Origin of the sequence: Pseudoalteromonas sp. P1-9, assembly GCF_001399975.1 — a bacterium.
Lineage (GTDB): Bacteria > Pseudomonadota > Gammaproteobacteria > Enterobacterales > Alteromonadaceae > Pseudoalteromonas.
In genome coordinates, this window is the sequence record NZ_LKBD01000019.1 from 1 (window position 1) to 57,671 (window position 57,671).

General features: G+C 41.5%; 40 protein-coding genes and 1 tRNA gene (1 of these 41 running past the window's edge). 31 read left to right on the forward strand and 10 right to left on the reverse strand.

Translation table 11 applies throughout. From position 1 onward, the window contains the following. Window positions 1-272 precede the first annotated feature (272 nt). The 9 genes from AN214_RS12575 (at window position 273) to AN214_RS12610 (ending at window position 10,813) form a co-directional block, all read left to right on the forward strand. Entirely contained in the window at window positions 273-1,088 is an 816-nt protein-coding gene (locus AN214_RS12575; RefSeq protein WP_040641942.1) for a DUF692 domain-containing protein, read from the forward strand. Continuing rightward, window positions 1,088-1,822 carry a DUF2063 domain-containing protein gene (locus tag AN214_RS12580; RefSeq protein WP_054980042.1) on the forward strand — a complete coding sequence of 245 codons (735 nt, stop codon included), beginning with the start codon at window positions 1,088-1,090 and terminating at the stop codon, window positions 1,820-1,822. The genes AN214_RS12575 and AN214_RS12580 overlap by 1 nt, the downstream gene beginning before the upstream one ends. Before the next feature lie 67 nt (window positions 1,823-1,889). Continuing rightward, window positions 1,890-2,018 carry a hypothetical protein gene (locus tag AN214_RS23190; protein ID WP_021033034.1) on the forward strand — a complete coding sequence of 43 codons (129 nt, stop codon included), beginning with the start codon at window positions 1,890-1,892 and terminating at the stop codon, window positions 2,016-2,018. 173 nt (window positions 2,019-2,191) lie between these two features. Then, window positions 2,192-2,743, forward strand: a complete 552-nt coding sequence (gene apt, locus AN214_RS12585; protein ID WP_010559764.1) for an adenine phosphoribosyltransferase — start codon at window positions 2,192-2,194, stop codon at window positions 2,741-2,743. Next, entirely contained in the window at window positions 2,744-5,062 is a 2,319-nt protein-coding gene (dnaX, locus tag AN214_RS12590; protein ID WP_054980043.1) for a DNA polymerase III subunit gamma/tau, read from the forward strand. Window positions 5,063-5,107: 45 nt separating this feature from the next. Continuing rightward, window positions 5,108-5,434, forward strand: coding sequence for a YbaB/EbfC family nucleoid-associated protein (locus AN214_RS12595; protein WP_054980044.1), 327 nt, complete (start codon window positions 5,108-5,110; stop codon window positions 5,432-5,434). 400 nt (window positions 5,435-5,834) lie between these two features. Continuing rightward, window positions 5,835-9,185, forward strand: coding sequence for a hypothetical protein (locus AN214_RS12600; protein WP_054980045.1), 3,351 nt, complete (start codon window positions 5,835-5,837; stop codon window positions 9,183-9,185). After that, window positions 9,166-9,615, forward strand: a complete 450-nt coding sequence (locus tag AN214_RS12605) for a response regulator (RefSeq protein ID WP_054980046.1) — start codon at window positions 9,166-9,168, stop codon at window positions 9,613-9,615. Before AN214_RS12600 ends, AN214_RS12605 begins: the two co-directional genes overlap by 20 nt. Then, window positions 9,608-10,813 carry a response regulator gene (locus AN214_RS12610; protein ID WP_054980047.1) on the forward strand — a complete coding sequence of 402 codons (1,206 nt, stop codon included), beginning with the start codon at window positions 9,608-9,610 and terminating at the stop codon, window positions 10,811-10,813. The genes AN214_RS12605 and AN214_RS12610 overlap by 8 nt, the downstream gene beginning before the upstream one ends. A gap of 215 nt (window positions 10,814-11,028) precedes the next feature. Here AN214_RS12610 and AN214_RS12615 read toward each other — a convergent pair whose 3' ends face one another. Further along, window positions 11,029-12,198: a lipid-transfer protein gene (locus AN214_RS12615; protein WP_054980048.1), complete on the reverse strand. Its 1,170-nt coding sequence runs from the start codon at window positions 12,196-12,198 to the stop codon at window positions 11,029-11,031. Window positions 12,199-12,460: 262 nt separating this feature from the next. Between AN214_RS12615 and AN214_RS12620 the strand changes: the two genes are divergently transcribed. From AN214_RS12620 to AN214_RS12670, 11 genes are all read left to right on the forward strand, one after another. After that, window positions 12,461-14,269, forward strand: coding sequence for an HAD-IIB family hydrolase (locus AN214_RS12620; protein WP_054980049.1), 1,809 nt, complete (start codon window positions 12,461-12,463; stop codon window positions 14,267-14,269). Further along, window positions 14,262-15,506 carry a hypothetical protein gene (locus AN214_RS12625; RefSeq protein WP_054980050.1) on the forward strand — a complete coding sequence of 415 codons (1,245 nt, stop codon included), beginning with the start codon at window positions 14,262-14,264 and terminating at the stop codon, window positions 15,504-15,506. The genes AN214_RS12620 and AN214_RS12625 overlap by 8 nt, the downstream gene beginning before the upstream one ends. Continuing rightward, window positions 15,506-17,254: a sugar phosphorylase gene (locus tag AN214_RS12630; RefSeq protein WP_054980051.1), complete on the forward strand. Its 1,749-nt coding sequence runs from the start codon at window positions 15,506-15,508 to the stop codon at window positions 17,252-17,254. Before AN214_RS12625 ends, AN214_RS12630 begins: the two co-directional genes overlap by 1 nt. A gap of 1 nt (window position 17,255) precedes the next feature. Continuing rightward, entirely contained in the window at window positions 17,256-18,161 is a 906-nt protein-coding gene (galU, locus tag AN214_RS12635) for a UTP--glucose-1-phosphate uridylyltransferase GalU (protein ID WP_054980052.1), read from the forward strand. 333 nt (window positions 18,162-18,494) lie between these two features. Then, window positions 18,495-19,106: a bifunctional 2-polyprenyl-6-hydroxyphenol methylase/3-demethylubiquinol 3-O-methyltransferase UbiG gene (locus AN214_RS12640; RefSeq protein ID WP_054980053.1), complete on the forward strand. Its 612-nt coding sequence runs from the start codon at window positions 18,495-18,497 to the stop codon at window positions 19,104-19,106. Further along, on the forward strand, window positions 19,099-22,002 hold the full coding sequence (locus tag AN214_RS12645) for a DEAD/DEAH box helicase family protein (RefSeq protein WP_054980054.1): 2,904 nt from the start codon (window positions 19,099-19,101) through the stop codon (window positions 22,000-22,002). Before AN214_RS12640 ends, AN214_RS12645 begins: the two co-directional genes overlap by 8 nt. 52 nt (window positions 22,003-22,054) lie before the next feature. Beyond that, window positions 22,055-23,227 carry a nuclease-related domain-containing protein gene (locus AN214_RS12650; RefSeq protein WP_152960764.1) on the forward strand — a complete coding sequence of 391 codons (1,173 nt, stop codon included), beginning with the start codon at window positions 22,055-22,057 and terminating at the stop codon, window positions 23,225-23,227. A 537-nt stretch (window positions 23,228-23,764) separates the two neighbouring features. After that, window positions 23,765-26,917, forward strand: coding sequence for a glycosyl hydrolase family 18 protein (locus AN214_RS12655; protein ID WP_054980056.1), 3,153 nt, complete (start codon window positions 23,765-23,767; stop codon window positions 26,915-26,917). 44 nt (window positions 26,918-26,961) lie between these two features. Beyond that, complete coding sequence (locus AN214_RS12660) at window positions 26,962-28,542, forward strand: lytic polysaccharide monooxygenase (RefSeq protein ID WP_054980057.1); 1,581 nt, start codon at window positions 26,962-26,964, stop codon at window positions 28,540-28,542. A 114-nt stretch (window positions 28,543-28,656) separates the two neighbouring features. After that, on the forward strand, window positions 28,657-31,266 hold the full coding sequence (locus AN214_RS12665; protein WP_054980058.1) for a glycosyl hydrolase family 18 protein: 2,610 nt from the start codon (window positions 28,657-28,659) through the stop codon (window positions 31,264-31,266). 234 nt (window positions 31,267-31,500) lie between these two features. Next, complete coding sequence (locus tag AN214_RS12670; protein WP_082428566.1) at window positions 31,501-35,631, forward strand: hybrid sensor histidine kinase/response regulator; 4,131 nt, start codon at window positions 31,501-31,503, stop codon at window positions 35,629-35,631. A 59-nt stretch (window positions 35,632-35,690) separates the two neighbouring features. Here the strand turns inward: AN214_RS12670 and AN214_RS12675 are convergent, their stop codons facing one another. From AN214_RS12675 to AN214_RS12700, 6 genes are all read right to left on the reverse strand, one after another. Continuing rightward, window positions 35,691-36,950, reverse strand: coding sequence for a HAMP domain-containing sensor histidine kinase (locus tag AN214_RS12675; protein WP_054980059.1), 1,260 nt, complete (start codon window positions 36,948-36,950; stop codon window positions 35,691-35,693). A 12-nt stretch (window positions 36,951-36,962) separates the two neighbouring features. Next, the gene (locus AN214_RS12680) at window positions 36,963-37,664 is read right to left on the reverse strand and encodes a response regulator transcription factor (RefSeq protein ID WP_054980060.1); all 702 of its coding nucleotides are present in this window, start codon (window positions 37,662-37,664) and stop codon (window positions 36,963-36,965) included. After that, window positions 37,661-38,575: a S9 family peptidase gene (locus tag AN214_RS12685; protein ID WP_054980061.1), complete on the reverse strand. Its 915-nt coding sequence runs from the start codon at window positions 38,573-38,575 to the stop codon at window positions 37,661-37,663. The genes AN214_RS12680 and AN214_RS12685 overlap by 4 nt, the downstream gene beginning before the upstream one ends. A 248-nt stretch (window positions 38,576-38,823) precedes the next feature. Beyond that, a complete protein-coding gene (locus AN214_RS12690; protein ID WP_054980062.1) occupies window positions 38,824-40,953 on the reverse strand; it encodes a S8 family peptidase in 2,130 nt (709 codons plus the stop codon). Window positions 40,954-41,284: 331 nt separating this feature from the next. Then, complete coding sequence (locus tag AN214_RS12695) at window positions 41,285-41,770, reverse strand: DUF1543 domain-containing protein (RefSeq protein WP_054980063.1); 486 nt, start codon at window positions 41,768-41,770, stop codon at window positions 41,285-41,287. A gap of 45 nt (window positions 41,771-41,815) precedes the next feature. Beyond that, window positions 41,816-42,187 carry a nuclear transport factor 2 family protein gene (locus tag AN214_RS12700; protein WP_054980064.1) on the reverse strand — a complete coding sequence of 124 codons (372 nt, stop codon included), beginning with the start codon at window positions 42,185-42,187 and terminating at the stop codon, window positions 41,816-41,818. Window positions 42,188-42,304: 117 nt separating this feature from the next. Between AN214_RS12700 and AN214_RS12705 the strand changes: the two genes are divergently transcribed. Further along, window positions 42,305-44,242: an ATP-dependent DNA helicase RecQ gene (locus AN214_RS12705; protein ID WP_054980065.1), complete on the forward strand. Its 1,938-nt coding sequence runs from the start codon at window positions 42,305-42,307 to the stop codon at window positions 44,240-44,242. On the opposite strand, the gene AN214_RS12710 is transcribed toward AN214_RS12705, so the two are convergent. From AN214_RS12710 to AN214_RS12720, 3 genes are all read right to left on the reverse strand, one after another. Next, entirely contained in the window at window positions 44,239-44,961 is a 723-nt protein-coding gene (locus AN214_RS12710) for a Sir2 family NAD-dependent protein deacetylase (protein ID WP_054980066.1), read from the reverse strand. The genes AN214_RS12705 and AN214_RS12710 overlap by 4 nt on opposite strands. Further along, window positions 44,954-45,856, reverse strand: a complete 903-nt coding sequence (locus AN214_RS12715; RefSeq protein WP_054980067.1) for a DMT family transporter — start codon at window positions 45,854-45,856, stop codon at window positions 44,954-44,956. Before AN214_RS12715 ends, AN214_RS12710 begins: the two co-directional genes overlap by 8 nt. Window positions 45,857-46,154: 298 nt before the next feature. Further along, window positions 46,155-46,928, reverse strand: a complete 774-nt coding sequence (locus AN214_RS12720) for a delta-class carbonic anhydrase (protein ID WP_054980068.1) — start codon at window positions 46,926-46,928, stop codon at window positions 46,155-46,157. A gap of 296 nt (window positions 46,929-47,224) precedes the next feature. Between AN214_RS12720 and AN214_RS12725 the strand changes: the two genes are divergently transcribed. The 10 genes from AN214_RS12725 to AN214_RS12770 form a co-directional block, all read left to right on the forward strand. Then, a tRNA-Met gene (locus AN214_RS12725) sits at window positions 47,225-47,301 on the forward strand. Window positions 47,302-47,522: 221 nt separating this feature from the next. Next, window positions 47,523-47,978, forward strand: a complete 456-nt coding sequence (gene rimP, locus AN214_RS12730; RefSeq protein ID WP_010559786.1) for a ribosome maturation factor RimP — start codon at window positions 47,523-47,525, stop codon at window positions 47,976-47,978. Between the two features lie 35 nt (window positions 47,979-48,013). After that, a complete protein-coding gene (gene nusA / locus AN214_RS12735; protein WP_054980069.1) occupies window positions 48,014-49,513 on the forward strand; it encodes a transcription termination factor NusA in 1,500 nt (499 codons plus the stop codon). Between the two features lie 24 nt (window positions 49,514-49,537). After that, entirely contained in the window at window positions 49,538-52,192 is a 2,655-nt protein-coding gene (gene infB / locus AN214_RS12740) for a translation initiation factor IF-2 (RefSeq protein WP_054980070.1), read from the forward strand. Window positions 52,193-52,285: 93 nt separating this feature from the next. Then, window positions 52,286-52,684: a 30S ribosome-binding factor RbfA gene (gene rbfA, locus AN214_RS12745; RefSeq protein WP_010559789.1), complete on the forward strand. Its 399-nt coding sequence runs from the start codon at window positions 52,286-52,288 to the stop codon at window positions 52,682-52,684. Continuing rightward, a complete protein-coding gene (gene truB, locus AN214_RS12750) occupies window positions 52,684-53,622 on the forward strand; it encodes a tRNA pseudouridine(55) synthase TruB (RefSeq protein WP_054980071.1) in 939 nt (312 codons plus the stop codon). The genes rbfA and truB overlap by 1 nt, the downstream gene beginning before the upstream one ends. 129 nt (window positions 53,623-53,751) lie before the next feature. Beyond that, a complete protein-coding gene (rpsO, locus tag AN214_RS12755) occupies window positions 53,752-54,018 on the forward strand; it encodes a 30S ribosomal protein S15 (RefSeq protein ID WP_010559791.1) in 267 nt (88 codons plus the stop codon). Window positions 54,019-54,343: 325 nt separating this feature from the next. Beyond that, on the forward strand, window positions 54,344-56,473 hold the full coding sequence (pnp, locus tag AN214_RS12760; RefSeq protein WP_054980072.1) for a polyribonucleotide nucleotidyltransferase: 2,130 nt from the start codon (window positions 54,344-54,346) through the stop codon (window positions 56,471-56,473). A 95-nt stretch (window positions 56,474-56,568) separates the two neighbouring features. Beyond that, on the forward strand, window positions 56,569-57,471 hold the full coding sequence (nlpI, locus tag AN214_RS12765; protein WP_054980073.1) for a lipoprotein NlpI: 903 nt from the start codon (window positions 56,569-56,571) through the stop codon (window positions 57,469-57,471). Further along, window positions 57,468-57,671, forward strand: partial view of a hypothetical protein gene (locus AN214_RS12770; RefSeq protein ID WP_054980074.1) — the 5' end (the start) only. The gene runs 879 nt beyond the window's last position; 204 of the gene's 1,083 nt are visible here — the first part of the coding sequence; it begins with the start codon at window positions 57,468-57,470; its stop codon lies beyond the right edge, outside the window. The genes nlpI and AN214_RS12770 overlap by 4 nt, the downstream gene beginning before the upstream one ends.

A 57,671-nucleotide genomic window follows, 5' to 3' on the forward strand; every position in this document is an offset into this window, starting at 1 on the left:
GACCACAAAGCTAAAAAAGAAGGCAAGTGTGGCGAAGGTAAATGCGGCGGCGACAAAAAAGCTAAAAAAGAAGGCAAGTGCGGCGAAGGCAAATGTGGCGGCGACAAAAAAGCTAAAAAAGAAGGCAAGTGTGGCGAAGGCAAGTGCGGCGGCCACAAGTAATTAGTTAACCCTATTTCAGGCTAACTAGTCAAAAGGCCAGCTTAGCTGGCCTTTTAGTTAATTAAAGAATAAATATGTTTGGAGGGGCGGTGAATAAACACAATTTTGGAATGGTAGGGCTTGGTCTACGACGTGAAATGCTTGATCCATTAATCGAAGACTACCCAAAACAAATCGATTTTTTAGAAGTCGCGCCTGAAAATTGGTTGATCTTAGGTGGCGCATTAGGCAAAAAGTTTAAGCAATTAACCGAACAACATAATTTTGTGTGCCACGGGTTATCTCTTTCAATCGGTTCACCCGAACCACTTGATATTGATTTTGTTAAAGACCTTAAAGTGTTCTTTAAACAACATAATATTAAAGCCTACAGCGAACACTTAAGTTATTGCTCGGGTACAGGGCATATGTATGACTTAATGCCAATTCCATTTAGTGAAGAAGCAGCTCGTTATGTCGCAGAGCGTATTCGCACAGTGCAAGATATTCTTGAAATGCCTATCGCGATGGAAAACGTATCGTATTACGCAGCGCCTGGGCAGCAAATGTCTGAGTTAGATTTCACTAACTTGGTTTTAGAAGAGGCCAACTGTGAGCTATTACTCGATGTAAACAATATTTATGTTAATGCCGTTAATCATGGTTACAGTGCTAGCGAATTTTTAAAAGGGCTTCCTACCAAACGCATTAGCTACGGTCATATCGCCGGGCATTATAATGAAGCGGATGATTTAATTGTTGATACCCATGGTGCCGATGTAATAGACCCTGTGTGGCAATTGTTACGTGAGGCGTATCAAATTCATGGTGTATTCCCGACCTTGCTCGAACGAGATTTTAATATTCCGGCGATGCCTGAATTATTAGGTGAAGTTGATACCATTGCCGCAATTCAGGCAGAGAACATTAAGCGAGAAACAGCTTAATGAGTTTTCAAGCTACCCAAAATGCTTTTATGCAGCATATTCGCGACCCTGAAAATCACCAGTTTCCTGATATCGAAGATCGCCGCTTAGCAATTTACCGAGAGCTTTTCTTTAATAATGTTGAAGGCTTTGTCAGTTCTGCGTTTCCAGTATTACAGTCGCTTTATAGCGAAGATGATTGGCTTGTTTTAGTGCGTAAATTTTTTAGCCAACATGATTGTAAATCACCTTACTTTTTGCAAATTTCTGAAGAGTTTTTGGCGTTTATATCAAATGAATATACGCGTACAGTGGCCGATCCAGAATATATGCTGGAACTTGCGCACTATGAATGGGTTGAATTGGCACTTTCAATCGCAGATCAAGATCCGAATGAAAGGGCTATTTCCGATATTCAAACGCAGCCACTTTATTTTTCATCGCTTGCGTGGCGCGTCAGTTATGCTTACCCGGTGCAATTCGCATCAAGCGAGAATTCTGAGCTATCAACACTTGAAGAAGGTAACCATTTGGTTATTTATCGCGACGGTGATGATGATATTCAGTTTGTCGCCATTAATGCGATAACTGCGCACTTAGTAAAGTTAATAGAGTCAACGCCAAGCATTAAATTTAGTGCAGTACGCGATACAATGCAGCAAATGTTGCCCCAGTTTGATTCAGCAACATTAGAAACGGGTTTAATTACGACACTTAACGATTTAGCGCAAAAAGCGGTATTGGTCACAAAATAACACTTTTGATCTAGATCAACTTCTACTATTATATGCGGCGATTTTTCGTGCTTAAGATGTAGAGGTAATGATGGCGCACAAAGGTGATTTTAAAGACCCGTTCAATGCAAAATACTTTATTGGTTTCCTAGTTGTATTTGCAGGCATTGGTTGTTTAAATGCAATTCTAGGTTGGGCGACGCTACTAAGCGCCTAATACCATACCTTCCACATAATTTGTGATTTTAGGCCGATTTATCGGCCTTTGTTGTTTCTGCAATACCCTGTTGTGCAATAGATAATCGAAAGGGCTCGATTAATTATGCGAAGCGGAGGTTTTTTGTTTCAAACTTTGTATAATGACCTGTAATTAAAATATTGGGGAAAACCATGACTTTGTCAGTTTCAGACCTAGAACTAGTAAAAAACAGCATTGCGACTGTGCCAGATTATCCAAAACCAGGGATTATGTTCCGCGATATTACTAGCTTATTAGCTGAGCCTAAAGCGTTCCAAACCGTGCAAAAAGCACTGGTAGAAAAATACAAAAACCAAGAATTTGATGTAATTATTGGTACTGAATCTCGCGGCTTTATTTTTGGTGCACCGCTTGCACTAGAATTAGGCATTCCATTTGTCCCAGTGCGTAAGCCAGGCAAACTGCCACGCGAAACGGTATCGCAGTCGTATCAACTTGAATACGGTGAAGATACCCTTGAAATTCATAAAGACGCGATTAAAGCGGGCGATAAAGTATTGCTAGTAGACGACTTATTAGCAACAGGCGGCACTATTGAAGCAACCGTTAAATTGGTTGAAAAACTCGGTGGTAACGCAACCGACGCAGCATTTGTTATTTCATTGCCAGAACTTGGCGGTGAAGCGCGCCTAGACGGCCTAGGTTTAAACATACTTAAATTAGTTGAGTTTGAAGGCGAGTAAATGAGCTATCAAGTTCTGGCAAGAAAGTGGCGTCCACAAAACTTTCATCAGTTAGTTGGGCAGCAACACGTTAAACAAGCATTAGTAAACGCGCTTGATCAAAACCGTTTGCACCATGCTTACTTATTTACCGGTACACGTGGTGTAGGTAAAACCACTATTGCCAGAATTTTTGCAAAAAGCTTAAACTGCGAATCAGGCATTACAAGTCAGCCTTGTGGCAGCTGTAATGCCTGTGTTGATATCGAGCAGGGCCGTTTTATCGACCTAATTGAAATCGATGCAGCTTCACGCACCAAAGTAGAAGATACCCGTGAAATTCTCGATAACGTGCAATACGCGCCCACGCGTGGCCGCTATAAAGTGTACCTTATCGATGAAGTGCACATGCTCTCTAAACACAGCTTTAATGCGCTGTTAAAAACACTAGAAGAGCCACCAGAGCACGTTAAGTTTTTACTAGCTACGACCGATCCGCAAAAATTACCCGTCACTATTTTATCGCGTTGTTTGCAATTTAATTTGGCTGCATTGTCGGAAAATGAAATTGAAACACAACTAACGCATATTTTGCAGCAAGAGCAACTGGGTTTTGAACCAGAAGCGCTTAAGCAATTGGCACAAAGTGCCAAAGGCAGTATGCGCGATGCACTGAGTTTAACTGACCAAGCCATCGCTCAAACTAACGGTAATATTAGCCATCAAGCAACCAAACAAATGCTTGGTTTAATGGATATTACTTGGGCACAAAGTTTATTGATTGCGGCCATGGCCAGCGATGGTGATAGCTTATTAGAGCTAAGCGCAAAATTGGGCTTACAAAATGGCAACTATGGTGCAGTACTCGATGATTTAATTAAGCTATGTCATTTAATACTCGTGTCTAAGTTGGTGCCAAGTGCTGCGCAGCTGAGCGACCAATATGCTGATTTTATTAGTGAACTGGCAAATGAAGCAGATACCCGTGAAATACAGGTGTATTACCAGTTACTGTTAAACGGTAAAAAAGATTTAATGCTTGCGCCAACAGAGCAACTTGGCTTTGAAATGGTGATGTTAAAGTTACTGGCGTTTGAACCTGCACAAATGCAGGCACAAGCACCGGCGCAGCAAAACCAAGCTGCGCAAACACAGCCACAAGCTCAACAAGCAACGCCAAGCGCGCGTGTTTCGCTAAAAGAACAATTAAAAAAACAAAAAGAAGCACTCGATAATAAACAGGTAACGAAGCCACAACTTGAACCTGTACAACCTGTAGTTGAAAAACCAGCACCGCTTGCTCCTGTTACAGAAGCTCCTGCGCCGCAACAGCAAATAGCACCAGCGCAATCTCAGGAACAACATTCGCAAGAGCAACCATCTCAAGAACAACCATCTCAAGAACAGATGGAACAGCAAGTAAATCAGCAAATGGATGACGTACTTGCAGAGGCTGAGCAGTTGACGTCACAATCGCAAGCGCCTGAAATGCTTGAGCAACAGCAACAGCAACAGCAACAGCAACAGCAACAGCAACAGCAACAGCAACAGCAACAGCAACAGTTCGATAGCGCGCTAGAGCCAGAGCAAATGCCGGAGCAAGTGGTAAATGAGCAGCCGCCAGCGGAAGAGTCGCCTCAGCCAAGCTTTGAGCAAAATTTTAATAACGAAGCCGAAGCAATCGCGAAAATTTTAGCGCGCCGAAATGTGTCGGGATCGGGTTCACTTATTCAACCGGATGGTAGCGAAACGTCAATAAAAAAGACTGAGCCCCAGCAAAGGGGCGAAAACTTTGCACAACCAAAGCAAAGCCCACTTGAAAAATACCGCGGAGAAACTCAGCATGTGGCGCCTGAGTTAATTGAACAATTAACGCCAGAGCCAAAGCAAGAGGCAGCATCTGCCCCAGAGCCGCAAGTTATTGAAGGCTTTGAAAGCCCAATTTCACAAGAACGTTTTGCTCATCAGCAAGACGATTGGGCAAATAAAATAGAAACCATGGGCCTAGGTGGTCGCGTGCGTCAATTTGCTCTGCACAGTATTTATCAGCAAAATGGCGCAGAAGTGAGCTTACTGGTTGATAGTGAGCAAAGACACCTCGACTCACCTATGTTGCGTGAACAGTTGCAACAAGCGCTGTCAAATTTACTGAATACGCACGTTGAATTACTTATTAATTTTAACGATGTAGTAGAACAAACACCGTTTAAAATTCAGCAAAAAATTGATGCTTTTCGTCATCAACAAGCGGTGCACACCATTAAAAACGACCCAATTATCACTCAGCTCATGACACACTTTGACGCAGAGCTAGATGAAGGTACAATAAAGGCATTATAATTCTGTTGGTAGCCTAGCTGCCATGCATTAAAAGAGAGAAAAGTTATGTTTAAAGGCGGAATGGGCAACATGATGAAGCAAGCGCAGCAAATGCAAGAGCGCATGCAAAAAGCCCAAGAAGAAATTAAAAATATGGAAGTAGTTGGCGAAGCAGGCGCAGGCCTTGTGAAAGTAACTATGCTAGGTAGCCACAATGTGCGTCGCATCGACATTGATGAGTCATTAATGGAAGACGACAAAGAAATGATTGAAGATCTAGTTGCAGCTGCAATCAACGATGCAGTACGTCGCGTAGAAGAAGGCTCAGCTGAAAAAATGGCTTCTGTGACTGGCGGTATGCAAATGCCTCCTGGCTTCAAAATGCCGTTTTAAGCCCTAACTGTATGAAAAAGCCGACTTTTTGTCGGCTTTTTTATTTCTGGAATGTAGGTGGAATAATTACTCATGTGTTTGACCAAGCTTTTTAACTAATCCTTGAACATAATCAGGGGATTCATCTTTTATCCACTGATCTTCCCCTAAACAATTAGAAATTATGAAATATAAGAGTCAAGTGTTAATAAATTTAAGCAAGTATTCATGACTAGAAACCGTAATTTTGAGAAGGACCAACGAGTCTTGAATCAGATGGAATAGATAAACTTCTTTACATACTCAATTTTGACAAGTTACAACAACTTACTATTTATTGTTATATAAAACCACAGTAAGATGGAGGAATAGCTTAATTATCAATAGCTAAGTGATTAGTTAACATTATTGGGGACAAGTTTTGAAAGGACTAAGAAGTTTTAAATATATCTCTATTATCAAGTTACTTGTCAATAATCATAATCCTCGAAAGCATGGGAGTGCTTATATTCTCAATAGATTAGAAGGATATATTAAGAGCCTTGATCGCTCTGAGCATATTCATTTAGTTGATGCTGCATTAAAAAACCATATGGTTCTAAACTCATTGTGTCCACCAGAGGTTAAATCTAATACTTATTTGGACTCAATTAGGGAATATGAATTACCAACAAGCTTAATTTTGAGAGCGTTTTCAAAGTATTGCAAAACACATAAAAATGAAATTAATAAGTTCTACTCCATTAGACGAAAAGTCGAATGCTTTATAATAAACGGGGAATTTAAAGAAGCACTAAACCTACTGAATGAGGTCGAGGATTTATTTGGCAGAAACATTTGGTCGATTGATATGAAAATGAACATATTTGCCCGAAACCCAAATGAAGATTTAGAGCTTTATAAAAGTCAGTTAGACAAAGAAGAAATCGCACATATTTCAACGCTTGTTCATAGAAAGTATGTATCAAACTCTTTAAAGCTTTTTTATAGGCAAGTGCTTGGAAACTTGCTTTTAGAATATAGAAGCAATGGCGTGAACCGATATGCTGATTATTTGTCAATTCTTTTGTTGCCAGAATCTTATGATGAACATATTAATATACAAGAATTGATTATTTTTTCTCAAAGATTATGCCCGATTGATAAATTACTATTAATTTATAAGTTAGGTGTAAAATCATTATCTTTAGAGCTTAAAGACGAAAAAATTACTAAAGAAATTGTTGATTTTGCAAAGGACATTGAAGGTTCTATAGAGTATAGCGGTTGGGCGCATATTCGAGACTTTTACGAAGAGAACTTAAATCCAAGGGTTTGTGAATCTACACAAAAAACTATTGCTAATTATTCTAATGGGGAATACAAACTAGCAAAAGACAGTTCCAAAGTTCTACTAGAATCACAGTTATTAGATTTGTCTATTTTGGACATTTATGTACGGTCAACAATTTATAGTGGGGATTATGAAGTATCTGAATCTAATGAAATTGATGCGACTAAACTAAAAAACCTTCTTCTAGGTGCATTTGTCGAGTTTTACTCTTCGACAGACAACTTTGAATTGTTTTCAGATACTTTTGAAGAGATATTTTTTAAACACCTTAATTTTGATTTTATTTCTTCAATTAAGCCTATGTATTATGCGGCATATCAACACAAAAACGAAAAATCTTTAAAAAGGGCATGTATTGAACTTTTTTGTAGCGAACATCAAATAACTCCCAAGTACCTAAACTATCTAAGAACAAATAAGTTTAATCTATCAAATCAACCTAATATTGATGTAAAGGACATATCTAAAAGTCGTAGATTAAGAGCAGAAATAGAAAATATAATTTTGTCCGAAGATATAAATGTACAAAAATTAAACTGTTTACTTGATCAACTTGAACAACAAGAAGATGTCTTGATGGCTGAGTTTTGGTTTTTATGGTTTAAAGCCAAAATCAAAACTGACCAGTTTCATATTGTTCTCCGCAAACTTTCTGGCATGTTGATACTTAATCAAAGTGTTCAACACCTATTTCCCCTACATGAACTAATTGAAGAACTGGAGAAAAATAGGGATCTTTATACCGATAGCCTGGATGCAGTAATAGTTTATTATTTTTACTTCAGGTTACAGCACTTTGATTCCAAAGAACTAATGAGCGAGTTCTTTGAAGACTACTTAATGAGTAATAATGTTAACTTAGCAAGTGAGTTATGTTCTAACTGGAAAACTATAAATTTAAGACAAGAGTTTTTCCTCAAGGAAGTTTGTAACCCCGAAATAATGAGTATCTTATTACATATTAACAGTAATGAAGAATTGTTGTTTGAACGCTTAAAAGTGTTACAGACTTTATTATATCTTAATCCTGAAAATGAAGAATTTGTATCGAATGAAGAGCTTAGAGTGTATGAGCAACTTTATATTGATATTTTAAGTTTAGAGCATTCCAGTAATAAACTTGATATTGATATTAATGGAATAAGAAAAGCTAAATTTGATGAATATGAATCATATTATTCAATGTTGTCAGATTTCAAAAAAGAGGTCCCAAACGATCTGTTAGCGTTATTTGAGACGGATGAAAAATCTAAAACAGAGAATGCTATTCTTCATTTTTATGGACGAACTTATGATTCTATACTAGATGATTTCATCTTTAATGAGGACTATGGGCTAGTAAGGTTTTTAAGTTCAGAGATAAGACATGGTTGGTTGCCAAATCAAATTAGAAGCGTCATCGAAAGCTTCAATTTAATAACTGAATTAGCTGAAGGTTCAAACTACGCTAAAAATACTTTCTGGCGAAAAAAATATGAATTGACAGTAACGAACATACTATTGGATAAATTTGACGAAATATTTGCATGGTTTTCGAAGGAAGTAGATCTCCTAATTCACAGAGCTAACACATGGCCTCAAGCTTCCCGTGAGCATGGTGATCAGAGTGTTGCTTTTAATGTAGCTTGGGACGTAAATACTCTCAAGGAATTTAAAGCGTTTACTAGTGAATCTAATAGTGCTGAACAGTTCTTTGAATTATGCACAGAGTTCATTTGGCAAAAATTGGAAAACGGCTTTAGGAAAATGAAAATTCTTATAAATAGGGATCTTAAGCCAAGTTTTAATAATTTGTTTGATGAACTCAGTGATAAGTTTTCTTCTCTAGGTGTTGAGATGAATTATCTAAACAATGAAATTCAAAATGCGAAAAATAAAACGATTGAAGAAATAGGTATTATTGAAGGTTGGTTCTGCAGACCTGAATATCGTAATTTAGGTAGTGTTAGGTTCGAAGATATTATTAAAGTAAGTATTTCTAATACAAAAGGGATTTATAAGCCAAGGGAACTACTTTTCCGATTGCAATCTAAGTGTTTCTTTATGGAAATCGATCAGATTAATATGTTGCCACTAATTAGAGCATTTGTTACAGCATTTCAAAACTCAATTAAATATGGTGAAAGAGCTAACAATAGCGATATAAGCCTAGACTTTGTAGAGGATCAAAAGTCTTGTACATTGAAAATTAAAAATAGAATTTCGAAAGATACACGTCAGAAAGTAATCGATAAAAATGTAATTGATCGAGTGAATCGCTATGACAAAAAAAATGAAAAAGAGTTACTAACCACAGAGGGAGGTACAGGCTTATATAAGATCTTTAGATTTGTTAAAGATGCTTATACTGACGCGAGCTTCAAGGTTGAACTACATGAAGATGAGTTTATTCAGTTGATTATACTAAATAAGGAACATTATGAAGTTGTTGATAGTTGAAGATGGGCAATACAAAAGCGAAAGAGTTGTTGAGTATATTGAAACGACATTCGACAGTTTTGAAATATCTATAGCTTGTTCTTATTCGACAGGTGTTAAGTTTATAGTTGAAGAACGTCCTGAGATTGTAATCCTCGATATGAGTTTACCTACATTTGACGAAGTAAATGGTCAAGGTGGTGGGGATAAAAGAATGTATGGTGGTTTGGATATAGCTCGCCAAATTCAAAGAAGAAAGATTAATAGCTCCTTCTTATTTTTGACTCAACACGAATCATTTACAGAAAACCCTAAGCTTGGAAAACGTTCAGATATAGACCGCATGGCTAAAGAAACTTATGCAGAGCTTTATTTAGGGTACATATATTACGAACATAACGGTTTTAAATGGAAAGACGAGCTAAAGGATATCTTAAGTAGTTATGCATAAAATTTTGATTATTGATGATGACCCCAAGAGGTTGAACAAAATTAAAGAGTTGTTGGAGAGTAAATTCTCAGATATTCAAATACATGTTGCCGATAGTGTTCATAATGCTAGCAAAAAGCTTAAGAATAATTATTACTTCTCAATTTTCTTAGATATGTCTTTACCTTTAAGAAGTAATGAAAAGAAACTGGATCGAAATGCTGGAATAAAGTTATTGGAGCAAATATCGAGAGGACGCTTCAAAAAAATTCCAATTAGAGTGGTCGGGTTTACAGCATTAATTGAAGATTTTGAGAATAAAGAAGAACAATTCGAATCTTTGGGATTTAGATTATACGAAGCTAAACCAGGCGACTTCTCATGGTTTAATAGAGCATTGAAACAAGTCGAGTATAGTTTAAACTCTTTGGAGTCATATAATGATCTTCCAACTGATATAGCAGTTTTCAGTGTTCATGGTATTGAGACTAACGGTAAGTGGCAAGATGATTTAATATCGCTGATTCGAAAACGATTTCCTGAAGCTGATATAGTAGACCTTCCTTTCAAATTTGAAGAATTTCCTGTTACAAGATTCATTATTCCATGGATGCGAAATAACATGGTTGACCTGTATTTTTTGCAATTAGAAAAGTGGCTGGAAGAAAATAAAACAAAGCGAATAGTGTGTTTTGCCCACAGTTTCGGTACATATATTTTAGTCAAAGCATTGGAGAGAATTAAGAATAAATCTCTTCTAGAAAATTTAGATTTGGTTCTGCTTAGTGGAAGTGTATTAAAGCAAAACTATGATTTTCGAGCTATCAAAGAGTTTCCTAATGTTAGAATTGTCAATGATTGTGCGAGACAAGATGGAGCCTTGTTATTTAGCAAAGGTGTGGTCTGGGGAACAGGAATGGGGGGGCGATTAGGCTTTTCATCAATTTTAAACCAGCAGTTTGTCAACAGGACTTATGAGGGTGGGCATAGTGTTTTCTTTGAAAAAGATAATAAAATAGTAAAAGAATACTGGTTACCTCTTCTTGATAATGATTTTTTGATATCACCATTTAATAAAGTTAGTCGTAATAGGAAGAGAGATAAATTATTCGAGTATACGGCAAGGCTTTCAGGTTCAGTTAAATTACTTTATTACGTTTTTCCTTTATTAGCTCTATGTTATATCTTTGTCACGTTCTTGAACATAATATGGCCATAAATAGAATGCATGGGGAATAAATTTAGATTCGTTGTGAAGTGTTATGATTAACATTTGTCGTGATAACTATATGATAATATTGTGGTTGTTATTTGTTGGCGATGATATTTTTTTGTTCTTTTCAGGCTTCAAAATGCCGTTCTAATTTAAAACGCATTTAATGTTATAAAAATAGCGCCTTTTGGCGCTATTTTTATATGTATCAGAATTCAAAACTACTTTTGATATAGGGTAACAACCACAGCGCCACCTAAGCCAACATTGTGCTGTAATGCAAGTCTTGCGCCTTCCACTTGTCTTTTTCCTGCTTGGCCGCGCAAATGCCAGCTTAATTCAACACATTGTGCTATACCAGTTGCACCAATAGGGTGACCTTTTGACATTAACCCACCTGATGGCCCAATCACAAACTTACCGCCGTAAGTATTATCACCGTCTGAAATCAGCTTAATTGCTTCGCCTTCTTCACATAATCCTAGCGCTTCATAATTAATTACTTCATTGGTGGTAAAGCAGTCATGTAATTCCACTACGTCAACATCTTTAGGTGAAACACCCGCGAGGTTAAAGGCTTTATTGGCAGCGCGTTTGGTCATATCGGCACCCACCGAAAGAATAGGGTCGTGCCATGACTCTTCAGTGTCGGTTGCCATTGCTTGGCCAATAATTTTCACCCCATGTGTAATATTGTGTTTTTTAGCAAAAGCGTCGCTACACAGAATTGCGGCGGCAGCGCCACAGGTAGGCGGGCATGCCATAGTGCGCGTCATATAATCATCAAAAATTATTCTGTCATTAAGCACACTTTCTACGGTGAGTGGCGCAGAAAATAATGAATAAGGGTTGTGTATGGCGTGGCTTCGTGATTTTACGGCGACTTTTGCATAAAGCTCGCTGCTTACATTATATTTTTCCATATAATGTTTACCGGCTGCACCAAATGCGCGAAGAGCAATAGGCGCTTTTGCAATACCAAATTTATCATATACCGCGTTAGCTCTATCAAATGGGTTTTCTCTGTCAGACCAATGCGAACCCAATGCACCTGGTTGCATTTCCTCAAAGCCAAACGCAACAACACATTCAACCTCGCCAGATAAAATTGCTTGCCTTGCAGCATAAAGCGCCGTAGACCCACTTGAGCAATTATTATTAACATTAATGATAGGAATACCGGTTTGAGCAACATCATAAAACGCATGTTGCCCACAGGTACTATCGCCATAAATATAAGCGGCATATCCTTGTTCGATATGGCTTACATTAATTCCAGCGTCTGTGAGCGCCAGTCGAATAGCGTTTGCAGCCATTACACGGTACGGCTCTTGTTGGCCCGGTTTACAAAACTGTGTCATACCAACGCCAGCAATAATTACATTTTTCATTTTCAGCCTATTGTTTTTATTTTCTGAAATTTAATACCAGTCAAGAGGTGATTTAAACCTTAACGCGAAAGCCCAGCTTTTAACACTTTGTTTGTGTAATACAACACATAAACGGTAAAAATAACGCACTTGAAGGAACATAAAACCATGTTCTCGTCATTTGTTGAGTTACATAGCAAAACCCAAAAGTGCTAGTCTGCGTTGGCACATTCCTTGACTCATTAATAAATAGCTTATTAAAACGTTCAAAGGATGCATTAATATGGTGCAAGCACTCTCAGCCAAGTTTCTGACTAAATTTATAGAAAAACACTCGCTTTCTCAGGAAGTTAAAAAAACCATTAAAACTTGGTATGCACCAATCGCTGAGCAAATTGCACTGCACCAAAATAGAACAAAGCAAACATTAGTAATTGGCATTAACGGTTGTCAGGGATCGGGAAAAAGCACGCTAACGGATTTCTTGAATCAATATTTACGCATGTATTTTGGCTTAAATGTAGTGTCGATTTCGCTCGATGATTATTACTTATCAGCATCTGAACGCGAAGAACTGGCAACAAACATTCATCCATTACTTGGTACACGTGGTGTTCCTGGTACCCACAAAATAGAACAGCTAGATCATGACTTAGCAGCGCTTACGCGCAAAACGCTTAAGCGCCCATTATTTATTCGCCGATTTAATAAAGCCACAGATAACCCATTTCCAGCTGACAAATGGACAAAAATTTCATCGCCGCCCGATGTGATTATTTTAGAAGGGTGGTGCGTAGGGCTTAACGCAGAGCCACTAGATGCTTTAAAAACACCGATAAACCAGCTTGAAGCTAATGAAGACCAAAACGGTACGTGGCGAAATTACGTTAATAATCAGCTAAGTGGCCCGTATCAAAAAGTATTCCAGCGAATAGACCGCGGGATTATGCTCAAGGCACCCAGTTTTGATGTGGTGGCCAAATGGCGTAAAGAACAAGAAACCAAACTACGCCAATCCCAAACCGCACTCGCAAACAATAAAATAATGAGCGAACAAGAAATTGATCGCTTCGTACTTTTTTTTGAAAGGCTTACACGCTTTGGTTTAGCAGAGTTTAGTGAAAATGCAGATATTACCCTGCACCTAAATGAAACACGCAAAATTGTTGACGTAACCGGGCGTTTTAAGCAGTTATGCTTTCCTGAAAAGCTCGCAATATTTACCGATCTTGATGGTACCTTACTCGATCATTACAGCTACGAGTTTCAGCCTGCAAAAGTGAGTGTATTTTTATGCTACGAACTGGGCTTTCCCATTATTCCGTGTACCAGTAAAACCTTTAAAGAAATTATCGCCATTCGCACCCAGTTAGGGCTAGGAACGCCGTTTATTGTGGAAAATGGCGCTGCCGCATTTTTACCCAAAAAGTGGTTGAAAGAATATTTAATTGATCCCGTTGGCTTAATTGAATTCGGTGAGTTTTACATAAAAGAGTTTGGCCAACCACGCAGCTTTTGGTTAAGCCAACTTAAACAGCATGCCAGCGACTTTGCACACCTTTACAAAGGTTTTTCGCAAATGAGCAATAGCCAATTAGCCGAGCTTACAGGCCTTAGCGAAAAAGATGCCGAAAAAGCTAAACTACGCCACTACTCAGAGCCACTTCATTGGTTTGGTGATGCCTGTCAAAAAAAGGCATTTATAAAACGCATGCGCGAAAACGGCGCAACCATTATTGAAGGCGGGCGATTTTTGCATGTGTGTGGCGACGAAAGTAAAGGCGTTGCGCTTGAATGGTTGTTTAACCAAATAAAGCACGAATTGCCCGGAGACTGGCTCAGTGTGGCGCTTGGCGACAGCGAAAACGACAGCGCCATGCTAGAGCAAGCCGACATTGCTGTGCAAATAAAATCAATGACACACCCATTTATTCAGCTACAGCGTGAAAAAGGGGTGATGCGCTCATCTATGCCAGGACCCACTGGCTGGCACGAAGTAATGATGCAGTTAATAAGCGAACTAGATAACCACCACATAGAACGTATTAAATCCATTCGCAATACCGCTTTAAAGGAGAAACACTATGGCTGATTTTTATCAAAATGGCATTGTAACAACCTTGCATAACCTAACGAACCGAGGAGTGGATGAGTTAGAAAGCGAACTTGTTGAGTTTTCTAAAACGCGGCCAATGGGTTTAATTTTACCGTCACTTTATAGCGAGTTAGAAGGCCAAGCATTGCCTAAAATTGTTGAGCATTTAAGTGAGGTGCCATACCTATCGCAAATAATTATTGGCCTAGATAGAGCTAATGAAGCCGAATTTTGTAAAGCCATTGAGTTTTTTAAATACCTCGGCCAACCTCATCAAATTATGTGGCACGACGGCCCACGTTTAAAACAATTAGATGCCGAATTACAAGCGCTTGGTGTTGCGCCAACCGAAATGGGTAAAGGGCGCAATGTGTGGTACTGCATGGGGTATGCACTTGCCACAAAAGAGGCGGAATCAATCGCATTGCACGATTGCGATATTTTAACCTACGACCGCAGCTTACTAGCGCGCTTAATTTACCCAGTAGCACACCCGCAATTTAACTATGAGTTTTGTAAAGGCTATTACGCCCGCTATTCTGACGGCAAACTCAATGGCCGAGTGGCACGCTTACTGGTTACGCCGCTTCTTAAGGCGTTAAAACGTGTGATGGGCCATAACGACTACCTAGACTATATGGATAGCTACCGTTATTCACTTTCAGGCGAGTTTTCATTTAGGCAAGATGTGCTAAATGATATTCGCATTCCCAGTGATTGGGGGTTAGAAATTGGTGTGTTGTCTGAAATGCAGCGCAACTATGCCGCTAATCGCTTATGCCAAGTAGACATTGCCAACGTGTACGACCATAAACACCAAGACTTATCGCTTCATAATAGCGAGGGCGGCTTGTCGAAAATGTCGATAGACATTACCAAAGCATTTTTCAGAAAACTCGCCACCCAAGGCTACACCCTAAACACCGAAACCATGCGCACCATTAAAGCCACGTATTTTCGTATCGCGCTCGATTACATCGAAACCTATAAAAATGATGCCATTATTAACGGCTTACAAGTGGATATTCACACTGAAGAAAAGTCAGTAGAAATGTTCGCTAAAAACATTATGGCAGCTGGACAATCGTTTTTAGAAAAGCCTATGGAAACACCGTTTATTCCGTCTTGGAACCGCGTTATTAGCGCCATGCCAGATGTATTAACGCGCTTAGAGCAAGCGGTAGAAGAAGACTTTTTAGAATACTCTGAAAAGTTGCGTAAAAAGGTAAGCTAATGACATACCCACTAACAGATAAACTGGTTATGCAACTGCAAGTGATTTACCAAGGCATAACCTTAAAAACGCCGTTAGAGCAAATTGCCAGCAGGTTAATTGCAAAAATGGGATTAGCTGAAAATGCACACGGCCCCAAGCCGTTTCAAAATCGTTGGAACGAATCTGACATTGTGATGATCACCTACGGCGATAGCATAGTGAAAGACGGTGAAAAGCCACTTGTAACCTTAAAACAGTTTATTGATACGCATTTAAGCGACGAACTAAGCGCGGTGCATATTTTACCGTTTTTCCCGTACAGCTCAGACGATGGCTTTTCAGTGCTTGATTACTCCAGTGTGAACGAGTCACTAGGCGATTGGTGCGACATTAGCGCAATTAGCAAAGAGTATAAATTAATGGCTGATTTAGTGATCAATCATTGCTCAGCGCGCTCTATTTGGTTTGAAAACTTTATTAAAGGCGAGGGCACAGGCCATGATTATTTTTATACCGCTTTGCCAAACGATCCACTTGATAAAGTTGTAAGGCCACGCACTTCGCCGTTATTAAAGCCAGTAACAAGCCAAAATGGTGAGCAATTTGTATGGTGTACCTTTAGCCACGATCAGGTTGATTTAGACTTTTCAAATCCAGAGGTACTGATTACGTTTGTGGGCATTATTAAGCAATACCTTGATGCGGGCGTGCGTATTTTTCGCTTAGATGCCATTGCATTTTTATGGAAAGAAATTGGCACTAGCTGTATTAATTTACCACAAACCCATGAAGTGGTTAGGTTGCTTCGCACATTAATTGAATGCGCAAACGAAAACGCCATTATTATTACTGAAACCAACATACCCAATACGCAAAATCTGGCCTACTTTGGCAATGCTAACGAAGCGCATGCAATTTATAACTTTTCATTGCCGCCTTTACTAATTTACAGCTTAATTTCGGGCGATTGTCAGGCGTTAAAAAACTGGTTAATGCGCATGCCGCCAGCGCAAAATGGCACATGCTATTTTAACTTTATTGCATCGCACGATGGCATAGGGCTGCGCCCGGCAGAAGGGCTATTAAGTGATGAAAACATTGCGAAAATGGTTAAAACAATGCAACAGTTTGGTGGCCTTATTTCGTGGCGCACCAGTGAAGATGGCAGCCAAAAACCATACGAGATGAACATTGCTCTGTTTGACGCGCTAAAAGGCACGGTTAATGGGCCCGATAAATATCAGTTTCAGCGATTTCTATGTGCGCATAGCATTATGATGAGCCTAGAAGGCATACCCGGAATTTATATTCACAGTTTATTGGCCACCGAGAATGACTATGAAAAATACGATAACACCCATCATAACCGGGCAATTAACCGCCACCGTTGGCAACGCGAGTTACTAACAACACAACTAAACAATATTTACAGTCATCACAGTAAAGTATTAGGTGCACTTAAACGCTTACTTCAAATTAGAAAAGCACAGCCCGCTTTTCACCCAAATGCCACCCAATTTGTATTGCAACTTGGCCCCGAGTTATTTGGCGTTTGGCGACAATGCATTAATCGCAGTCAAAGTATTTTTAGTGTTGCTAATATTACCAATACGCCAACGTCACTTAGACTTAATGAACTTAATTTAATTGAAACAGAAAATTGGTATGACTTACTTACAGGCCAGCACATAACCGATATAAATAGCGAACTTGCGTTGCTGCCGTATCAAACCATTTGGCTTACCAATAAAAACAAGGGAATATAAAATGAAAAAAGTAACCAAAGCAGTGATCCCTGTTGCAGGGTTAGGAACCCGCATGTTGCCGGCAACTAAAGCCATTCCCAAAGAAATGCTTACCTTAGTAGATAAGCCGCTAATTCAATACGTGGTAGAAGAAGCCGCAGCGGCGGGTATTAAAGAAATTGTACTGGTAACTCATGCCAGTAAAAACGCCATCGAAAACCATTTTGACACCAGTTTTGAACTAGAAGCCCAGTTAGAATCGCGCGTTAAGCGCTCGCTCTTACAAGAGGTTAAAAGCATAAACCCCAAAGGCATAACCATGATCTCAGTGCGCCAAGCCGAGGCAAAAGGGTTAGGGCACGCCATTTTATGTGCCCGTTCAGTGATTGGCGACGAACCATTTGCAGTAATATTGCCCGATGTCATTATTGATAAATACCACTCAGATTTAGGCGTGGAAAACCTTGCAAAAATGGTTAGTAACTACAACGAAACAGGCGTTAACCAAATAATGGTAAACCCGGTAGAGATGGCGCAAGTGCAAAGCTATGGCGTGGTTGATTTAGACAACCAAACCCTGTGTGCGGGCGAAACCGCTAAAATCATCGGCATGGTAGAAAAACCGCCACGCGAAGAAGCCCCTTCAAACCTTGCTATTACCGGACGCTATGTGCTCTCAGAAAGTATTTGGCCAATTTTAGCCAAAACGCCACCGGGCGCAGGGGACGAAATTCAACTCACCGATGCGCTTTATACGTTATTAGACCAACAAGGGCTAGAAGCTTACCAGCTGGTGGGCAAAACCCACGATTGCGGTAACAAACTTGGCTTTATAAAGGCCAATATTGAATACGCCATTCAACGAGCAGAGTTTAAAGACGAGCTCACTCAATATATTGACGAAGTACTCGCTGAAAACCGTTATTGATATTAAATTCAGCTTATTTTAAAAATTAAATGACGCACTTTGGCAGTCAATACTTTAGTATTTGCCGAGTGCTTCTATACATCACAAGGTTTGTTTAACTTCTTGCAAAAAGCGTTACTTACACACTATGCGTAACACAAGCTAGGTGCTGGCACTTTTAGCTTTGTAAAAACCCCAATCTCAAAGCTTTGTTTATTGCTACACCGAATGTCACCGTAAAGCAAAAACAGTTTGGTGAGTGGCTATGTAATTTAGGTAATCATCTGTTATTTATGAATAAACTCTGTTAAATTTCGTTATAACTTGCGCCAGGCAATTAAGGAAGTAACGTCTGTGAGTCACCAAAATATCCAATACTATAATGCGCACGCCAAAGCGTTCTTTGATTCAACGATTAATGTTGATATGCAGCCTTTATATCAACTATTTTTACCTCATGTGAAAGTAGGTGGCCACATATTGGATGCAGGTTGTGGCAGTGGCAGAGATAGCAAAGCATTTGCCGCACAAGGTTTTACTGTAAGTGCAATGGATGCTAGCGAAGAACTCGTTAAACAAGCCAGCGAATTTTTAGGGTTTGCTGTAGAACATAAAACCTTTCAACAAATTAATGAACAAAACTGCTACGATGCGATTTGGTGTTGCGCCAGTTTATTACACGTACCCTTTACTGAGTTGAGTGATGTATTTAGCCGTTTAAGTGCCGCGTTAAAATCAGGCGGTGTGATGTATGTATCATTCAAATATGGTGAACCAAATTTAGCCCCAAGAGAGCACAACGGCCGAGCATTTACCGACTTCAATGAACAAGCACTACAAACTCTTCTAGCTGCCAACGCACAGCTCAAAATTACAAACACATGGATAACTGGTGATAGACGAGCAGGGCGCGAAAACGAGCAGTGGTTTAACGCCATTCTTACTAGAGTAGATTTAAATGAGTAAGGTGGATGGGGGAGTCCAATTATCAGCACAAAAATTGTTTGTTGGTGATGATGATCCGTTATTACCTCAGCTAGTTTATGCTATAAATCATGCGAGTGAAATTGAAATAGCCGTATCATTTATCCAACCTAGCGGTATAAATTTGCTTTTTAATCCATTATTGGAAGCCTTAGCAAGTGGTGCGTCAGTTACTATATTAACATCAGACTATTTAGATATAACGCACCCAATCGCACTGAGACATTTAATGATACTCGCAGAGCAAGGAGCAAAAATTCTTATTTATTGCTCTAAGTCCCAACAAAGTTTTCATTTAAAGTCATATATCTTTGTAAAAACAAATGCTCAAAGCCAAGTTCAAGCTGGTTGTGCATTTATTGGTTCAAGCAATATAAGCAGGAGTGCGTTAACAAATGGTCATGAATGGAATGTCAGAGTTGATTATAGTGAAGCGTCGGTAAAAGAATTTGGGACTATTCGGAAAGCATTTGAAAAAATTATAAATCATTGTTTGGTACAACCTTTAACACATAATTGGATCGACGAATACATAAAACGAAGAAAGCCGCAAACCGTAGTTGGTATAAATGGAGAAACAACTGCTGAAGACGCTGAAATTACCCCTCGTAAAGAACAAATCGAAGCACTCGAAGCGTTAAATAAAACCAGAAAAAGTGGGTTTGAAAGGGGCTTGGTTGTACTTGCAACTGGCATGGGTAAAACGTGGCTCAGTGCGTTTGATGTGAAACAAATAGAAGCGAAGCGCGTATTGTTTGTTGCACACCGAGAGGAGATTTTAATACAAGCACAGTCTACCTACTCACAACTTTTACCACTTGAAACAGGTTATTACTCGGGCAAAATAAAAAATTACGAGGCAGATTGTATATTTGCCTCTGTGCAGACATTAGGGCGCCCTGAACACTTAGCTAAATTTAGTAAAAGACACTTCGATTATATTGTGATTGATGAGTTTCATCATGCCAGTTCACCTATGTATCGTAATTTATTATCGCACTTTGAGCCCCAGTTTTTATTGGGTCTTACTGCAACCCCTGAAAGAACAGACCAAGCTGATATTTTAAGCTTATGCGATAATAATTTAGTTTTTGAAAGAAATTTAGTGCAAGGGATCGATCAGGAAACTCTAGTGCCTTTTCACTATTACGGAATTTGGGATAGTAACGTTAACTATCAAGCTATTCCTTGGCGCAATGGACGGTTTGACCCCGCATCATTAGAAAATAAATTTGCTACTGAAAAACGAGCCAAGCATGCAATTGAGCATTGGCAAAAATATAAGCAGTCAAAAACGCTCGCATTTTGTATTTCAAAAAAACACGCAGACTTTATGGCTCATACGTTTAACATGAACGGTATAAATGCGTTATCAGTACACAGCGAATCAGCTGTGCGCCGTAATGAAGCGCTTACTATGCTAGAAAATGGTCAAGTAGACGTTTTATTCTCTGTAGATTTGTTTAACGAGGGCACGGACTTACCCTGTATCGATACTATTTTATTTTTACGCCCTAGTGAATCGAAAATATTATTTCTCCAACAGTTAGGTCGAGGTCTTAGATTAAATGAAGGTAAAACTCATTTAGTTGTGCTTGATTTTATTGGCAACCACCATAGCTTTTTAAATAAAGCTTTTGCCCTATTTAATGAGAGTACAGCTAAAGGTGTTGTAAATCAGTTAGGTGATCCAAACCTACCTGAAGGTTGTTTTATTAATATCGACCTTGAAGTAAGCGATTTTTGGCATAAGTTGGCTAGGATGCAGCGTACAACAGCGAGCGAAGATCTAGTTTGCTTCGCTGAGCAATTAGGGCACTTGCCGACAGTCACTGAGTTTTATTATCACTATGGCGACTTAAAAAAGGTAAACAAACAACATGCAGGTTGGTTTGGGTTAATTGCAAATACACCAGGCTTTGATAAAGAGGCAAGTGCTAAAGCGCTTGTGCTTAAACCTTACTTTGAATTTTTGAAAGTTGGCATTCAAACAACCAGTATGACTAAAAGCTTCAAAGCAATTTTATTGCAAGCATTTGTCGCTTTAAATGGATTTGTTAACCCACCTAGCATAAAGCGATTATCGATTAGAAGTGGCGAAATATTAAAGCGTTATCCTAATTTAAGAGCCTATGATTTAAGTGATTCAGATAGAAATCAGAGTAGTGAGTCTGAGGCTTGGTTTAAATACTGGAGTAAAAATCCGATTAGAGCTTTTACAACGCCAAATAAGCGTGGTGATGTATGGTTCAAACTTGAAAACGAAAAGTTTGTTGCAGATTTCGATGTACCCTCCGAAATTGTAGATAATTTAAATACAGCGGTTTTAGATCTTACGGATTATTTACTTGCGCAATATACAAAACGCATTAGACAATCGAAAGTAGATGAATTGATCATTAGTGAGCAAAATAGGCTACCCGTATCGAGCAGCGACCGCTTTGAAAAAGTAGCAGTGTTGCCATATTTCCCAAACTTAAAGATTGCATGTGGTCATTTCAAAAATGGTGATGAAAGTGATATGGAGTATATGGAAATTCCAATGGGGTTTGGCAAGTTAGATCCTGAAAGACATTTTCTAGCACGTGCAAGTGGTAACTCGATGAATGGCGGTAAGTCTCCGATAATTGATGAACAGTTGTTATTACTTGAGTGGGTCACTCCGACAAGTGCTGGCTCACTGCAACATGCAACTGTTGCGATAGAACGTCAAGATGGTGCCGGAGATAGCCAATATTTACTTCGAGACGTAAAAAAACAGATTAATGAGTATGGCGACGCGCAGTATGTACTTATGGCTAAAAACCCAGAATATGAACCAATGGTTGCAAATGAATACATGCGGTCTTTTGCAAAGCTAAAAGGAATTGTGGAGTAAGTAAAGCGTGAATAAAGGGATTTTAACGTTTGTTTTATATTTTGTGGTTTGTGTGAGTTTCGCTAGTGAGCAATACAGTGAAGGCACCTGCATTTTATTGAAAAACCAAGTGAGAGAGTACAGTGCATATCCGCAATCCAATCAATACAAAACGGCAAAACGCTCTGTTGACAGGCACTGTGTTAACCCCGTCACGCTACCTAAGGCTAATCAAACAAATACTACAGCAACAAGCCCTGAAAAACTGACCCCGATTTATACAACTAAAAAGTTACACTCACAAAACCTTACAGAGTCAGCAAATCAAGCCGTTGTAACGAAACCATATCAAGCCAAAACATCAGTTCCAGTCAATAATATGCTTAGCTTAGTGCTTAAAATAGGTGCTTTGGTGTTAGTCATTATGTTTGTTTTCGCTGTTGTCAAAGCAATCATTCTAATGTTTGCCAAACGTGCCGCTAAATCATTACTTAATAAAGTATCGGGACGTATTGAACCTGTAGTGAGTAAGTTGCCTATACGAAAAGAGGAAAGGGAAGTCATTCACTTAAAGCGAGATGCAATTAAATTGAATACTGATACAAACGTTTCAGATAAGTCTTCCTCTTTACTAAAAGATACCATAGCTGAAATTGTTGCTAATGATGCAAACAGCTCAAGTGGCCTTCAAGGGGAGGCTATTGTAAATAATCTAATTGAAAAGGTTATTACCAACAAAGTGTTATCGGCGATGAGTAATGTGAGTCACTATACGAGTGTGCTGTTAACGAACGATAATGATGAGCTTACTGAAATTGATCATTTAATTGTTTCACCAGTTGGCGTATTTGTAATTGAGAGCAAAAATTACAGTGGTTATATATTCGGTAGTCAGCACCAAGCGAAATGGACGCAGACTTTAACAGGGCGTAAAACACAATTTATGAACCCACTAAGACAAAATTATAAGCATTGCTTAGCGGTTAGTCGGTTACTTGGTGTTGTTGACGGTGTCGAATCGTTAGTGCTGTTTCATGATAAAGCGACTTTTAAAACAAAACTCCCAACGAATGTACGTTATGTCAGTGAGATGGAAGTGTTTTTATCAGGCTTTACGCATATTAAATTTAGCGATAGGCAGCTTGAAGAATTTAACACGCGACTCACTAAAGTGATTTCGGTTACAACAAGTGAAGATTTTAAGCTGCATATTAACGAAGTTAAGGCTAAGCAATGCGATATATAGAGATTTACACTGCCAATATCTTAGTCAATTCGTTTTACCTAACCCATATTTCGAGTAACTATTTCACTTTTTTCCTTTGAAAATTCTAGTCCTTTCTTTCAGGAATGATGAATATCTCGCTTTTTTAAATCGTTACTTTGCCGATTTTGGATTATTTTTGCGCGTATTGTCCCTACTTTTATTACAGGTATTAGTCAAAACGTTTACTTAATTGTGAAAATTCGTAAATACACTAGAACATAAAGGTATATCATAAATGAATTTGGTTATAAGTAAGTGGTCACGGCTCTTAAGCGGTTATAAATTGAATTTACTTGTAATTTACAAATGTACCCAATAGGGGTTCCTAATGATTGTGTCCTAGTTTGTTTTTCCTAGTAATAAGGTGTTTGTTTTTATTTAACTTACTGTAATTATTGGTTTAATTATCTTTTTGGTATTGTTTTCTAGTGTTGTTGCTCTAATTTCACTAATTGTTAATCATGTGTTATCTCTAAATGGTCGAATGACGTTAGCTAAATTCCATTAGGGGGAAGTATGAGTAACAAATTAATGGGCAAGCGCTTATTCAAAATGAGTGTGTTGTCTTTAGCTGTATCAGGGTGGGCAGCCCATGCAGCAGTGGACTGTACAAATATTGCCGAATGGCAATCAGGCGTGGCTTACACTGGCGGGCAGCAAGTGCAAAAAGCCAATATTGCTTATGAGGCGAAGTGGTGGACACAAGCCGATCCGGTAACCCATTCAGGTCAATACCAAGAATGGAAGAGTTTAGGCGAGTGCGGTAACGGCCAAGTAAACGAATTACCATTAGCCGAAGTTTTATCACCTATGAGTGGTAGTTCTTTTACTGAGGGTGACAGCGTTGTCATTGAGGCGCAAGCTTCTGACAATGACGGTTCTGTCGTAAAAGTGGAAGTACTGGTTGATGGTGTGGCGATTGCAACACTAAGCTCTGCACCATATTCAGCAACTTGGCTTGCAGTGAAAGGGCAGCATCAAATTTCTGTGCGTGCAACCGATGATAAAGGCGGTGAAACCATCTCAGTTGCAAACAGCGTGACGGTGGCAGAAGTAGTGCCAGATAACTATGCGCCAACAGCAACGCTTACAAGTAACGCAAGTACGAATACCTTGAATTTAAATGACAGCGTTGTCTTGAGTTTGAGCGGGAGCGATCAAGATGGCACAGTAACACGTCTTGAACTGTTTCAAGATGGCGCGTCTGTAGCGCAAATTTCTGGCGCAACAGGCAGCTTTAATTTTACCGCAACAAGCGCTGGTAATACGCAATTTAGCCTTGTTGCAACCGACGACAAAGGCGCAACGTCCGATGCGCAAACATTAAGTTTCCGCATTGTCGATGGTTCTACACAGCCGGGTGACCGCGATGCCTGTAAACCGGAAGGTTTATATCAAACTCCGGGCGTAAACACGCCGTATTGTACTATTTACGATGCCGATGGCCGTGAAGATATGGGTGCCGATCACCCACGTCGTGTCATTGGTTATTTCACCAGTTGGCGTAATGGCGCAAATGGCCAGCCGTCTTACCTCGTTGATGATATTCCATGGGATAAAATCACTCATATTAACTACGCGTTTGCCCATGTTGATGCTAATAACAAGGTTTCAATTGGCGATCCAAGTGCGGCGGGTAACCCTGCTACCAATATGGAATGGCCAGGTGTAGCAGGTGCTGAAATGGACCCAACATTGCCGTACACAGGTCACTTCAACTTACTGAATAAATATAAAAAACTACATCCAGACGTTAAAACACTGATCTCTGTAGGTGGTTGGGCAGAAACTGGCGGTTACTTTGACGCAAACGGCAACCGTGTTGCAAGTGGTGGTTTCTACACCATGACAACCAACGCAGATGGCTCAGTAAACACTGCAGGCATTAATGCATTTGCAAAAAGTGCGGTTGAGTTTATTGAAACGTACGGTTTCGATGGTGTTGATATTGACTATGAATACCCATCATCAATGAATGATTCGGGTCACCCTGATGATTTCCCAATTTCAAATGCACGCCGTGCGGGGCTAAATGCCTCTTACCAAGTGTTAATGAAAACCCTACGTGAAGAGCTTGATAAAGCAGGTGAATTAGCTGGTAAACACTACATGCTTACAATCGCATCGCCGTCATCAGGTTACTTATTACGTGGTATGGAAACCTTCCAAACAACTAAGTACCTCGATTACGTAAACATCATGTCTTACGACTTGCACGGTGCATGGAATGATCACGTTGGTCATAATGCAGCGCTTTACGATACAGGGCTAGATTCAGAGCTTGCGCAGTGGAATGTATATGGCACAAAAGAGTTTGAAGGCATTGGCTACTTAAATACCGACTGGGCTGTTACTTACTTCCGCGGTGGTTTAAGTGCAGGTCGCATTAACATTGGTGTGCCTTACTATACTCGTGGTTTTAAAGATGTATCGGGTGGCGAAAACGGTTTGTGGGGACGTGCGGCGTTACCTAACCAAGCTGATTGTGCTAAAGGTACCGGCGTAGGCGATAAAAACAAATGTGGTAACGGTGCGGTTGGCATCGACAACATGTGGCATGACCTTGACGAAAACGGTAACGAAATGCCAGCAGGTAGTAACCCGTTATGGCATGTTAAAAACCTACAAAACGGTATTTTGCCAAGCTACCTTGCAGATTACGGCCTAGATCCGGCGAATGATCCAACCGATCAACTTACCGGCACGTACACTCGTCATTACGACTCAGTGGCAGTAGCGCCTTGGCTTTGGAATGCAGATAAAAACGTGTTCTTGTCGATTGAAGATGAAGAGTCAATGGGCACTAAGCTTGATTATGTTATCAACAAAGGCCTTGGCGGTATTATGTTCTGGGAACTCGCTGGTGACTTTGATTACGATAGTGCGAAAAAAGAGTACTTTATGGGTTCTACCATGACCACGCTTGCCTACAACAAGTTTGCACAAGCGGGTTCTAAGTACGACATCAACAAAGGTGAAAAAACTCACCAAGTACCAGCAGAAGCAGTAGACGTAAGCTTTGTTGTAAAAGACTTCCCAATTGGTGACGACAACTACCCAATTGCGCCAACCTTTAGTTTTACCAATAACTCAAACATTGATTTGAGCGGTGCAAAAGTATCGTTTGATGTACCCGTGGCTACGTCGGCTATTTTTAAATCAAACTGGAATGCGCAAGAAAAACTCGGCATGGCCGTTGAGGTAAATCGTTCAAACGCTTCTGGCAACAACATAGGCGGATTTGAGAACGAGTTCCACCGTTTCTCAATTGCTTTTGTTAACGAGTGGGGCGGCGCTGCTAAGTCGTTTGGGCCGGGCGAAACCATTAATGCACAAGTGATGTACTACATGCCAATTACGGGCCCGGTAAACCTTGTGTTTGAAAAAGATGGCAAGCAATACGCCGCGAAATTTGAATACCCACATCTACCAGATGCAACGGCCGGTAACGGTGGTGGCAACAACACCGACACATGTGAAGGTGTTGCTGTAGCTGAGATTCCAGTTTATCCAAACTTTCCACAAACAGATTGGGCGGGCAACCCGTCACACGCTGCAGGCGGTGATTTAATGGTTGATGGTGCATCTACTGCGGTTTACAAAGCCAAGTGGTGGACCTCAACCGAGCCTGGCACCTCTGCCGACTGGGATAGTGTGTGTACTTTATAACGCAACCTAGGTGAGGCCGTGTGCCTCACAGTTTGGAGAAAATTATGAATACCAAATTTAATCTAAGTGTGCTCTCTGGTTCAGTGCTATTAGCATGTATTGCAGCGCCGTTTAATGCCAGCGCACACGGCTATATGGATAGCCCTAAAGCTCGACAAGCAATCTGCCAAGCGCAAGGTGGGTATTGGTGGCCAGAAGACGGCAGCAACATTCCAAATTTGGCATGTCGCGCAGCATTTTTAGAATCGGGTCATGTGCAGTTTATTCAAGAACATGAGTTTGCAGTTAATACGCCCGATTACCTAAATCAAGCTGCGGTTGAAGCAAATGTGCCCGACGGTACTTTGTGTGCAGGTGGTAGCCATGAAAAACGCGGTATGAATTTACCGTCAGCACATTGGCAAAAAACCGTGGTTACGCCAAACGCTAATGGTGAAATTCAAGTGCGTTATCGTGCAACCACACCGCACAACCCAAGCTTTTGGCAGTTTTATTTGACCAAGCCGGGTTTTAACCCTGCAACCGACACGTTAACTTGGCAAAATATTGAGCTTATTCAAAGCCACGACAATATTGAGTTTGTAAAAGATCCTGACGGTAAGCGCTACTATGAAATGAGCGTCGCTATTCCTGCTGAGCGCAGCGGTGAAGCAGTGCTTTATAGCCGCTGGCAGCGTGTTGATGTGGTGGGTGAAGGTTTTTACAACTGTAGCGATATTATTATCGAGCGTGACACTGTTACACCAGTTGACTGGTTCCCGCTAGGTTATTTTGTTCGCCAAGGTCAAAGTGCCAATGTTGGCGACACAGTTCAAGTGCGTTTGTTCGATGCAAGTGGCCTTGAGGTAGTAAATCAGCTATTTGCGGTTAACGCTAGCAATCAAGCAACTTGGCAAAGTGAGCTAGCAGCAAAGCTTAATTTAGATTACGCATCTGAATTGCAAGTTGGTGTTAAAAACGCCAGCGGCGATATTGTGTTCGACGATGCGAATTTAGCGTCGAATCAAGTGTATGCAACATCCAGTGACTACAGTTTTGCGCTGTCGGTTATTGCTGCATCAGAAAATACTGCGCCGAATGTTAATCCAGTAGCAGATGTGGTGATGGACGAAGGCTCACAAACTTTGGTGCATGTGCATGCGTTCGATGATGAAAACGACCCGCTTAGTTACCAGTTCATTGTGCCTAATGAGTTCACCTACAGTGTAGACGGACCAAACCTTACCCTTAATGCGCCAGAGGTGACAGCGAACGCCAACTTTGTGATTCAGGTGTCAGTATCTGACGGCAAGTTAAGCACTCCAGCAAGTTTTTCGGTAACGGTAAACGACACTACTGTAAACCCCGAACTCCCGCCAGAGTGGGATGCCGCCAAAGCATACAACGCTGGCGATAAAGTTACCTACCTAGGTACGGTTTATAAAGCCAAATGGTGGGTGCAAGGCGAAAAACCCAATCGCAGTGATGCGTGGCAATCACTTTCACAATCAACTAACGATGCGTGGTTGAGCTCCAAAGCGTATTCGGCGGGTGATGTTGTGAGCCATAACTCGCAAAAATACCAAGCACGCTGGTGGACCAAAGGCGATGAGCCAGGTACTGCCTCAGTGTGGCAAACCCTTTAATTTAATCGGCTAAAGCGAGTTATAAGTTTGCTTTAGCTAGTTTAGTTACCCCTTGCCGCAACGGCGGCTTGGTTTTGCGACGTTGCGGGTTTTTAAAATTTAAAGAGAAACATTATGATTAAAAAATTATCTCTAGCAGTGGCAGTTGCACTTTGTTCTGGGCATGTAATTGCAGCGCCTTCTGCACCTAGTTTAAGTTGGGAAGACCAAAAATATTCATTTGTTGATGTAAATATTGATGGTCAAGGTTCGTATAAGTCATTAGTTACACGCAAAGATGTAGTTGATATTGCAATCAAATGGAATGCGTGGAGCGGTGAAGGTGGCGACAGCTACAAAGTAAAATTTGACGGTGTAGTCGTAAACGAAGGCACACTTGCTGCTGGTACTAAGTCGGGCACAATTACCTTTCCATACACGCAATCGGGCCGTCATCAGTTAACGGTTGAATTGTGCCAAGGCACTGTGTGTGCGGCAAGCGCGCCAAAACCAATTGTAATTGCTGATACAGACGGTGGTCACTTAGATCCGTTACCAATGAATGTAGATCCAAATAACGGTAACTATGGTACCTCGCCAGACACCGTTGTAGGTGCTTATTTTGTTGAATGGGGCATTTATGGCCGCGACTTTGATGTAACCAAAGTGCCGGGCCAAAACCTAACGCATATTCTGTACGGTTTTATTCCAATTTGTGGTGCAAATGAGTCACTGAAAGAAATAGAGAACGGTAACAGCTGGCGAGCATTACAAAAAGCCTGTGCTGATTCACAAGATTACGAAGTGGTTATTCACGACCCATGGGCCGCGATTCAAAAGTCACTGCCGGGTGTAGATGCAAAAGACCCAATTCGCGGTACTTACTCACAGTTAATGGCGCTTAAGCAGCGTTACCCAGATTTAAAAATCTTACCATCGGTAGGTGGTTGGACACTGTCAGACCCATTCCACGGCTTTACTGAAAAAGCGAATCGCGATGTATTCGTAGCATCTATGAAAGATTTCTTAAAAACTTGGAAATTCTACGATGGTGTAGATATTGACTGGGAATTCCCTGGTGGCGGCGGTCCAAACCCAAACCTTGGTGATCCAGCAAAAGACGGTCAAGCATACATTGATCTAATGCGTGAACTGCGCGCCATGCTAGATGAGTTAGAAGCTGAAATTGGCAAACCGTACCAACTTACTTCTGCAATTGGCATGGGTTATGACAAAATTGAAGACGTTAACTATCCGCAAGCAGCGCAATATATGGATTACATCTTCGCCATGACGTATGACTTCTACGGTGGTTGGAACAATGTTACCGGTCACCAAACAGCGCTTTACTGTGGTAGCCATATGAGTACAGATGAGTGTAATGGTACTGGTTTTGATGATAAAGGCGAGCCGCGTAAAGGCCCTGCGTACACCACAGATAACGGTATTCAATTGTTGTTACAACAAGGTTTAGATCCGGCGAAAATTGTATTAGGTACGGCGATGTATGGTCGTGGTTGGGAAGGTGTATACCCAGCAAATACAACAGACGGCGCAAACCCAATGACAGCACCGGGTAACGGTAAACTTACTGGCACTACTGCACAAGGTGTGTGGGAAGCAGGCGTAATTGATTACAAAGGCATTAAAGCTCATATGATTGGCGCGGCAGAAACCGGCATTAACGGTTTTGAGGTTGGCTATGATGACGTGGCTGAAGGTGCCTATGTTTGGAATAAATCAAACGGTAAATTAATCACATACGATAGCCCGCGCTCAGTAAAAGCGAAAGGTCAGTATGTTCGCAACTTAGGCCTTGCTGGTTTATTTGCATGGGAAATTGATGCTGACAACGGCGATATTTTAAATGCAATGCACGAAGGCCTAGGCGTTGTGGGTGGTAACACTAAACCTGTGGTTTCTGTACCGGGTGTTACAACGGTTAAATCAGGTGAAAGTACTTCACTTTTCGCAACAGCCAGTGATCGTGATAACGACCCACTAACATACAGCTGGACAGGCGATGCAGCCTTAACGCTTTCTGGTGTAAACACAGATACGGTATCAATTACGGCACCAACGGTAACGCAAGATACTGATTACACAGTAACCGTTGCTGTATCAGACGGCACAGATACTGTAACTAAATCGGCGATTATTCGCGTGGTATCAGATACGGTAGTGATTAACGAACCGCCAGTAGTATCACCAATTGCTAATGTTAGCGTGGAAGAGGGTAAATCAGCTTCTGTCAGCGTTACCGCATCAGATGCGGATGGCGATACACTAAGCTATAGCTGGAATGTACCTGCGGGCTTAACACTTTCTGGCAGTGGCGCAAGTGTGACGCTTACAGCAGGTGAAGTTGCAGCAGATACGAACTTGAGCGTATCAGTAACGGTATCAGACGGTACTGATGCTGTAACAGAAAGCTTCATAGTAACGGTAACTAATGTAGATGGCGGTGGCAGCACAACGTGGAATGCTGATGCAATTTACACCGGTGGCGATACGGTGCTATACAATGGTGTGGAGTATAAAGCGAAGTGGTGGACACAAGGCGACCGTCCAGATCTTGGCGGCCCGTGGGAAGAAGTTATTCCAAATGACGGTCAAGTTCGCGCATGGCGTGCTGACCTTGTTTACAACACAGGTGACAAGGTGACTCACAATAATGACACTTACACAGCAAAATGGTGGACTAAAGGCGAAGAGCCGGGCGTTGCCGATGTGTGGGCGAAATAAGTTTTCATTCTAGTTCAAAAGGCAGCTACCGCTGCCTTTTTTTGCATTTGTACTTTTCTGTTTTGGTAATAGTGCGGCTCTTCGTGTAACCCCAAAGCCCAATCAATATAAAAGATCAGGGGTTACCTTTTCTAAATAAAAGTTAAGTGTTCATGAAAATCTCGTCAAAAATCAACAGGTCTTAATATTTAACGTCTATTATTGTGTTAATAACTAAAAGTCTTTGAAAATGACATGAACCCAAGAATACCGTTATTTATAATCTGGCTTGCAATGACATTATTTGCATTTACTGCGAGTAATGCGTTGGCTAATGGGCAATCGTCGTCGCTGATCAACGAGTATGCGATTAAAAAGCTGGGCACTGAAGATGGTTTTGTGTCTTCAGAAATTTATTCAATTATTCAAGATAATCAAGGATTTTTATGGTTTGGTACCGCTGAAAATGGGGTGATGCGATTTGATGGTCGCAAGGTTGTGTTGTTTGAGTTTAATAAAGTGAACGAAAACGGCTTATCACATAATGATGCGGGTAATTTAATGCTCGATAACGACGGCAGAATTTGGATTGGCACGTGGGGCGGCGGCGCTAATCTTTACGACCCTAAAATTGGGCGATTTGAAAACTTTCTACACAGTGCATCGCGAGCAAACTCGGTATCTTCTAATCGCATTCAATCATTATTGCACGACCAAACAGGCATTATTTGGCTTGGCAGCTACGATGGTGGGCTTAATAAATATCTGGGCAATGGTCAATTTGAGCACATTACAAAAACCGGTGACTCGGAGCCGAGTTTATCTCATAACCGTATTTGGGATATCGCAGACAAAGACGACAATTTTCTGTGGGTAGCGACCAGCTATGGCGTAAATCTATTTAACAAAAACACTCAGCAGTTTAAGCACTTCTTTCCAAACCCAAATAATAAAACCCCAACTGGGGCCAACGAAATTAGAAGCATGCTAATAACCAAAAGCGGAACATTTTATGTCGCCACGCAACAAGGTCCGTTTTTGTTTGAGCCAAATAGCGGCAGTTTCACCGCTATTTTAAATGTAGATCAGCAAGCACTTGGCCAAGTAAATTCGATGATAGAAGACCAAGACGGATTTGTTTGGTTTGTTACAGCAACAGGTATTTATCGCTATGCCAATGATATAGAGGAAATTGAGCGGCTAGATTTAGGTTACAACAATGGCTTTCGCATTATTTTTGAGGATTCTTTTGGTGTTATTTGGATCACAAATGAAGTGCACGGCATTTTTAAACTGACACCACAGCGTAAATTTAAATCGATTAATAGCTCGCAACTAAGTGCGCCAAATGGCATAACAGTTGACGAAAATGGCGATGTAGTTATTGCTGCTTCCTCTTCCGCCTTGTTTAAATGGCAAGTACGGGCGAAAAGCTTAGAACCTATTTCGGGTCCTCTTTTCACTAAAGAAAACGGTTTGGCGAATAGTGGGGCTGTGGAAAAACCCATTGTATTAAAACAAGGCACCAATTTACTTTGGATTGCACAAGACCAAGGGCTTGCCAAATACAACTTAGCAACTGGGAAAATTGACATAATCCGCTACCCTAAAACCGCTGAAAATTACCAAGAATTTAGAGAGTTACGGGCGTTAGCGCTCGATGAACACGGTAACTTATGGATTGGCACCTACAAAAATGGTGTGTACGTATACAACACAACCCATAAAACCTTTACACATTTAGACGAAAACAACGGCTTATCGCATCCTGAAGTGCTTAAAATAATGCGCGATAACGACAACAACATGTGGGTTGGCACCGGCAATGGCGTAAACCTGTGGTTACCCGATAAACAGCGTTTTCGGGTTTATAAAATGGATGAAGCCGACGAGCAAACTTTATTGGGTAGTATCGTACAAGATATTTACCAAGCTAAAAATGGCGCGATTTGGATAGCAACGCAAAAAGGCCTCAATTTATATCAACCCAGCAGCCAAACCTTTAAGCATTACAGCGTCTTAAATGGCCTTGCTACATCGTTAATTCGTGCTGTGGTAGATGATCAAAACGGCAACTTATGGCTCACCACTAATAAGGGTATCTCTACTTTAAACCCAAGTACTGATGAAGTCGTTAACTATGATGGCAGTGAAGGGATTTTAGGGGCAAATTATTACGCAAACAGCTTGGTTGTGGGTGCCAACAATACTTTATTCACTAGTAGCCAACGTGGGGTTGAATACTTTAATACTGATGTTGAAGAAAACGAAGTTAAATCACCTAACGTGGTACTGACTGGGTTTAGCAAAATGGGCGAGCAGAAAAAGCTCGAAAAACCGTATTCTTATGTCAAAGAAATTGACTTATCGTATCAAGATTACTTTATTTCATTTGAGTTTTCGGTGTTAGATTTTGCAGCACCCAGCAAAAATCAGTATGCCTATCGCCTTGAGGGGTACGATAACAACTGGATAGAATTAGGTAACAATAATATTGCGTCATTTACTAATTTGGATGGCGGAAGCTACACCTTGCAAGTTAAAGCAACTAACAGTGCTGGGAAATGGAGTAACGAGCTGCTTTCAATCGACTTAAATGTGGCGCCTTCGCCTTTCAAAAGCTGGTGGGCTTATACGCTTTACACGTTATTTGCCGGTGCATTGGTTGTTTTAATGATTTATCTGCGCACTCGTTTGCAACAAAGTGAGATATCTCGGCAAAAGCAATTTGTAGTGGCGTTAGAAGAGCAAGTTGCTGAAAAAACGGCGTCGCTTGAGCAACAAGCCAAAGAACTCAAACTCGCCGTACAAAAAGCAGAAACTGCAACGAAGTTAAAGTCTGAATTTTTAGCCAATATGAGTCATGAGATCCGCACACCAATGAATGGCGTAATTGGTATGCTGCAACTGTTAAAAGACAGCAGGCTTTCCGACGAACAAGCACACCGCGTGAGCATTGCCAGTTCAAGTGCAAAGTCGTTACTGACGCTGATTAACGATATTCTGGATTTTTCAAAAATAGAAGCAGATCGCATTGAACTTGAATACATTGATTTTGATCTGCGTAACTTACTTGAAAAACTCGCAGAATCTGTGGCCCTTGATGCACAGTTAAAAGATGTTGAGGTTATTTTAGATATCAACGCCATGTCGGTCAGTCATGTAAATTCCGATCCTGGGCGAATTCGCCAAATACTCACCAATATTTTAAGTAATGCCGTTAAGTTTACTGAGTCAGGTCAAATTGTGATCCGTGCAGAGCTTTGTGACTCCGAAAAAATAGGATTCAGTCAGCTAAACTGCGAAATTCAAGATACCGGCATCGGCATTGCCAAAGATAAAGTAACCTCGCTATTTGACGCATTTAGCCAAGGAGATGCATCGACCACACGAAAATACGGTGGCACTGGGCTTGGCCTCAGCATTACACGAAAACTCTGTAATCTGCTGCACGGCGATGTAACGGTTACAAGTAAATTAGGCGAGGGCAGCTGTTTTAACGTAACGTGTTTAGTGAAAAACATCGCGCAGCCAAACAAGGTAAATGAAGGCCCACTATTTGAGTTGTTAACGGTGTTGATTGCTGACGAAAATGAAACTAATTGCCAAGTGGTAAAACAGGTTTTAGAGAGCGAGTCAGCAAACACAATCGTTGCCAATTCAGCTGAGCAGGTAACGGCACATTTAAGTAGTGATTTAGCAACTATCGACTTGATTTTAATGGATGCTAAGTTGTATGAAAATGGCCTATTAAAACAGCAATTAACGTACCTCACGAAAACGAATAAAACACAGCTAGTTATGATGGCGCCAATTAATAAACAATTCGATAGTGATGCGTGTAAAGCGGGTAATATTAGCGCGATTTTGGCAAAGCCCGTTACGCCAAAAGGCCTGATTAAAGTACTTAACAGTGCGCTGCAAAACTCATCTGAGCATACCAGTGATGTAAGCGAGCAGCCGACCAATTTAAATGATACAGACACCACTACGTTTAATGGTGTACACGTATTGTTAGTTGAAGATAATCCAGTAAATCAAATGGTCGCGTTGAGTGTTTTGAAAAACTTAGGGGTAACTGCAGATGTTGCCTCAAACGGCTACGATGCGTTAGCAGCTCTTAAAGCCATGGACAAACCAAGCCAATATTCAGCAATTATTATGGACTGCCAAATGCCGGAAATGGACGGTTATGAAACCGCATCTAAAATTAAATCGGGCGAGGCAGGACATAGCGCAATAAATATTCCGATAATTGCAATGACCGCCAATGCCATGCAGGGCGATAAACAGCGCTGCCTTGATGCGGGAATGGACGATTATATGACCAAACCCATATCGCAACAAACGGTGATAGCCAAATTGAAAAAGTGGATTAGTGAATAAGCTTGCTTAAGTGCCAATTGTTGATTGCTATTTAAATTGTCGCACTTAAGTAAATGGGCTTAGGCAAAGGTTAAACTAATCGTTACGCCTCCATTGTCACTGCTAAGTGAGACGTTAACACAGTATTTTTCACATAATCTTTTTACCAGCGATAGGCCAATGCCACTGCCATGGCTATTTGGCCCACGTTTTCCTGCTTCAAATACGCTTTGCGATGAGAGTGTATCTGTTAAGCCTTTACCGTTGTCTGCGATGGTGAGCACATTGTTTTGAAACTCAATTTTTATATGCGAACCTTGGCCATGGTAAATGGCATTTTGCAGTAAATTTTGGACGACGAGTGAAAGCTCTAATGCCCCCATTGCCACATTGGCGTTATCGGCCAAGTTAATGTCTACTGTTACGTCTTTTAATAGTGCCTGATTTTTAATGATGCAGTTTTCAATAACCGATTTTAAGTTGGTGTGCTCGGTATTGCGCTGCTTTTCACGGGCAAGGGCGAGTAACGTTTCAATAGTCTCGTGCATTTGCTGATTGGCATCACTAATGCGCGTAACAAATTTTTGCTGTGCTTGGCTTAGCTCGGTATGGGTTAATAATGTTACAGCGCCTTGGCTTACCGTGAGCGGGGTGCGCAATTCGTGGGATACATCGCGAGTAAATTGTTGTTCTCGTGTTATAAATGCACTTACGCGAGCAAGCGCTGCCTCTAATGTTTGCGCAAATCGGCCAATCTCGTTTTGTTTAAATTGTGCGGCGAATTTTGTCGGTAACTTTTCAACCGGGCTATTGTCGACGATATTCATTAGATCATCGAGTGGATTGAGTAAGGTTTTACTTAACTTAACTGTGCCAAACGCAAGCACTAACGCCAGTAAAATACCTAAGCACAGTAAGCCGAATGAGAAATAGAACAGCTTGTTAGTTAGGCGGTTTACCACTAATTGTTGACTTACCTCGGCCAGTAAAATATGTTGCTGACGCTGATTATCATCGAGATAGGCGATGTGATAATGCTCGTTCTTATCGCCGCTAAATTCTCTTCGCTTAGGTGTGTTGCTTAGCGCTTGTTGCACAAGGTTTGGCAAAGTACTTTGGTCTTTATGGTAAGTAATAAAATCAAAATGGGGCTTAGGTGTTTGCCCATTTTTAATTTGGCTGAGTACTTGTTGCTTTTCACTGTTTAGAATTTGATAGAAGAAAGTGTCTTCAACCACAAAACTAAACATTAAGGTCACAAGTGAAAATAAAATGCTTAGAAGTACTACGATTGAAACAAAGTAAGTAACGATTTTGTTTCTAAGTTGCTTTGCTGTCATAACTGGGCTCGTTTAAATATCGAGTGCTAAACCAACACTGTGAATGGTTTTAATAAGTGGTGTGGCAAACGGTTTATCAACGGCTTTTCGCAGCTGATAAATATGTGAGCGTAATGAATCAGAATCAGTGCCGTCTTCACCCCAAATACGTTCGCAAAGCTCACTTTTAGATACCGCACGTGGGTAACTTTCCATCAGAATTTTTAAAATACCAAAAAGCATCGGGGAGAGCTGCAGCGGTGTGCCGGCGCGCGTAACTTGTTGACGCTGGTAATTAAGCACGAGCTGTTTATCGGCTTCACCAAGGTTGAGTGCTCGTTCTGCACTTTGACTTGCATGACGAAGTGTTAATGCACAGCAGCGCATATATAACTCGTCTAATGCAAATGGCTTGGTGAGGTAATCATCAGCACCATGCTGAAAGCCCGCCAGTTTGTCATCTAATGTATCTCTGGCGGTTAGCATTATAATGGGAATATGGCGGTCAGCTTTTTCTCTTATCCGTTTACAGACTTCAAGGCCTTCAATATCGGGCAGCATAATGTCTAAAATAATGCAGTCAAAATACGCTGTCAGGGCCAATTCGACGCCTTGTTCGCCAGCATATGCAAAATCCAGTATGTCGCCTTTTAGTGCGAAGAAATCAGCAATGTTCTCGGCAATTGCTGCATTATCTTCAATCACTAAAATGCGTAGTGGTGAGGTTTTTGTCACTCGAACCAACCTTCTAATTGTGTGTAGTAGCCTTCAGGAAGCTCATGCTCGCCCTGAATAACAATATGATGTTTTTGCGTATTTGCAATTGCGTTAAATAGTGCAATGTTTTCTTGTTTATTGGCATATTGGTCGTTATCTGCGGTAACTAACCAGGTTTTTTCTGCACTCAACTGTTTAACGAAATTGAGTGGCGACACACGCGCAACATTATCACTCGAAGCTGGTGGTACAATTGATAACACCTTATTTATACGGGTATCAAGTGACGCTAAAATTAAGCTAATTTGACCACCCATGCTGTAACCTGCCACGCTAATTTCGTTTTGGTCGAATTGCGGCTGTGTTGCGACCCAATCTAAAAGTACACGGTGATCTTTAACCGTATCAATTATCATGGTTTCGTATGGTTCGCGTTTGCCCCAAAACCATAAATCATACATTACCTTTTTTATGTTGTAATCCAAGTTCTTACGTTTGCCATGATTGCGTGCATCAATAACTAACACCGCATACCCTTTGGCAAGCGCCATATTGGCTAGTTCATCGGTTTGTTCAATGGTATCGGTATTTTTAAATGAATCTTGTAGCCAACGAATGTAGCTTCGTCCCATTGCGTGAACACCTATCAACAAGGGCACAGGTTTGCTGCCATCATAGTTTTCAGGGTACACCAACTGGCCGTTTACATTTTCTCCATCAAAGCTTTGGTAATTAATAGCGTAATGACCGTTTTCAAGCTGTGTTAATGTAACGTTGGCGTTTTCCACTTGATAACTGTAGGTTTCTGCTAGCTGATTTGGCGTTATCTGATAGGGTTTTAAGGCAAACTTGGTATACCAAAAAATTGCCAGCAATGTGAGAACTGTGATTGTTGTAAGGGTAATTTTCATCCAATTTTTCTTAATCATTATTTTTTCCTTGGGTGCGATTATTAATGCTATTCGCTAGGCCATCGTTATGACTGAGCGGTTTATGACAGGCACTTTAAATCAATAGATGTGAAATGGATGTGAAAGACAGCGATGTTATAGTGATAGGGCAGTTAAAGTGATACGTGTGTTGTAAAAAATATGGCTGCTTCAAGCCGAAGCGCTTGAAGGTTTTGAAATATAAAAAAGGCCGCATGTGCGGCCTTTTGTTGTCTTCAGAGAGTTTTCTAAGGTCTGTATTGTGCGTCTACGGTTACGCCAGAGTATGCTCTGTAACCATATGCGCCAATGTGCCATGTACCTGCACCTGGGTTGTTAATAGTACAGGTTTCTGTGTTGCCATCGTTCCACGAACGACAGTCATATGATGACGTGCTTGGTTGGCTGCCGTTGCGAATATAAAGATCCGCATCACCTGTGCCACCTGAAAGCGTTACAGTGAACGTTGACATACCTGCTGGTACGTCAATTGTGTAACGGCTCCAAGCGCCGCGACTTGCTGATACGTTATCAACTGAACCGCCGCCACCATTAGTGCCACCTGTTGTTGAAGATGTGATATCACCTGTTAGTGACGCACCAGAGAAAGCCGTGTATGCATTTAGCATTACGTGATAAGTACCTGCTGTTGGATTATCAATAGAACAGGTTTCACCGTTACCTGAGTTCCAAGAACGGCACTCATAGCTTGAGGTAGTTGGCTTGCTGCCAGCACGCACGTAAAGGTCTGCATCACCCGAGCCACCTGCTAATGTGAAAGTTACGTTAGTTGCGCCAGATGGTACTTCCATTGTGAAGAACGACTGTGCGTTTTTAGCGCCAGAAAGACCAGTTTTAGCAACCTTATCTTCTAACATGTTATCGCCTGTTGGCGGTGTAGTAGTGTCGCCAGATGCCGCATTTACAGCAGCAAGTGCATCAACAATACCGGTACCACAGTTGTTACATGTAGCAGGGAATGAACGCGTTGTTGATTTTAGGATCTGTTCAATTTCATCAGGTGTAGCAGACGGTTTTGCTTGTTTGATTAACGCAGCAACACCGGCAACATGTGGCGCAGCCATTGATGTACCTTGCGAGTATGCATAACTGTCGCTACCTGGGCCTGTTGAACCTGAGTTGTAAGTTGAAAGTACGCCTTCAGGATCGTTTGCAAAGCTCTGTGCGCCACCTGGTGCTGCAACATCAATATTTGCACCATAGTTTGAATAGTATGCACGGCCACCGTTACGGCCAACAGATGCTACGTTTACAACGCCTGAACAGTTACCTGGGTTGTAGTTTGCAGAGTTATCGTTATCGTTACCTGCTGCAATAACAACTACTGCGCCATTTGCACGGGCAGTATTAATTGCTGCTTGTGTGGTCGCGCTACACGCACCTGAACCACCTAAGCTCATATTAATAACAGATGCAGGGTTAGCATTCGCTGTGGTGCCAGATACTGACCCACCAGATGCCCAAATAATACCGTCAGCGATATCTGACGTTAAACCACCACATTTACCAAGTACACGTACTGGTACAACTTTTGCGTCGTATGCTACACCTGCAACACCTTCGCCGTTATTTGCTACTGCTGCAACCGTACCCGCTACGTGAGTACCGTGCCAGCTTGAACTTTGATCTGAACGTGGTACTGGTTGACCTGAGCTATCTGTACCACATTCACCCGTTGTAGTTGCATCACCAGGATCGCGTGCATCGTTATCACGACCACCGCCATCGTTTGCTACGAAAGTGTTTGAAATCATATCGTAACCAGGCAGTAGGTTTGCATTTAAATCTGCGTGTGGACGGTAACCAGTATCAAGTACCGCAACAGTTACGCCAGCACCTGTTGCTTTATCCCATGCGCTCGGTAAGTTAAGACCACCGTTTGCTTCATAGTAGTGCCACTGATCTGAGTATTGCGGATCATTAGGCGTAGCAAATGGTTGTAACATTTGGTCGATTTCAATGTATTCAATATCACCAGATGCAATCATGTCTTGCATATATTGCTGTGTTTCTTGTGCAGATAGCTTGCCGTCTACTTTTACTACGTGAAGGCCTTGCATAGCCATAGGGCGCACGTAGCGAGATTGCTTTTTAAGCTTCGATTTGAAGTTTGATACAAACGATTGTGCTGAAGCGCGCGGTGCAAAAGATTGCGTATCTGCAGTATGTGCAAATTCTGCAGCGGTTTGCGTTTTGTATTTAATAATGAATTGTGTCGAAAGCTGAGCTTGACCCACTAATTTAGCTTGTACTTCAGCAAGTTGTGAAGGTTCGCTTAATGTATTTGCGTTAGCGTTGATTGCGAGCGGTACTAGCGTGGCTAATAAGCTATTTTTTAATAATTTATTATTATTCATAGTATTCCCTAGAATTATTGTGATGTTGCCATTTTGGACCCAAATGAGGATCTATTGTTAATTTAATGTGAAACAAAAACTAATAAATTACTAAAAAGCTATAAGTTAATAGTAAATGGTTATAAGTAAGGAGATTGCTCGTCTGCCACCTAGGTTAGCTATGTAAATGGATGTTAATAGCTATATTTCAATAGCTTACAATTTTCATGACAGGACATTTGTCAGGTTTTTATGAAATTGATACAAAACCATGAGATCAAAAGTGTGATTTAGATTTGTTAATTTTTGCTCGAAATGCAATAGTAGGTGGTTTTTACGAAAATAGTCGTAGTTATAGTGGGTGATAACCAAACCAATTTGGTTTGATTGTTTGGCGCTTACCCGAGTAGTTTAACTTGATATAAAGTCCATCAATTAAGTCGACAGATAATAAATCATCCACCGCCATTAAACGGTCTTTATGTGGTTTAGATAAATTGTTCGGCACACGCGAAAGCGCGATTTGTTTTGCGTGTTCGGACGATTGTGCCACGATTAATTCGAAACTGTGCTGCTCCATGATGTGATCCGGGTAATACGCACCTAAGTTGACAAAAAACAGGGTGTGTTGATTTGGCTCTGGGTGCTCTGATAGCGAAATTTCAAAGCCGTCGATGTGTTTTATTTCACAGTAGCTGTCCATATGCACCTTAGCTTTATCACCACACCATTGTTGCTTCAGTACGTTAAACGTTTGTTCTATGGTTTCGCCTACGACAAATCGAATATCATGCATTTCGATATTGCAGCCGCTTACTTTACCGCCTAAGCACACCATAAATAGTCGTTTCACAGTTAACCCTTTTGTTAGTTTTTGAAGGCTTTAGTCACGCATAAACGATACGCGTTTAATTAAACCGTTTTCAATTTGGTAGCTTGCAATCACCACTACATCGGTATCAATAATATTTGGGTCGTGTGATGCGCTACAGGCTCGCTCTTTATCGACCAAAAAACTACCATTCACAATACGATTTAACGACGTGGCATTTAAATACACTAGCGAGGCAAACTTAGCACCATAACGTTTAATTAATTCGTCTTTGCCCTGGTACTGCAATCCGCCAGGAAATGCATGAATTTCTACGTCATCGTGGTAGGTCGCGGCAAACGCATCAATATCGCGGTTATTGTAGGCATCAAGTTGCTTATCAACGATGGCAATGGTTTGTTGTTCTATCTTTGAATTGGTCATTGTAAATTGTTTGTATTAGCTCAAAGAGCGCGATTGTAGTAAAGTTTTACCTTTCGCAACATGATTTTGCGATAAACTTGTACTTGCCAGCCCATTATTATTTTGCAGTGAGCCCAAATGAATCAAACACAGTTACAGCAAGCGCTAAAACACCATTTTAACTTTGATGTTTTTCGCGAAGGACAAGGACAAACCATTTCGCAGCTTTTAGCAGGCCATTCAAGCCTTGCTGTATTTCCTACCGGCTCAGGTAAGTCTTTGTGTTACCAACTTACCGCGCTTTTGTTACCGCATTTAACCTTAGTGGTATCGCCTTTGCTCGCACTGATGAAAGATCAGGTGGACTTTCTCAATAGCAAAGGCATTGCAGCCGCAAGTTTAGATTCGAGCCTTGATAAAGATAGTTACTTTGATGTTGTTAATCGCGTAAGGCAGGGCGAAATTAAAATTCTTATGGTGTCGGTAGAGCGCTTTAAAAATGAACGGTTTAGGCAGTTTATTAACTCGGTTTCGATTTCTATGCTGGTGGTCGATGAAGCCCATTGTATTTCGGAATGGGGCCATAACTTTAGACCTGATTACCTGAAGCTGCCGCAGTATCGTGAAGAGCTGAATATTCCACTGGTATTACTGTTAACGGCAACCGCAACAAAGAAAGTAAAACAGGATATGGCGGCTAAATTTCAAATCCAGCAACAGCATATAGTGCAAACGGGTTTTTATCGTCATAATCTCGATTTATCAGTGATCCCAGCGGTTGAGGGGCAAAAAACACAGCAACTATTTGATGTTGTAAAGTCACAACAGGGTTGTGGCATTGTGTATGTGACGTTGCAGCAAACTGCTGAGTCTGTGGCAACTATGCTTGCTAATCAGGGGATTAATGCGGTTGCGTATCATGCTGGCCTTGGTGCTGAGCAACGTCAAATGATTCAAAACCAATTTATGCAAAGCAACAATCAAGTGGTTGTTGCAACCATTGCCTTTGGTATGGGTATTGATAAAAGCGATATTCGCTTTGTGGTGCATTATGATTTACCGAAATCAATTGAAAACTATTCGCAAGAAATTGGTCGCGCGGGGCGTGACGGTAAGCCATCTAATTGCTTCGTATTGGGTAATCTAGATGATGTTACTACGCTTGAAAACTTTGTCTACGGCGATACGCCTGAAGCCACAAGTTTGCAGCGATTTTTTAACGACATTCGCGAGCAAAGCCAAGATAATTTATGGCAGTGCCAAATTTATTCACTGTCGCAGACGACCAATATTCGCCAGTTAACGTTAAAAACGGTGCTGGTGCAATGTGAGTTGTTAGGGTTACTAACCGCCAAGTACAGTTATTTTGCTGAGTACCGCTATTTTTTCAAATCGGATAAAGCAAGCGTATTAGCCAAATTTAACCCAGAGCGACAAGCATTTTTAAACCAGTTATTTGATGCAACTGACTTTAAGAAAAAGTGGGGCAGCATAGATGTTAGCGAGTTTGCGATGCAATCAGGGCTTGACCGCTCGCGGGTTTTGTCGGCACTGGAGTATTTACACGAGCAGGGCGATATTGAGCTGGAAAGCAAACAGCTTGTTGATGTTTATGCGGTTAATTCTAGCTTATTAGCTAACAATGAGTTGCTTAGTCAGCTTACAGATTACTTTGCCAATAACGAAAAGAGTGAAGTCGCTCGTATCAATACTATGTTGCGCTATTTTCAGTTAGACACGTGTTTAAGTTACAATTTGGCGCGCTATTTTGATGATCAAGGTGCGCCAAACACCTGCGGGCACTGCAGTGTGTGCCGTGGGCAGACAGCTAAATTGAATTACATCGATACGCAAAAGCAGCTCGTAGAAAATCAAATTAACGATTATCTAGCACCGTTAGATATTGCGTTAAATGGGCAAGGATTTGAATTAAGCGATACGTTAGCCGCACGATTTTTAACAGGCTTAACACAACCTGTGTTCACTAAAGTAAAAGCGTCGAAAATGGCAGGGTATGCGGTATACGATACCGTGCCATTTGAATTGGTGAAAAGCGCAGTAGCGCGAAACCGCTAGCCTACTTTTTCAATGTATTCTAGCGCCGTCATTTGGTGATAAATGACATCGCTGTGTAATACATGAGCGGGATTTGGGTCAACTATCTCAATTGGAATAGCATTTTGACGTGCTACTTCGAGCGCTATTTGTGTAATGTTGACACTAAACGAGGTGCCGATGAATACCATTTTATCGGCGTTATACATGCGGTTTTGCGCCTCAGTGATTTGGTACAAATCGGTATAAAACTCATCAAACAGTAAAACATAAGGTTTTAGTGACACATTGAGCTCTGGTCCGTGTTTTGAAATCTTAAAAATATCGAGTAAAGACGCTTTAAGGTTTTGCTCGTCTACGTCATGCCATGGCGCGTTAAAACGTTCAACAACAGGTCCTTGTTCATGATAAAGCGTAACGTGATCAATGCGTCCATGAATTGAAATGTAACTTTGATTGCCCGCTTTGCCATCAAGGCCGTCAATATTTTGCGTGATTAGGTTTTTGTCGGCTAGCCAATAGTGTGCCTTGTTGGGACCGTGGTTGCGGTAAGTTACAAAACGCGTGTAATACCAAGCCAAAAACTCCGCCGGATTATGTTGATACATGGCGCGGGTTGCCATCTCTTGTGGCGTGTAATTATTACTGCCAATAGTCCAAAAACCGTCTTCTCCGCGAAAGGTCGGTATACCACTGGCACTACTTACGCCTGCTCCTGTGATATATAAAGTATTAGTCATATCGCAATGCACTTCTTTTTTTGCTTTTAAGTAGTTTATCGCCAAATTGAAATAAACCAAGACCAGTGACAATAATCACCGCGCCAATAATTAATGAGAGTGACAGAGGTTCATTGTTTAACAGTGTACCCAGTGCAATGGCAAATCCCGGTGTAATAAGTGTGATCAAGGCAACTGTGCTGGCTTCTAATTTTTGTAACACATGAAAATACGCCAAAAAGCCAAGTAGCGAACCAAATACACCTAAATATAAAATTGAGGCGATGGCACGATGACTCCAACTGCTTGGCGCAAAGGTACCATCCACTAGTAACCAAGTAATAAAAAATAAAGGCGTTGCAATAATGAGTGCGCCAAAGGTGGTTGCCATTGGATGAATAGCCAGCTTTACGGTTTTAACCATCACACCGCTTAAGCTAAAGAAACACACCGCAGCGAGTACAGACAAAAGACCCACATTAAATACCGAACCGCCAGCGAGTTGATCTTTACACACCAATGCTAAACCAAACACCGACAACATTAAGGCAATCATTTTTACTTTGCTAAATTTGGCTTCATTTAAAATACGCTGCGCCAGCAAGCCTGATAAAATCGGAGCAAGGCCAAACACCAGTGAAATAACGCCAGAAGGCACTGACTGCGCTGCAAAGTAACTGAGCATCATGCCGCCATAAATGCCAAGTGCTGAATAGGCGTATAACTTTATCGCTCTGCCATGCCAGGGTAAGCGAATATTCGCAATCGCCATAACAAATGCACCGAGTACTAAGGCGATTAACATGCGCAAAAATACCGACATGGTTGGCGGAATAGAATCACTGCTCCATACAATGCCAAGCGGTGTGGTTGACCAAATTAGCACGACAAAAAAATACGATACCTTAACAGGCATAATAGCGTTCCTAAATTTGGCAGATAAAAGAAGTGAGGGGGAGTGACTAACCGCTTTTACCTGCGGTTATATCATTTAACCGCGTTAAGTACGACGTAGCAGGGCATTGACCGTATTGGCTTGCCATGTATTCCATACTAGATGCGAGTTAAAGAATGTCATTTATTTTCAATGTAAGTATTCGTTTAAGAAGTTATAGAGTCGTTTGGAATGGGTATGAAGTCAAGCAGAAAAAAGGGTATTTAAATTACCCTTTATAAAACAAATGTAACAAGCTATGTAAGCGTTTAACGAAAACTTAGTTAATTGGCGCTAATAACGTTGGATTGGTTACTAACTGACGCACGCCATGCGCGTGATCTTCTTCAAATATATTCGCTTCACACCATTTACCTATAGTGTTGATGTTCAGCTTTGCACACTGTGGACGCACATTCCAAGTAACTTGAAGTGGTGAACATGACTTTTCGCTAAAGCTTGGGCCTGTAGTTGAACCTAAAAACTCAACTGGCGCACCCGTGTTATGTGGAATATGTTTAGCTTGGTGATAACCGTTAACGACATTGCCGTCGTAGCTTAAGTCGTTAAAATCCAGTGCATCGTCATCATTTACTAAGGTAAATACTTGAGTTTCTACGCGCAAGTCAGGGTTTGCACATTTTTCACTTAAGCATGAACCTAAACCTTTACCCGGTTTAACATCACATGAGGTGTGTACCCAGTGCACTTCAATGGTGTCACCCGGTTTTAAGCCTTTACAAATTTTACCTTTTGGCGCTTTTAATTCAGCGGCACTAAGTGACTCAGAGATATTACATTGGTAACCACCATATTTACCGTCACCTGCAAATAAAGAAAAATCTTTCGCTTTGTGTTCGGCATTTTTATGGAAGTGGATATTACATAAGTTGAGCTGTTCTTTGGTTGGTGCTTTGCTGAAAATCACTTTATTTTCGCCAACTAGGTTATCAATATCGCGTGGTGTTTGCGGACCAAAACCCTCACAGGTATCGGCAAGTGTTGTCGTGGCGAAGCTTAATGCGATGGCTGAAAAAAGTGCTTTTTTTATCATTATGGTTTCCCTTAAAAAGTTGTGTCGGCATACGCAACGCACTTATACCGCTGCAAAAAGCATTGGCTTTTGGCAAATAGGCGGTGGTGGCAACGTATGGTTCTTTTTCAGGGGAGCGCGAGTGTAGCACGGCGTTTAAGGCTTTTTGTGAATTTAATGATTTTTTTAATTGTTTTTTATTTAACATTATCGCAACAATAAAAGCTTGATAAGAGGTTGCTTATTGACTTATGGAAGCTTATAATCCTCACCATATTTTTAGTCGTGCACTGCGTGACTAATTAAGTAGTCATTGGCGCGGGATGGAGCAGCCTGGTAGCTCGTCGGGCTCATAACCCGAAGGTCGTCGGTTCAAATCCGGCTCCCGCAACCAACTACTTGTTACTTTTGTAACTTGCGCGCATTACTTAATGCGCGTTTTGCGTTTAGGCAAAGAGTATTTGCCTAATTTGGTTTTCGACCCGCACCAAGCTTGGCCAACGGCCACACAGATTAGTTTTTGATGTGACGCCCCGCTTGGTTCGGGGCGTTGTTGTATCTGAAACGCTAGAAGTTGGGGCATATGCCCTTTTTTTGTTTGTACGGAGAGATGTTGTGACTAAACTCGAACAAGATTTAATAGCGATGTTTGAGCCTACCATTGAAGATATGGGCTTTGAATTATTGGGCTTAGAGTTGGCGCAAGCGGGCCGCAATTCGACGCTGCGCGTGTATATCGATCATGAAAACGGCGTAAATGTAGATAACTGTGCCGATGTCAGCAGACAAATTAGCGCTATCTTAGACGTTGAAGATCCGATAACGAATGAATTTAACTTGGAAGTATCTTCGCCAGGCATTGACAGACCATTATTTAAACCAGAACACTTTGTTAAAGCCACAGGTGAAGAAGTGCGTTTACGCACTAAGCTTCCACAAGACGGTCGCCGCAATTTTAAAGGCGACTTAACCCAGGTTAATGGCGATATGATTACGCTTAACATCGACGGTACGGATTGTATGATCATGTTATCGAATGTTGAAAAAGCGAACATCATCGCTAAGTTTTAATCGTGCGAAAGGAATAGGGCAAGCGAGGCAAGAAGATGGCAAAAGAAATACTTTTGGTGGCAGAAGCTGTTTCGAATGAAAAAGCAGTACCACGAGATAAAATTTTTGAAGCACTAGAGTTCGCACTAGCGACAGCGACAAAGAAAAAGCACGAAGGTGATATTGACGTACGTGTAAGTATCGACCAAAAAACAGGTGAATACGATACGTTCCGTCGTTGGATGGTGGTAGAGCCACAAGAAGACGGCAGTTTAGAGCATCCTTTCCGCGAGATTACGTTTGAAGCTGCGCAGGTTGATGAACCTGAAATCCAGCTTGGCGATTTTGTTGAAGAACAAATTGAATCAGTTAAGTTTGACCGTATTACAACACAAACAGCGAAGCAAGTAATCGTACAGAAAGTACGTGAAGCTGAGCGCGCATTAGTTGTTGAAGCATACAAAGATCAAGAAGGTGAGATGATCACCGGTGTTGTTAAAAAAGCAACGCGTGATGCAATCGTACTTGATTTAGGTAATAACGCAGAAGCGGTAATTTACCGTGATGACATGTTACCACGTGAAAACCACCGTCCGGGCGACCGTGTACGTGGTTTACTTTATGCAGTTAAGCCAGAAGCACGCGGCGCACAATTATTTGTAACGCGTTCTAAGCCTGACATGCTTATTGAACTTTTCCGCATCGAAGTGCCAGAAATTGGCGAAGAGATGATTGAAATTAAATCTGCAGCGCGCGATCCAGGTTCACGCGCCAAGATTGCGGTTAAGTCAAACGACAAGCGTATTGATCCAGTAGGTGCGTGTGTGGGTATGCGTGGTGCACGTGTACAAGCCGTATCAACTGAGCTATCAAACGAACGTATTGATATCGTGCTTTACGATGATAACCCAGCGCAATACGTAATTAACGCAATGGCACCTGCAGAGGTAGCGTCAATTGTTGTTGATGAAGATTCGCGTTCAATGGATATCGCAGTAGAAGCCGATAATCTAGCGCAAGCGATTGGCCGTAATGGTCAAAACGTACGTTTAGCAAGCCAATTAACTGGCTGGGAACTAAACGTAATGACAGTTGAAGATATGCAGAAGAAAAATGAAGAAGAGTCAGACAAGCTGATCTCATTATTCACCGAAGGTCTGGATATCGACGACGATTTCGCACAGTTCTTAATTCAAGAGGGCTTCTCTTCACTTGAGGAAGTAGCTTATGTTCCTGTCGCTGAATTCCTTGAAATCCAAGGTTTAGATGAAGCAACGGTTGAAGAACTTCGCGAGCGCGCAAAGGCTGCGTTAACTACGCAAGCACTTAAAACAGAAGAGTCTCTAGAAGGTTCAGAGCCGGCAGAAGACTTATTGGGCTTAGAAGGCCTAGATCGTCACCTCGCATTCGTAATGGCGAGCAAAGGTGTAGTTACCCTTGAAGATCTTGCAGAGCAAGGTGTAGACGAACTTGTAGACATTACTGAACTAAGCGAAGAACAAGCGGGTGAGCTAATCATGGCTGCACGTAATATTTGCTGGTTTGGCGACGAATAATTATTGACGGAGGTAAAGTAAATAATGGCAGAAGTAAGTATTGATAAACTCGCCAGCGACATAGGTACAACTGTTGATAAACTAGTGCAACAGTTTAAAGACGCTGGAATTGAGAAATCTCCGTCAGATCAAGTTACTGAAGATGAAAAGAATCAGTTACTTGATCATTTAAGCCGCGCACATGGTGGTGAAGGTACAAGTGCACCAACGCGCATGACATTACAGCGTAAGAGCAAAAGTACATTAAGTGTGCCAAGTGGCTCAGGCAAAGCTAAGTCAGTGCAAGTAGAAGTACGTAAAAAGCGCACTTATGTTAAGAAAAGTGCACTAGAAGAGCAGGCGGCTGAGCAAGCAGCAGAGCAGGCACGTATCGAAGCTGAGCAACAAGCACAGCAAGAAGCAGAGTTAAAAGCAAAGCAAGAGGCTGAATTGAAAGCGAAGCAAGAAGCAGAACGCAAAGCAAAAGAAGAAGCTGAGCGTAAAGCAAAAGCAGAAGCGAATGCTGAGCCAAAAGCAAAAGCACCTGAAGCACCTAAGATGACCGCTGAAGAAAAAGCGGAAGAAGAGCGTCTTCAACGCGAAGCTGAAGAAGCGGCTAAGCGTAAAGTTGAAGAAGAAGCAAAGCGTGCTGAAGAAGAAGCAAAGCGTTTAGCAGAAGAAAACGAAGCGCGCTGGAAAGCGGAAGAAGAAGAGCGTAAACGTCGTGAAGAAACGGCGGATTACCACAGCACTTCATCTGAAGCAGCGCGTCTTGCTGAAGACGAGTCTGACATGAAAGAAGAGCAGACTGCACGTCGTTCAGGCAAGAAGAAAAAGAAAAAAGAAGATGCACCTGCACCACGTGGTAAAGGTAAAGCAGGTAAAAAAGGCAAGCTTAAAGCACCTCAGTCACTACAGCACGGTTTCCAAAAGCCAACGCAAGAAGTAACGCGTGACGTTCGCATCAGCGAGACAATTACAGTAGCAGAACTTGCTTCTCGTATGGCGGTTAAAGGCACTGAAGTTATCAAGACCATGATGAAAATGGGCGAAATGGTAACAATTAACCAAGTACTAGACCAAGAAACAGCATCACTTGTTGCTGAAGAAATGGGTCACAAAGTTGTATTGGTTAAAGAAAACGAGCTGGAAGAGAAAGTACTTTCAGATCGTGGTGCAGACGGCGAACAAGCGCCACGTGCACCAGTTGTTACTGTTATGGGTCACGTTGACCATGGTAAAACATCAACACTTGACTACATCCGTTCTAAGAACGTAGTAGACGGTGAAGCCGGTGGTATTACACAGCACATTGGTGCATACCACGTTGAAACAGACAACGGCATGATCACCTTCCTAGATACTCCGGGACACGCAGCGTTTACGTCAATGCGTGCACGTGGTGCGAAAGCGACGGATATCGTAGTACTAGTAGTTGCAGCAGACGATGGCGTAATGCCACAAACAATCGAAGCGGTACAGCACGCGAAAGCAGCTGAAGTACCACTGATTGTTGCAGTGAACAAAATCGATAAAGAAGGCGCAGATCCAGATCGCGTTAAGAACGAGCTTTCACAGCACGACGTAATCCCAGAAGACTGGGGTGGTGATGTACAGTTTGTTCATATTTCTGCGAAAGTAGGTACTGGTGTTGATGATTTATTAGAAGCAATTCTAATGCAGTCAGAGCTACTTGAGCTAACAGCAGTTCATGAAGGCATGGCATCAGGTGTGGTGATTGAATCACGTCTAGATAAAGGTCGTGGTCCTGTTGCTTCTGTACTTGTTCAAGCGGGTACGCTTAAGCAAGGCGATATCGTACTGTGTGGTTTAGAGTACGGCCGTGTTCGTGCAATGCGCGACGAAGATGGTAAAGAAATTAGAGAAGCGGGTCCGTCAATCCCTGTTGAGATTCTAGGTCTTTCAGGTGTGCCTGCGGCTGGTGATGAAGCAACAGTTGTTAAAGACGAGCGTAAAGCACGTGAAGTTGCACTTTACCGTCAAGGTAAATTCCGTGATGTGAAACTTGCACGTCAGCAGAAAGCCAAGCTTGAAAACATGTTCTCTAACATGACCGAAGGTGATGTGTCTGAAGTGAACGTAGTACTTAAAGCAGACGTACAAGGTTCAGTAGAAGCAATCTCTGATGCACTTGTTAAGCTTTCTACAGATGAAGTTAAAGTTAAGATTGTTGGTACTGGTGTTGGTGGTATCACTGAAACTGATGCAACACTTGCAGCAGCGTCAAACGCAATCGTTGTTGGCTTTAACGTACGTGCCGACGTTTCAGCACGTAAAGTAATCGATAGCGAAAACCTAGACTTACGTTACTACAGCGTAATCTACGACCTTATCGATGAAGTTAAGCAAGCAATGTCAGGTATGCTTGCACCAGAATTCAAGCAAGAGATCATTGGTCTTGCTGAAGTACGTGACGTGTTTAAGTCACCGAAAATTGGTGCAATCGCTGGTTGTATGGTTACTGAAGGTATTGTTAAGCGCAATAACCCAATTCGTGTTCTACGTGATAACGTTGTTATCTACGAAGGTGAACTTGAATCACTACGCCGTTTTAAAGATGACGTTGCTGACGTTCGTAACGGTATGGAATGTGGTATCGGTGTTAAGAACTACAACGACGTTAAAGTTGGTGACCAAATCGAAGTATTTGAAGTTGTTGAAGTTCAGCGTAGCCTGTAACTTTCACTTTAATAATTAGATAATTCTTTGGGGGCTTTATGCCCCCTTTATGCTATTTTCTCAAATAGTATTTAAGAGGAATAAGAAAAGTTTATGAGAGAATTTTCTCGTACAGATAGAGTGGGTCAACAGATCCAAAAAGAAGTGGCACTTATTTTACAACGTGAAATTAAAGATCCACGTCTTGGTATGATCACTGTGAGCGCAGTAGAAGTATCACGTGATTTATCGTACGCCAAAGTGTTTGTTACAACGCTTAATGATCACGACGAAGAAAAGTCAAAGTTGATCATGAAAATTTTAGGCGAAGCACAGGGCTTTGTGCGTTCATTACTTGGTAAACGCATTCGCGCACGTATCGTGCCTGAAATTAAGTTCGTAATGGATACTTCATTATTAGAAGGTATGCGCATTTCGAATTTAGTTGACCAAGTAATTCGCGACGACAACGAAAAGCGTGGCGATGAACCGCAAGAAGGTCAAGAAGACTAATGGGGCGTAGGCAAAAAGGTCGTGCAATTGACGGCATTTTACTGTTAAACAAACCAACTGGTATTTCATCAAGTAAAGCATTGCAAATAGCCAAAGGCATTTACTTTGCGCAAAAAGCAGGGCATACCGGTGCACTTGATCCACTGGCAACAGGCATGTTGCCAATTTGTTTTGGTGAAGCGACCAAGTTTTCACAGTTTTTGTTAGACACTGACAAAACCTATGTAGTGCGTGCTAAGTTGGGCGAGCGTACCGACACCTCAGACTCAGATGGCGAAATCGTTGAAACTAAGCCAGTTAATATCACTGAACAGCAGTTAGTTGATGCGGTGAAATCATTTGAAGGTGAGTCGGACCAATACCCATCGATGTACTCGGCGCTAAAATATGAAGGCAAACCTTTATATTACTACGCACGACAAGGCATCGAGGTTCCGCGCAAATGTCGTAAAATTAACGTGTTTAGTTTAACCCTAGACGAAGTTGATTTTGACAATAACGAAATTCAAATGACCGCGCATGTAAGTAAAGGCACTTACATTCGCACTATTGTTGACGATTTAGGTGAAAAGCTAGGCTGTGGCGCACATGTGATTATGCTGCATCGCAGTGCAGTGGGTCATTATCCGGCAGAACAAATGATGACGCTTGATGAATTACAAGCGATTCTCGATGACGCCAAAGCAAATGACATCACGCCAAGCGAAAAGCTTGATCCATTATTATTGCCAATGGATACCGCATTACATGGTATGACAGAAGTGATGGTAACCGATGGTCAGGCGAAAGCGTTTAGTCATGGTCAAGCGGCAACGATGCCAAACCTACCCGATGGTGAGTTTAAAGTTATCCGTCAAAGCGACAACCGTTTTATGGGCATTGGCGAGCGCAATAGTGACGGCCAACTTAAATCTAAGCGTGGATTATCTAACGCTTAGCAATAAAGTATTTACTGCTACTTGTAGTAATTTTAAATGCTGGTAGAATACGCCAGCTTAAACGCTTTGGCTGAATTAGTGATCGGCTAAAGTTAATTCAATTAACTCACTAAATTTTGGAGTCTAACAATGCTAAGCATTCAAGAAAAAGCTGAAATCGTTGCTAAATTTGCACGCGCTGAAGGCGATACTGGTTCACCAGAAGTACAAGTTGCACTTTTAACTTTCGATATCAACAAGCTTCAAGGTCACTTCGCTGATCACAAGCATGATTTCCACTCACGTCGTGGTCTTCTTCGCAAAGTAAGTCAACGTCGTAACCTTCTTGACTACCTAAAGCGTAAAGACGTTGAGCGTTATTCAGCGCTAATCAAAGAGCTTGGCCTACGTCGCTAATTACTTTGATGCCAAAAAAGCAGCTTCGGCTGCTTTTTTTGTGCCTGAAATTTAACAATATATAAGATTAATGCCTTGCCATTTGGCATAAAAAAGCATGACATAGGCTGCTTTTTTATGCCGTGACACTACCATCTTTCGCGCTATGCAGTATACTAGCGCACAAGTGAAATGCTTGGTGCTAAACAACGCTAAATCATTCACTTAATAAACTGATGCCAATTGTAGTAGTTAATCGATTTTGCGCGCTTGATTTATCGTCAAATACGATTAACTACTGTAATTGGTGTTATTCAAATAGCTATACAAAATAAAGGATTTTTTAATGCAACCAATTATTAAAAAATTTCAGTTTGGTCAACATGAAGTGACCTTAGAGACGGGCGCAGTTGCTCGTCAAGCAGATGCAGCAGTTATTGCGAGCATCGGTGATACAGCAGTACTTGTATCAGTAGTAGGTAAGCGCGAAGCGGCACCTGGTCAAGATTTCTTCCCACTAACAGTTAACTATCAGGAGCGTATGTACGCTGCTGGTCGTATTCCAGGTGGTTTCCTTAAGCGTGAAGGTCGTCCAAGCGATGGCGAAACACTTACAGCACGTCTAATTGACCGTCCAATCCGTCCACTTTTCCCAGATGGTTTCGTAAACGAAGTACAAGTAATTGCTACAGTTGTTTCAATTGACCCAGAAATCAAGCCTGACATCGTAACGTTAATCGGTACTTCTGCAGCGCTAGCTATTTCAGGTATTCCATTCAATGGTCCACTTGGTGCAGCGCGCGTTGGTTATATCAATGACCAATACGTACTTAACCCATCAGCAACAGAGTTAGTTGAAAGTAAACTAGACCTAGTTGTTGCAGGTACTGAAAACGCAGTACTTATGGTTGAATCAGAAGCGGAAGTGCTTTCTGAAGACGTGATGCTTGGTGCGGTTGTATACGGTCACGAGCAATCACAAGCGGCGATTAAAGCAATCAATGAATTCCAAGCTGAAGCAGGTAAGCCAGCATGGGATTGGACTGCACCAGAGAAGAACGTGACACTTGCTGACAAGATTGCAGCGATTGCAGAAGAGAAAGTAGGCGCAGCTTACTTAATCACTGACAAAGTAGCACGTAAAGAAGCAATTTCTGCTGCAAAAGCTGAAGTTGTTGAAAAACTAACTGCAGAACTAGCAGAAGACGAATCACTAGACGAGCAGGAAGTAGGTAAACTATTCGGTTCTCTAGAGAAGAAAACCGTACGTGGCCGCATCATTGCTGGTGAAAAGCGTATCGACGGTCGTGAACCAGACATGGTTCGTGCACTAGACGTAATGACGGGTGTACTTCCACGTACTCACGGTTCAGCTATCTTCACTCGTGGTGAAACGCAAGCACTTGTAACAGCAACACTTGGTACAGAACGTGATGCACAGATGATCGACGACCTAACAGGTACTAAGACTGATCGTTTCATGCTTCACTATAACTTCCCTCCATACTGTGTTGGTGAAACTGGTTTTGTAGGTTCACCTAAGCGTCGGGAAATCGGTCACGGTAACCTAGCGAAGCGTGGTATTGCTGCAGTAATGCCAAGCCTTGAAGAATTCCCATACTCAATTCGTGTGGTTTCTGAAATCACTGAATCAAACGGTTCTTCTTCAATGGCATCAGTATGTGGTACTTCACTGGCTCTTATGAACGCAGGTGTACCAACTAAAGCATCTGTTGCTGGTATCGCAATGGGTCTAGTGAAAGAAGGCGACGACTTTGTTGTTCTTTCTGACATCTTAGGTGATGAAGATCACTTAGGTGATATGGACTTTAAAGTAGCGGGTTCATCAGAAGGTGTAACTGCACTACAAATGGATATCAAGATTGAAGGTATCAACAAAGAAATCATGCAAATCGCGCTTAACCAAGCAAAAGCGGCTCGTATGCACATTCTTTCAGTAATGGACCAAGCAATCGATAAGCCAAGCGAAGAGCTTTCTGAGTTTGCACCGCGTATCTACGTTGTTAACATTCCGCCTAAGAAAATTGCTGATGTTATCGGTAAAGGTGGCGCAACAATCCGTGCACTTACTGAAGAAACGGGCACAACAATCGAAATCGAAGATGACGGTACAGTTAAAATTGCTGCAACGAACGGCGAAAGCGCACGCGCTGCAATCGCACGTGTTGAGCAATTAACAGCAGAACTAGAAGTAGGTACTATCTACTCTGGTAAAGTTGTTCGTATCGTAGACTTCGGTGCATTTGTTAACGTACTACCAGGTAAAGATGGCCTAGTTCACATTTCACAAATCAGTGAAGAGCGTGTAAACAACGTAGCAGATCACCTAAAAGTAGGCGACGAAGTACAAGTTAAAGTACTTGAAGTTGACCGCCAAGGCCGTGTACGTCTAAGCATTAAAGAAGCGCTTAAAAAAGACGATGCACCAGCTGAAGAAAAAGCATCAGAAGAATAAGTCGATTAAATAAGACTTAGCGATAAAAAAGGGGCTGAATAGCCCCTTTTTTTATGCTCTAATAGCAGAGCAGTTAATTTTAAGGATAGATTTTAGTGAATAAATTGAAACGGCTTCTTGCAACTTTAGCGATAGGCGCGAGCCTAGTCGGCTGTCAGGCGACAAATGATGTTGAACAGGGCGACCACCCGGTTGTTAATGTGCCTTTTGCGGGTCCATTACAACACGACTTCCGTAAAGAGTTGGAAATTGCACGTATTAATCAAGCGCTAAATAGCCCTGAAATTACCACCGAGCAACGTGCTGCACTGCATCATAAACGCGGTGCACTATACGATAGCGTTGGTTTATCAACACTCGCTCGTCTTGATTTTAACTATGCGTTAAAGCTAAAGCCTGATTTTGCTGAAGTGTATAATTTTACTGGAATTTACTACACCTTAGCGATGCAGTATGAACAAGCCTATGAAAGCTTTGATGCAGTAATAGAGCTATTACCAGAACATCAGTATGCTTATTTAAACCGAGGTATTGCACTTTACTACGGTTCGCGCCCCGATTTAGCAGAGCGCGACTTAAAAAAATTCTTAAATGCTGACGATAGCGATTCATATCGTGCTGTATGGGTTTACTTAGCAGCGCGAGAAGTTGATGCAACGCGCGCGCTAACCGAGTTACAGCAACATGCTGAAAAACTCGATAAATCTCGTTGGTCGTATCAGCTTGTACAATACTTTTTAGGTGAGCTAAGCGAGCGCGATTTATTACTTAATGTGCAAAAAGACTTAACCAGTCACCGTGAATATTTAGAGCGTTTATGTGAAGCGTATTTCTACCTGGCAAAAGATGCCGTAGCCGATAATAAGCCGCTTAAAGCGGAAGATTATTTTAATTTGGCAATGGCAACTAACGTGTATGAATTTGTTGAATATAAATATGCTCGCTTAGAGCTACGTTTACTATACAGTGACGAGCAAACACCTGACGAAATACAGTGAAGTGGTTAATTGTCCTCTTTTTAAGTAGCTTTCTTACTTCAAGTTACTGTTATAACGAAAAACGCCTGCTACAGGCGTTTTCTGCTTTTCCTAACCCGCATTATGCAACCTTGGCAGAGCGCGCAATATTGCCAAATGTGCAAACTTATCACCATTCAATCGCTCATTTACGCGTTTATGCCAATAATCAAAATGCCGAT

Coding starts and splice junctions, on each gene's coding strand:
- AN214_RS12575 (WP_040641942.1), top strand. CDS start 273: ATGGTAGGGCTTGGTCTACGACGTGAAATGCTTGATCCATTAATCGAA.
- AN214_RS12580 (WP_054980042.1), top strand. CDS start 1,088: ATGAGTTTTCAAGCTACCCAAAATGCTTTTATGCAGCATATTCGCGAC.
- AN214_RS23190 (WP_021033034.1), top strand. CDS start 1,890: ATGATGGCGCACAAAGGTGATTTTAAAGACCCGTTCAATGCAAAATAC.
- apt (WP_010559764.1), top strand. CDS start 2,192: ATGACTTTGTCAGTTTCAGACCTAGAACTAGTAAAAAACAGCATTGCG.
- dnaX (WP_054980043.1), top strand. CDS start 2,744: ATGAGCTATCAAGTTCTGGCAAGAAAGTGGCGTCCACAAAACTTTCAT.
- AN214_RS12595 (WP_054980044.1), top strand. CDS start 5,108: ATGTTTAAAGGCGGAATGGGCAACATGATGAAGCAAGCGCAGCAAATG.
- AN214_RS12605 (WP_054980046.1), top strand. CDS start 9,166: ATGAAGTTGTTGATAGTTGAAGATGGGCAATACAAAAGCGAAAGAGTT.
- AN214_RS12610 (WP_054980047.1), top strand. CDS start 9,608: ATGCATAAAATTTTGATTATTGATGATGACCCCAAGAGGTTGAACAAA.
- AN214_RS12615 (WP_054980048.1), bottom strand. CDS start 12,198: ATGAAAAATGTAATTATTGCTGGCGTTGGTATGACACAGTTTTGTAAA.
- AN214_RS12620 (WP_054980049.1), top strand. CDS start 12,461: ATGGTGCAAGCACTCTCAGCCAAGTTTCTGACTAAATTTATAGAAAAA.
- AN214_RS12625 (WP_054980050.1), top strand. CDS start 14,262: ATGGCTGATTTTTATCAAAATGGCATTGTAACAACCTTGCATAACCTA.
- AN214_RS12630 (WP_054980051.1), top strand. CDS start 15,506: ATGACATACCCACTAACAGATAAACTGGTTATGCAACTGCAAGTGATT.
- galU (WP_054980052.1), top strand. CDS start 17,256: ATGAAAAAAGTAACCAAAGCAGTGATCCCTGTTGCAGGGTTAGGAACC.
- AN214_RS12645 (WP_054980054.1), top strand. CDS start 19,099: ATGAGTAAGGTGGATGGGGGAGTCCAATTATCAGCACAAAAATTGTTT.
- AN214_RS12655 (WP_054980056.1), top strand. CDS start 23,765: ATGAGTAACAAATTAATGGGCAAGCGCTTATTCAAAATGAGTGTGTTG.
- AN214_RS12660 (WP_054980057.1), top strand. CDS start 26,962: ATGAATACCAAATTTAATCTAAGTGTGCTCTCTGGTTCAGTGCTATTA.
- AN214_RS12665 (WP_054980058.1), top strand. CDS start 28,657: ATGATTAAAAAATTATCTCTAGCAGTGGCAGTTGCACTTTGTTCTGGG.
- AN214_RS12670 (WP_082428566.1), top strand. CDS start 31,501: ATGAACCCAAGAATACCGTTATTTATAATCTGGCTTGCAATGACATTA.
- AN214_RS12675 (WP_054980059.1), bottom strand. CDS start 36,950: ATGACAGCAAAGCAACTTAGAAACAAAATCGTTACTTACTTTGTTTCA.
- AN214_RS12685 (WP_054980061.1), bottom strand. CDS start 38,575: ATGATTAAGAAAAATTGGATGAAAATTACCCTTACAACAATCACAGTT.
- AN214_RS12690 (WP_054980062.1), bottom strand. CDS start 40,953: ATGAATAATAATAAATTATTAAAAAATAGCTTATTAGCCACGCTAGTA.
- AN214_RS12695 (WP_054980063.1), bottom strand. CDS start 41,770: ATGGTGTGCTTAGGCGGTAAAGTAAGCGGCTGCAATATCGAAATGCAT.
- AN214_RS12700 (WP_054980064.1), bottom strand. CDS start 42,187: ATGACCAATTCAAAGATAGAACAACAAACCATTGCCATCGTTGATAAG.
- AN214_RS12705 (WP_054980065.1), top strand. CDS start 42,305: ATGAATCAAACACAGTTACAGCAAGCGCTAAAACACCATTTTAACTTT.
- AN214_RS12710 (WP_054980066.1), bottom strand. CDS start 44,961: ATGACTAATACTTTATATATCACAGGAGCAGGCGTAAGTAGTGCCAGT.
- AN214_RS12715 (WP_054980067.1), bottom strand. CDS start 45,856: ATGCCTGTTAAGGTATCGTATTTTTTTGTCGTGCTAATTTGGTCAACC.
- AN214_RS12720 (WP_054980068.1), bottom strand. CDS start 46,928: ATGATAAAAAAAGCACTTTTTTCAGCCATCGCATTAAGCTTCGCCACG.
- nusA (WP_054980069.1), top strand. CDS start 48,014: ATGGCAAAAGAAATACTTTTGGTGGCAGAAGCTGTTTCGAATGAAAAA.
- infB (WP_054980070.1), top strand. CDS start 49,538: ATGGCAGAAGTAAGTATTGATAAACTCGCCAGCGACATAGGTACAACT.
- rbfA (WP_010559789.1), top strand. CDS start 52,286: ATGAGAGAATTTTCTCGTACAGATAGAGTGGGTCAACAGATCCAAAAA.
- truB (WP_054980071.1), top strand. CDS start 52,684: ATGGGGCGTAGGCAAAAAGGTCGTGCAATTGACGGCATTTTACTGTTA.
- rpsO (WP_010559791.1), top strand. CDS start 53,752: ATGCTAAGCATTCAAGAAAAAGCTGAAATCGTTGCTAAATTTGCACGC.
- pnp (WP_054980072.1), top strand. CDS start 54,344: ATGCAACCAATTATTAAAAAATTTCAGTTTGGTCAACATGAAGTGACC.